Source organism: Paenibacillus sp. LC231 (assembly GCF_001860525.1).
Taxonomy (GTDB): Bacteria; Bacillota; Bacilli; order Paenibacillales; family Paenibacillaceae; genus Paenibacillus_AQ.
The window spans coordinates 115,344-168,400 of sequence record NZ_JFOM01000002.1 but is presented as its reverse complement, the minus strand read 5'-3'; the positions used below and the strand labels follow the sequence as shown (position 1 = coordinate 168,400).

Annotated in this window: 77 protein-coding genes, 1 tRNA gene and 2 pseudogenes (1 of these 80 only partly in view); 11 read left to right on the top strand and 69 right to left on the bottom strand. The window is 48.1% G+C overall.

From position 1 onward, the window contains the following. From AK95_RS00890 to AK95_RS00780, 24 genes are all read right to left on the bottom strand, one after another. Positions 1-472, bottom strand: partial view of a DNA cytosine methyltransferase gene (locus AK95_RS00890; protein WP_162487506.1) — the beginning only. Its footprint begins 1,448 nt before the window's first position; the window shows 472 of its 1,920 coding nt (coding positions 1-472); the start codon lies at positions 470-472; its stop codon lies beyond the left edge, outside the window. Between the two features lie 5 nt (positions 473-477). Beyond that, positions 478-651, bottom strand: a complete 174-nt coding sequence (locus tag AK95_RS33990; protein WP_162487505.1) for a hypothetical protein — start codon at positions 649-651, stop codon at positions 478-480. 1 nt (position 652) lies between these two features. Continuing rightward, complete coding sequence (locus tag AK95_RS00885) at positions 653-1,126, bottom strand: hypothetical protein (RefSeq protein ID WP_071218014.1); 474 nt, start codon at positions 1,124-1,126, stop codon at positions 653-655. Further along, entirely contained in the window at positions 1,111-1,551 is a 441-nt protein-coding gene (locus AK95_RS33775) for a hypothetical protein (protein WP_083397494.1), read from the bottom strand. Before AK95_RS33775 ends, AK95_RS00885 begins: the two co-directional genes overlap by 16 nt. A gap of 18 nt (positions 1,552-1,569) precedes the next feature. Beyond that, positions 1,570-2,259: a hypothetical protein gene (locus AK95_RS00875; protein ID WP_071218013.1), complete on the bottom strand. Its 690-nt coding sequence runs from the start codon at positions 2,257-2,259 to the stop codon at positions 1,570-1,572. Beyond that, on the bottom strand, positions 2,256-2,582 hold the full coding sequence (locus AK95_RS00870; RefSeq protein WP_071218012.1) for a hypothetical protein: 327 nt from the start codon (positions 2,580-2,582) through the stop codon (positions 2,256-2,258). Before AK95_RS00870 ends, AK95_RS00875 begins: the two co-directional genes overlap by 4 nt. A 16-nt stretch (positions 2,583-2,598) precedes the next feature. Next, positions 2,599-2,856: a hypothetical protein gene (locus AK95_RS00865; RefSeq protein ID WP_071218011.1), complete on the bottom strand. Its 258-nt coding sequence runs from the start codon at positions 2,854-2,856 to the stop codon at positions 2,599-2,601. Continuing rightward, complete coding sequence (locus tag AK95_RS00860; protein ID WP_083397493.1) at positions 2,853-4,220, bottom strand: replicative DNA helicase; 1,368 nt, start codon at positions 4,218-4,220, stop codon at positions 2,853-2,855. Before AK95_RS00860 ends, AK95_RS00865 begins: the two co-directional genes overlap by 4 nt. Continuing rightward, the gene (locus tag AK95_RS00855; RefSeq protein ID WP_074961776.1) at positions 4,186-4,602 is read right to left on the bottom strand and encodes a replicative helicase loader/inhibitor; all 417 of its coding nucleotides are present in this window, start codon (positions 4,600-4,602) and stop codon (positions 4,186-4,188) included. Before AK95_RS00855 ends, AK95_RS00860 begins: the two co-directional genes overlap by 35 nt. Continuing rightward, positions 4,529-5,449, bottom strand: a complete 921-nt coding sequence (locus AK95_RS00850) for a replication protein (protein ID WP_071218008.1) — start codon at positions 5,447-5,449, stop codon at positions 4,529-4,531. The genes AK95_RS00855 and AK95_RS00850 overlap by 74 nt, the downstream gene beginning before the upstream one ends. A gap of 181 nt (positions 5,450-5,630) precedes the next feature. Beyond that, complete coding sequence (locus AK95_RS34425) at positions 5,631-5,783, bottom strand: DUF6906 family protein (RefSeq protein ID WP_201259341.1); 153 nt, start codon at positions 5,781-5,783, stop codon at positions 5,631-5,633. A 183-nt stretch (positions 5,784-5,966) separates the two neighbouring features. Then, positions 5,967-6,230: a hypothetical protein gene (locus AK95_RS00840; RefSeq protein ID WP_071218006.1), complete on the bottom strand. Its 264-nt coding sequence runs from the start codon at positions 6,228-6,230 to the stop codon at positions 5,967-5,969. A 26-nt stretch (positions 6,231-6,256) separates the two neighbouring features. After that, positions 6,257-6,964, bottom strand: a complete 708-nt coding sequence (locus tag AK95_RS00835; RefSeq protein WP_071218005.1) for an MBL fold metallo-hydrolase — start codon at positions 6,962-6,964, stop codon at positions 6,257-6,259. Further along, the gene (locus tag AK95_RS00830) at positions 6,964-8,088 is read right to left on the bottom strand and encodes a hypothetical protein (protein ID WP_071218004.1); all 1,125 of its coding nucleotides are present in this window, start codon (positions 8,086-8,088) and stop codon (positions 6,964-6,966) included. The genes AK95_RS00835 and AK95_RS00830 overlap by 1 nt, the downstream gene beginning before the upstream one ends. Continuing rightward, a complete protein-coding gene (locus AK95_RS00825; protein ID WP_071218003.1) occupies positions 8,085-10,181 on the bottom strand; it encodes an AAA family ATPase in 2,097 nt (698 codons plus the stop codon). Before AK95_RS00825 ends, AK95_RS00830 begins: the two co-directional genes overlap by 4 nt. 268 nt (positions 10,182-10,449) lie before the next feature. Further along, entirely contained in the window at positions 10,450-10,656 is a 207-nt protein-coding gene (locus AK95_RS00815) for a hypothetical protein (RefSeq protein WP_071218001.1), read from the bottom strand. 3 nt (positions 10,657-10,659) lie between these two features. Next, positions 10,660-10,917, bottom strand: coding sequence for a hypothetical protein (locus tag AK95_RS00810; protein ID WP_071218000.1), 258 nt, complete (start codon positions 10,915-10,917; stop codon positions 10,660-10,662). A 205-nt stretch (positions 10,918-11,122) separates the two neighbouring features. Beyond that, positions 11,123-11,893, bottom strand: a complete 771-nt coding sequence (locus AK95_RS00805) for a helix-turn-helix domain-containing protein (protein ID WP_071217999.1) — start codon at positions 11,891-11,893, stop codon at positions 11,123-11,125. Next, positions 11,890-12,081 carry a hypothetical protein gene (locus AK95_RS00800; RefSeq protein WP_071217998.1) on the bottom strand — a complete coding sequence of 64 codons (192 nt, stop codon included), beginning with the start codon at positions 12,079-12,081 and terminating at the stop codon, positions 11,890-11,892. Before AK95_RS00800 ends, AK95_RS00805 begins: the two co-directional genes overlap by 4 nt. A 16-nt stretch (positions 12,082-12,097) precedes the next feature. Beyond that, positions 12,098-12,523 (bottom strand): ORF6C domain-containing protein, encoded by a 426-nt coding sequence (locus tag AK95_RS00795; RefSeq protein WP_162487504.1) that lies wholly within the window; start codon positions 12,521-12,523, stop codon positions 12,098-12,100. After that, positions 12,459-13,484 carry a hypothetical protein gene (locus AK95_RS34420; protein WP_071217995.1) on the bottom strand — a complete coding sequence of 342 codons (1,026 nt, stop codon included), beginning with the start codon at positions 13,482-13,484 and terminating at the stop codon, positions 12,459-12,461. The genes AK95_RS00795 and AK95_RS34420 overlap by 65 nt, the downstream gene beginning before the upstream one ends. Positions 13,485-13,562: 78 nt before the next feature. Next, positions 13,563-13,724, bottom strand: coding sequence for a hypothetical protein (locus AK95_RS33985; protein ID WP_162487503.1), 162 nt, complete (start codon positions 13,722-13,724; stop codon positions 13,563-13,565). Beyond that, entirely contained in the window at positions 13,721-14,059 is a 339-nt protein-coding gene (locus AK95_RS00785; protein ID WP_071217993.1) for a helix-turn-helix domain-containing protein, read from the bottom strand. The genes AK95_RS33985 and AK95_RS00785 overlap by 4 nt, the downstream gene beginning before the upstream one ends. Beyond that, positions 14,056-14,289, bottom strand: coding sequence for a helix-turn-helix domain-containing protein (locus tag AK95_RS00780; RefSeq protein ID WP_071217992.1), 234 nt, complete (start codon positions 14,287-14,289; stop codon positions 14,056-14,058). Before AK95_RS00780 ends, AK95_RS00785 begins: the two co-directional genes overlap by 4 nt. A 172-nt stretch (positions 14,290-14,461) precedes the next feature. Between AK95_RS00780 and AK95_RS00775 the strand changes: the two genes are divergently transcribed. Both AK95_RS00775 and AK95_RS00770 read left to right on the top strand, forming a co-directional pair. Continuing rightward, positions 14,462-14,890 (top strand): helix-turn-helix domain-containing protein, encoded by a 429-nt coding sequence (locus AK95_RS00775; RefSeq protein ID WP_071217991.1) that lies wholly within the window; start codon positions 14,462-14,464, stop codon positions 14,888-14,890. A 225-nt stretch (positions 14,891-15,115) separates the two neighbouring features. Continuing rightward, entirely contained in the window at positions 15,116-15,340 is a 225-nt protein-coding gene (locus tag AK95_RS00770) for a helix-turn-helix transcriptional regulator (protein WP_071217989.1), read from the top strand. Between the two features lie 426 nt (positions 15,341-15,766). Here the strand turns inward: AK95_RS00770 and AK95_RS00765 are convergent, their stop codons facing one another. The 4 genes from AK95_RS00765 to AK95_RS00750 all read right to left on the bottom strand — a co-directional run bounded on the left by AK95_RS00765 (position 15,767) and on the right by AK95_RS00750 (position 18,147). Beyond that, positions 15,767-16,375: a replication-relaxation family protein gene (locus AK95_RS00765; protein ID WP_071217988.1), complete on the bottom strand. Its 609-nt coding sequence runs from the start codon at positions 16,373-16,375 to the stop codon at positions 15,767-15,769. Between the two features lie 2 nt (positions 16,376-16,377). Then, a complete protein-coding gene (locus AK95_RS00760; RefSeq protein ID WP_162487502.1) occupies positions 16,378-17,559 on the bottom strand; it encodes an FtsK/SpoIIIE domain-containing protein in 1,182 nt (393 codons plus the stop codon). A gap of 166 nt (positions 17,560-17,725) precedes the next feature. After that, complete coding sequence (locus tag AK95_RS00755) at positions 17,726-17,929, bottom strand: SpoIIIAC/SpoIIIAD family protein (RefSeq protein ID WP_071217987.1); 204 nt, start codon at positions 17,927-17,929, stop codon at positions 17,726-17,728. Positions 17,930-17,940: 11 nt separating this feature from the next. Beyond that, entirely contained in the window at positions 17,941-18,147 is a 207-nt protein-coding gene (locus AK95_RS00750) for a hypothetical protein (RefSeq protein ID WP_071217986.1), read from the bottom strand. Between the two features lie 165 nt (positions 18,148-18,312). Between AK95_RS00750 and AK95_RS00745 the strand changes: the two genes are divergently transcribed. Together AK95_RS00745 and AK95_RS00740 are read left to right on the top strand one after the other, a co-directional pair. Continuing rightward, positions 18,313-18,540, top strand: coding sequence for a helix-turn-helix domain-containing protein (locus AK95_RS00745; RefSeq protein ID WP_071217985.1), 228 nt, complete (start codon positions 18,313-18,315; stop codon positions 18,538-18,540). Between the two features lie 79 nt (positions 18,541-18,619). Next, the gene (locus tag AK95_RS00740; protein ID WP_071217984.1) at positions 18,620-18,964 is read left to right on the top strand and encodes a hypothetical protein; all 345 of its coding nucleotides are present in this window, start codon (positions 18,620-18,622) and stop codon (positions 18,962-18,964) included. 34 nt (positions 18,965-18,998) lie between these two features. Here AK95_RS00740 and AK95_RS00735 read toward each other — a convergent pair whose 3' ends face one another. The 37 genes from AK95_RS00735 to AK95_RS00560 form a co-directional block, all read right to left on the bottom strand. Further along, positions 18,999-19,274, bottom strand: a complete 276-nt coding sequence (locus AK95_RS00735; RefSeq protein ID WP_071217983.1) for a hypothetical protein — start codon at positions 19,272-19,274, stop codon at positions 18,999-19,001. 179 nt (positions 19,275-19,453) lie between these two features. After that, on the bottom strand, positions 19,454-19,699 hold the full coding sequence (locus tag AK95_RS00730) for a phage holin (RefSeq protein WP_071217982.1): 246 nt from the start codon (positions 19,697-19,699) through the stop codon (positions 19,454-19,456). A 1-nt stretch (position 19,700) separates the two neighbouring features. Further along, positions 19,701-20,498 carry a peptidoglycan recognition protein family protein gene (locus tag AK95_RS00725; RefSeq protein ID WP_071217981.1) on the bottom strand — a complete coding sequence of 266 codons (798 nt, stop codon included), beginning with the start codon at positions 20,496-20,498 and terminating at the stop codon, positions 19,701-19,703. Beyond that, positions 20,443-20,910, bottom strand: coding sequence for a phage holin family protein (locus AK95_RS00720; protein ID WP_071217979.1), 468 nt, complete (start codon positions 20,908-20,910; stop codon positions 20,443-20,445). Before AK95_RS00720 ends, AK95_RS00725 begins: the two co-directional genes overlap by 56 nt. A gap of 96 nt (positions 20,911-21,006) precedes the next feature. Beyond that, positions 21,007-21,138: a hypothetical protein gene (locus AK95_RS35075; protein WP_268801950.1), complete on the bottom strand. Its 132-nt coding sequence runs from the start codon at positions 21,136-21,138 to the stop codon at positions 21,007-21,009. A gap of 47 nt (positions 21,139-21,185) precedes the next feature. Next, entirely contained in the window at positions 21,186-21,623 is a 438-nt protein-coding gene (locus tag AK95_RS00715) for a hypothetical protein (protein WP_071217978.1), read from the bottom strand. A 17-nt stretch (positions 21,624-21,640) separates the two neighbouring features. Further along, positions 21,641-23,302 carry a phage tail-collar fiber domain-containing protein gene (locus tag AK95_RS34415; RefSeq protein WP_071217977.1) on the bottom strand — a complete coding sequence of 554 codons (1,662 nt, stop codon included), beginning with the start codon at positions 23,300-23,302 and terminating at the stop codon, positions 21,641-21,643. Position 23,303: 1 nt separating this feature from the next. Further along, positions 23,304-23,870 carry a phage tail protein I gene (locus tag AK95_RS00705; protein ID WP_071217976.1) on the bottom strand — a complete coding sequence of 189 codons (567 nt, stop codon included), beginning with the start codon at positions 23,868-23,870 and terminating at the stop codon, positions 23,304-23,306. Next, the gene (locus AK95_RS00700) at positions 23,863-24,987 is read right to left on the bottom strand and encodes a baseplate assembly protein (RefSeq protein ID WP_071217975.1); all 1,125 of its coding nucleotides are present in this window, start codon (positions 24,985-24,987) and stop codon (positions 23,863-23,865) included. The genes AK95_RS00705 and AK95_RS00700 overlap by 8 nt, the downstream gene beginning before the upstream one ends. Further along, positions 24,987-25,316 (bottom strand): GPW/gp25 family protein, encoded by a 330-nt coding sequence (locus tag AK95_RS00695; protein ID WP_083397491.1) that lies wholly within the window; start codon positions 25,314-25,316, stop codon positions 24,987-24,989. The genes AK95_RS00700 and AK95_RS00695 overlap by 1 nt, the downstream gene beginning before the upstream one ends. Further along, positions 25,313-25,720, bottom strand: a complete 408-nt coding sequence (locus AK95_RS00690) for a phage tail protein (RefSeq protein ID WP_071217974.1) — start codon at positions 25,718-25,720, stop codon at positions 25,313-25,315. Before AK95_RS00690 ends, AK95_RS00695 begins: the two co-directional genes overlap by 4 nt. After that, entirely contained in the window at positions 25,717-26,205 is a 489-nt protein-coding gene (locus AK95_RS00685; protein ID WP_071217973.1) for a phage baseplate assembly protein V, read from the bottom strand. The genes AK95_RS00690 and AK95_RS00685 overlap by 4 nt, the downstream gene beginning before the upstream one ends. A gap of 1 nt (position 26,206) precedes the next feature. After that, positions 26,207-27,313: a phage late control D family protein gene (locus AK95_RS00680; protein WP_071217972.1), complete on the bottom strand. Its 1,107-nt coding sequence runs from the start codon at positions 27,311-27,313 to the stop codon at positions 26,207-26,209. Then, positions 27,310-27,525, bottom strand: a complete 216-nt coding sequence (locus AK95_RS00675; RefSeq protein WP_071217971.1) for a tail protein X — start codon at positions 27,523-27,525, stop codon at positions 27,310-27,312. Before AK95_RS00675 ends, AK95_RS00680 begins: the two co-directional genes overlap by 4 nt. Beyond that, on the bottom strand, positions 27,522-30,407 hold the full coding sequence (locus tag AK95_RS00670) for a phage tail tape measure protein (RefSeq protein WP_083397490.1): 2,886 nt from the start codon (positions 30,405-30,407) through the stop codon (positions 27,522-27,524). The genes AK95_RS00675 and AK95_RS00670 overlap by 4 nt, the downstream gene beginning before the upstream one ends. Positions 30,408-30,576: 169 nt before the next feature. Next, positions 30,577-30,894 carry a phage tail assembly protein gene (locus AK95_RS00665; protein ID WP_071217969.1) on the bottom strand — a complete coding sequence of 106 codons (318 nt, stop codon included), beginning with the start codon at positions 30,892-30,894 and terminating at the stop codon, positions 30,577-30,579. A gap of 12 nt (positions 30,895-30,906) precedes the next feature. Continuing rightward, positions 30,907-31,431 carry a phage major tail tube protein gene (locus tag AK95_RS00660; protein ID WP_071217968.1) on the bottom strand — a complete coding sequence of 175 codons (525 nt, stop codon included), beginning with the start codon at positions 31,429-31,431 and terminating at the stop codon, positions 30,907-30,909. A 13-nt stretch (positions 31,432-31,444) separates the two neighbouring features. Then, a complete protein-coding gene (locus tag AK95_RS00655) occupies positions 31,445-32,881 on the bottom strand; it encodes a phage tail sheath family protein (protein ID WP_071217967.1) in 1,437 nt (478 codons plus the stop codon). Between the two features lie 2 nt (positions 32,882-32,883). Continuing rightward, a complete protein-coding gene (locus AK95_RS00650) occupies positions 32,884-33,240 on the bottom strand; it encodes a hypothetical protein (protein ID WP_071217966.1) in 357 nt (118 codons plus the stop codon). After that, positions 33,230-33,736, bottom strand: a complete 507-nt coding sequence (locus tag AK95_RS00645; RefSeq protein WP_071217965.1) for a KH domain-containing protein — start codon at positions 33,734-33,736, stop codon at positions 33,230-33,232. The genes AK95_RS00650 and AK95_RS00645 overlap by 11 nt, the downstream gene beginning before the upstream one ends. Then, entirely contained in the window at positions 33,733-34,299 is a 567-nt protein-coding gene (locus tag AK95_RS00640) for a phage tail protein (RefSeq protein ID WP_071217964.1), read from the bottom strand. The genes AK95_RS00645 and AK95_RS00640 overlap by 4 nt, the downstream gene beginning before the upstream one ends. Then, complete coding sequence (locus tag AK95_RS00635) at positions 34,296-34,652, bottom strand: hypothetical protein (RefSeq protein WP_071217963.1); 357 nt, start codon at positions 34,650-34,652, stop codon at positions 34,296-34,298. Before AK95_RS00635 ends, AK95_RS00640 begins: the two co-directional genes overlap by 4 nt. 14 nt (positions 34,653-34,666) lie before the next feature. After that, complete coding sequence (locus AK95_RS00630; RefSeq protein WP_071217962.1) at positions 34,667-35,008, bottom strand: DUF7210 family protein; 342 nt, start codon at positions 35,006-35,008, stop codon at positions 34,667-34,669. Between the two features lie 13 nt (positions 35,009-35,021). Then, positions 35,022-36,065, bottom strand: coding sequence for a major capsid protein (locus AK95_RS00625; protein ID WP_071217961.1), 1,044 nt, complete (start codon positions 36,063-36,065; stop codon positions 35,022-35,024). 4 nt (positions 36,066-36,069) lie between these two features. Continuing rightward, positions 36,070-36,468 carry a head decoration protein gene (locus tag AK95_RS00620; protein WP_071217960.1) on the bottom strand — a complete coding sequence of 133 codons (399 nt, stop codon included), beginning with the start codon at positions 36,466-36,468 and terminating at the stop codon, positions 36,070-36,072. A 2-nt stretch (positions 36,469-36,470) separates the two neighbouring features. Continuing rightward, the gene (locus AK95_RS00615) at positions 36,471-37,646 is read right to left on the bottom strand and encodes a head maturation protease, ClpP-related (RefSeq protein WP_162487501.1); all 1,176 of its coding nucleotides are present in this window, start codon (positions 37,644-37,646) and stop codon (positions 36,471-36,473) included. Then, a complete protein-coding gene (locus AK95_RS00610; RefSeq protein WP_083397487.1) occupies positions 37,630-39,240 on the bottom strand; it encodes a phage portal protein in 1,611 nt (536 codons plus the stop codon). Before AK95_RS00610 ends, AK95_RS00615 begins: the two co-directional genes overlap by 17 nt. Then, positions 39,237-39,476, bottom strand: a complete 240-nt coding sequence (locus tag AK95_RS00605) for a DUF6148 family protein (protein ID WP_071217958.1) — start codon at positions 39,474-39,476, stop codon at positions 39,237-39,239. The genes AK95_RS00610 and AK95_RS00605 overlap by 4 nt, the downstream gene beginning before the upstream one ends. 25 nt (positions 39,477-39,501) lie before the next feature. Then, positions 39,502-41,406 carry a phage terminase large subunit family protein gene (locus AK95_RS00600; protein ID WP_162487500.1) on the bottom strand — a complete coding sequence of 635 codons (1,905 nt, stop codon included), beginning with the start codon at positions 41,404-41,406 and terminating at the stop codon, positions 39,502-39,504. Then, positions 41,387-41,911: a hypothetical protein gene (locus AK95_RS00595; RefSeq protein ID WP_071217957.1), complete on the bottom strand. Its 525-nt coding sequence runs from the start codon at positions 41,909-41,911 to the stop codon at positions 41,387-41,389. Before AK95_RS00595 ends, AK95_RS00600 begins: the two co-directional genes overlap by 20 nt. A 215-nt stretch (positions 41,912-42,126) precedes the next feature. After that, positions 42,127-42,522 carry a hypothetical protein gene (locus tag AK95_RS00590; RefSeq protein ID WP_071217956.1) on the bottom strand — a complete coding sequence of 132 codons (396 nt, stop codon included), beginning with the start codon at positions 42,520-42,522 and terminating at the stop codon, positions 42,127-42,129. A 415-nt stretch (positions 42,523-42,937) separates the two neighbouring features. Continuing rightward, positions 42,938-44,335: an SGNH/GDSL hydrolase family protein gene (locus AK95_RS00585; RefSeq protein ID WP_071217955.1), complete on the bottom strand. Its 1,398-nt coding sequence runs from the start codon at positions 44,333-44,335 to the stop codon at positions 42,938-42,940. After that, a complete protein-coding gene (locus tag AK95_RS00580; RefSeq protein WP_071217954.1) occupies positions 44,336-45,052 on the bottom strand; it encodes a hypothetical protein in 717 nt (238 codons plus the stop codon). 67 nt (positions 45,053-45,119) lie between these two features. Next, a complete protein-coding gene (locus AK95_RS00575) occupies positions 45,120-45,443 on the bottom strand; it encodes a hypothetical protein (protein WP_083397486.1) in 324 nt (107 codons plus the stop codon). Positions 45,444-45,493: 50 nt separating this feature from the next. Beyond that, on the bottom strand, positions 45,494-45,697 hold the full coding sequence (locus AK95_RS00570; protein ID WP_071217953.1) for an Acb2/Tad1 domain-containing protein: 204 nt from the start codon (positions 45,695-45,697) through the stop codon (positions 45,494-45,496). A gap of 70 nt (positions 45,698-45,767) precedes the next feature. Continuing rightward, the gene (locus AK95_RS00565) at positions 45,768-45,986 is read right to left on the bottom strand and encodes a LytTR family transcriptional regulator DNA-binding domain-containing protein (RefSeq protein WP_071217952.1); all 219 of its coding nucleotides are present in this window, start codon (positions 45,984-45,986) and stop codon (positions 45,768-45,770) included. Positions 45,987-46,101: 115 nt separating this feature from the next. Then, positions 46,102-46,176 (bottom strand) — tRNA-Gly (locus AK95_RS00560). Positions 46,177-46,574: 398 nt separating this feature from the next. Here AK95_RS00560 and AK95_RS00555 point away from each other — a divergent pair. The 4 genes and pseudogenes from AK95_RS00555 to AK95_RS00545 all read left to right on the top strand — a co-directional run. After that, a pseudogene (locus AK95_RS00555) lies at positions 46,575-47,084 on the top strand (DUF444 family protein); the annotation flags it as partial. Positions 47,085-47,420: 336 nt separating this feature from the next. Beyond that, entirely contained in the window at positions 47,421-47,558 is a 138-nt protein-coding gene (locus tag AK95_RS34410; protein WP_201259340.1) for a hypothetical protein, read from the top strand. Further along, on the top strand, positions 47,542-49,755 hold the full coding sequence (locus tag AK95_RS00550) for an acyltransferase family protein (protein ID WP_071217951.1): 2,214 nt from the start codon (positions 47,542-47,544) through the stop codon (positions 49,753-49,755). Before AK95_RS34410 ends, AK95_RS00550 begins: the two co-directional genes overlap by 17 nt. Before the next feature lie 169 nt (positions 49,756-49,924). Beyond that, positions 49,925-50,764 carry a sulfurtransferase gene (locus AK95_RS00545; protein WP_071217950.1) on the top strand — a complete coding sequence of 280 codons (840 nt, stop codon included), beginning with the start codon at positions 49,925-49,927 and terminating at the stop codon, positions 50,762-50,764. Positions 50,765-50,850: 86 nt separating this feature from the next. On the opposite strand, the gene AK95_RS00540 is transcribed toward AK95_RS00545, so the two are convergent. Beyond that, complete coding sequence (locus AK95_RS00540; RefSeq protein WP_071217949.1) at positions 50,851-51,234, bottom strand: winged helix-turn-helix transcriptional regulator; 384 nt, start codon at positions 51,232-51,234, stop codon at positions 50,851-50,853. 141 nt (positions 51,235-51,375) lie between these two features. Between AK95_RS00540 and AK95_RS00535 the strand changes: the two genes are divergently transcribed. Continuing rightward, positions 51,376-51,729, top strand: coding sequence for a DoxX family protein (locus AK95_RS00535; protein WP_071217948.1), 354 nt, complete (start codon positions 51,376-51,378; stop codon positions 51,727-51,729). 77 nt (positions 51,730-51,806) lie between these two features. After that, positions 51,807-51,954 (top strand): annotated as a pseudogene (locus AK95_RS34690) (sulfurtransferase); the annotation flags it as partial. Between the two features lie 48 nt (positions 51,955-52,002). Here the strand turns inward: AK95_RS34690 and AK95_RS34685 are convergent. Continuing rightward, entirely contained in the window at positions 52,003-52,248 is a 246-nt protein-coding gene (locus tag AK95_RS34685) for a hypothetical protein (RefSeq protein WP_235612958.1), read from the bottom strand. A gap of 88 nt (positions 52,249-52,336) precedes the next feature. On the opposite strand from AK95_RS34685, the gene AK95_RS34680 reads away from it, so the two are divergent. After that, entirely contained in the window at positions 52,337-52,477 is a 141-nt protein-coding gene (locus tag AK95_RS34680) for a hypothetical protein (RefSeq protein ID WP_235612957.1), read from the top strand. Between the two features lies 1 nt (position 52,478). Here AK95_RS34680 and AK95_RS33275 read toward each other — a convergent pair whose 3' ends face one another. Both AK95_RS33275 and AK95_RS33975 read right to left on the bottom strand, forming a co-directional pair. Next, positions 52,479-52,781, bottom strand: coding sequence for an S-layer homology domain-containing protein (locus AK95_RS33275; RefSeq protein ID WP_235612956.1), 303 nt, complete (start codon positions 52,779-52,781; stop codon positions 52,479-52,481). A 99-nt stretch (positions 52,782-52,880) separates the two neighbouring features. Next, positions 52,881-53,039 (bottom strand): hypothetical protein, encoded by a 159-nt coding sequence (locus AK95_RS33975; RefSeq protein WP_162487498.1) that lies wholly within the window; start codon positions 53,037-53,039, stop codon positions 52,881-52,883. Between the last annotated feature and the right edge of the window lie 18 nt (positions 53,040-53,057).

The following is a 53,057-nucleotide window of genomic DNA, read 5'->3' as shown; positions in this document are numbered from 1 at the left end:
CCGGTAACCTCCCCCCATACTCAAGGCAAGCCTGAAGGGTGATCTCAAGCCCATGCACAGTCAAATAATTGAGAGCTTGGTATTTATCAGAATCTGCTTTACCTTGCGGGAGCAGTCCGCTAAGGCCCTTACACGGTGGTGATAGAAACAGAAAGAAAGGAACTTGTTGCTTGAATGCCTGCCAAATATCCCAAGGGGTAACTTCTTGCCATTCGGGTGGCGGCTCATGACCGTGCCAGGCAACATATTGCCAGCGTTTGAAGAGGTCCATCTGAACGGCTGTTTCCTCTCCTGTAATCAGATCATGATTTCGACATGCAACTGGATCGCTATCGATCGCGCAAAGGACCTTGAACTTGTAAACCTTTCCGCCATACTCCACCTGGGAGCGCATTGCGCCGGCGGTGGCTCCTCCTACTCCTGCAAAGAGGAAAGCGGAGGTTTTGTATTCGATATTTTCTATTGCCTGCAAAGCCGTCACTCCTTCCCCTTCGAATTGGACCTAAACTTGATCGGCTTTGTATGCGACGCCGGGATTGGCTTGCCGTTGATCTGTGCCAACTCTTCCGGACTGAGCGTGTATTTTTTAATATCACTTGGTGTCGTTCCACCTTGAATTTCATTCTTCCAGTTAGGTACCGATGTGCCCAAATCACTCCACTCTCCTTCTGTTATCCGAGTCAAGATGGAGTTCAATAGCCATCCGGCAGATATCGAACTTGCTTCGCTTTAATATCCGAGCAGCTTCTGAACGATTGTTCTTGTAGTCGCCATAATATTGAAGCATCCATTCTTTTTCTTCCTCGGACATTTGCAGAGGGGGATCGGGTAGTTCCTCCGGTTTCCTGTAAGGCATAATGATGGAGGTTTCATCATCGGTAAGAACGTATTTGCCCTTACCAACTCTAATCAACACATTCCTTTGCTTCAGGACAGACATCACAGCAATGAAGGAACTTTTTTTCATGCCGATCTTGATTGCGGCTTCTGGATAATTTCCAAATATGAAATATGATTTCAGAATCTTTGATTGAGCCTCAGTGATGTAATCCATGTGCAGATAATGCTCGATCTGCTCTTTTAGTTCCGGGTCCAACTTTGGCACTGTAATCAGCTCCTTTCCCATCTCCCGATTCTCGTTAAATCCTTCATGAATTTTTCCTCATCCATTTTGAAAATTGCAGAGTGCTGAATAAAGATGCGGCTGCGTATCAAGAACGTCCCATCAAGGCCAAGAACTGAACCGATATGGTAGATATACTGATCGTCCCCCTCTTTCTTTTGGAGAGACATACCGCAATGAAGCTTGATTATGTTCCGCAGGCGAACGATGAAGTCAGGCCATTCCTTTTCAGCAAAGGAGATGCTGCCATTCTTATACCAATCCATAGCGACGTAATTTGTGCTATCATCCGGGTCCCCAGTGATTACTTTTTCACCGTGCTTCTTTTCGAGGTATTGCTGATATGTCAGCAACGCTTCGTGATAGATGTTGCCATGAAAGTAGTATCCTTTCGGATCCGGAGCTGGTTTATAGATTTGTTGTTCCATTTTCTATCATCCTCTCCCTCAAAATAAGCACTGCTGTTCCGTATTTTGGGTGTGACTATCCGCCGCCGCAGGCTTCCCCCGGCGTTTGGTCGATTTTGATTTTTTCTTCTTCGTTTTCTCGTACTCCTTGTATGCGTCCGGATCGATGATGGACCATATGACTTCTCGCTGATACTCCAGATGGAAATCGTGTAGCATCTTCTCTCCGTTCCGGACTCGATATACTGCCTCACCGATCTTGGCGATAATATAAGCGTCAACCACGTCATGCCTAGGGTTGGAGTATCCGAAATGCTTGAGGGCGGCGGCAGCCATTGCCTCTTTTTTCGCTATCCCTTTGAGTCGTTGCTTTGATCCGGGCTCTCCTACCCATCCGCTTACATCGACGTATTTCTTTACCGCATTGGGGGCAACTTCATTGAATTTCAGCCCCCTGCGGGTGATCATCCCTTCGAGGCCGCCGTGAATCTTGGCTGTGGTGATTAACATTTCGGTGGCGTGCCCAATCCCCTCTTTGGTAATCACATCCCCGGGCCGGAGAATACTGTATAGCTGATTCTCAAGGGAGACACGCTGTTCCTGGGTGATGCCGCCTGGGGCCGACTTCCCCTTTCCCTTTAGAACAGTTTCCCCTATAGGTCGGCCATCGGCATCCAGAATGACCACTCCCGTAAACGTGGCCGGATCAATGCCGACAAACCGAGTCATTTCGCAATCTCCCAAGCACGCTGCTGAGCATACTCCTCAACTTTTAGTCTGTGGTCAAGCGCAGCCCTCTGAATCACGTTTTCGAGCAGTTTCGAAGCCTCCCCAGGGGGCAACACCTCCCGAGCCTGCTGCCGGATCATCCCGACTGTCACCTGCAGCACATCCAGCAACTCGCTGAGCATCCGGCGCTGATCAAAGTCGGCAGACTCGATTTCGTCGATCAGTTCGTTCGCTTCCTCCTGAAGCTTCACCCGCATGTCGCCTGGCTGGTAACCTTGTATCGGGTAATCAATCACCGGTATTGCAATGCATATATATTGCATCGTTTCCCCTCGCTTTCTAATCCTGTTGGATGGCGAAATCCTGATAAGGCCATCCGAGATCATCGTACTTTTTTCGTAATTCCGGGAACTCCGCCGCATACTTCCCTCTGCTGTATACCTGCACAAGCTGAGCGGTTCGAGTGAGCATCCACTTTTTCCGCTTGATCTCTTCCTCGTCCGCCAGCGGATCGATATTCTCTAACTCTTCCGTCAATGTGACCATGCCTTGAATAGCACGATCAAATTCCTCATCATCCTTGATAACTCTGCTCATGCACTCAGCCCCTTTTCCCGACGCTTCTGCTTCATGTCCTCCGTAATGTTCAGGAAAGCCTGGTACGGTTTATCAAAAACCATGGTTATTGTTCCAGTACCAACATTTCTCCCCTTGGCAACGACCAGATCGATCAGACCTTTACGGGGGCTGTCGGCGTTGTAGTAATCGTCCCGATAAAGGAATATGACGATATCAGCATCACTCTCGATATTGCCGCAATCCCGAATGTCTGACATCATTGGACGCTTGTCCTGGCGTTGATCGACACTGCGACCAACGGCTGCCAGACATATAACCGGAATCATGAATGTACGAGCAATTTGTTTAAGCTGGTATGAAATATACTTGTACATCTCTCGCTCACTGGTGAAGCTCTTTTCACTGCGAAGGTGCTGCAGGTAATCGATGTACAACGTCATTTTTGAATGGTGCTTAATCATTCTGCGGACAGTACGCCATATGTGCTCGATAGTAGGGCTTGGCGAATCGTCAATGAAGATTTTACGTTCTCCAATCAGGTCGGCAGCTTTGCTGTACCGTTCCCAATCACTTTCCGTCATCTGACCGGACTTCATGTGTGATATCTTGACCCGTCCAACCGACCCGATCATTCTTTCTAGCATATTGAATGCCCCATCTTCACCGGAGATGATAAACGATGTTGATCCATCTTCGCTGGAAGCATAAGCTTCATTGCATAGATAAGCTGACTTACCCACTGACGGCCTAGCGCCGACGACGATAAAATCACCATCCTGATGGCCTCTGCTCATGTTGTTGTATTCCGTGCTGCATGACTTTCGCCCGGTGACGCCTCCAGTGTGCTGCGAACGCTTGATGATCATGGATGTATGTCTTTCAAGCAGATCAGACAGATTCATGGGACCATCTTTGACCGACGTTCTGGACTGGATTTCCTCCAGTTCTTCCATGCGAGCTTTAACATCTTGCAGAGTTGATCCCCCTGTTGCTATCAGCTCAGCAGCAGTTCTCATCTCACGTTGGACGTGGTCATCATTCACAATCTGTTGATAATGCCTGAACATCCCATTGGTGCGCGGTACCGATCTTTGAATTTCAGTTATTCTACTGAAGCCGCCGATCTTCTCCAGCTTCTTCCCCCAATGTTGTGCAAGTAAGGGAAGGTAAAAGGGGTCCGGTTGATCAGAGAATTTCTTGTATGCGTACCGAAGGACTTCAAATATCTTCCCGTTGTCCCATTCCGGAGAGAACGACTCAGGCGAAAGCACGCACTCATCCATGAGGGTTTTATCCAACATGATTGATCCCAGGACGTTTATCTCAGCGTCGTACAGATAGTTGTAATCACTCATCGTCTTCACCGCCGTCGCTGTAGTCATTGAAGGCTGGGACCCTTGTCTTGTTGAAAAGTTTATTTAGCTTCTCCAACACATGATCAGGAGGCGGACCCACAACATTATTTTCGTGATACTCCTTTAGAGCAAGGACTTCTTGTTCTCGCTCGATTTTTTGTATGTCATAGACAGATCGTTCTTGCTGCTGTGTGCATGCCTGATATATCGCTGCGGGAGTCGGAGGAAACGTGGTGTTTACCCGGCAGAGTTCCCTTGTCCTTTCCATTGCCAACTGATTCGGAATGTCCTGAAGGATGTCATGCCATACCGCTACCTCGTGCTCGGCTTGGTCGTCATCTACCGTCCGGAAGCTCCGGTATGCCCCCGAGATGTACTTCATCAGTAATATCACGCCGGTGCGATCCATGGCCCTCCATCTCCTTTCGAAGTAATCGATCAAGAGCGCTGCCGCCGCCCCCTTTTGTCCCTTCTGAAACTTGAAGCAATCCTTCTGGATCTACTACGTCGTAGTCCTCGTATCTCTTTTGGTTTAAAAAGGTTGCTGGATACGGAAGGAACTTTATATCAGTTTTAAGCAGCTTGCAGGTTTCAAGAAAATTCAATGTATTGGCGATCGCTCTGTCAGGATCAAAGTCCTTTTCTTTACACAACGTTCTCCAAGATGATTCAACTTTCTTCCGGGCTAATTTTCTCGGGTATATCGAATAGAATTGTTCAAACATTGCTTCTTTTTCTTTAATACTTTTCTTTAAAGATCTTATTTCTTTATATGGGGGTGGAATCGCACCCCCCTCAACACTATCTAGGGGGGTGGAATCGTACCCCCCAGGGGGGTGGAATCCTGACCCCCCTCCCTCTCTATCTAGGGGGGTGGAATCCTGACCCCCCTGGTTTGACGTGTAATCCATTTCTTCCTTCATCGAATCACCACATTTCGGAATAGTCCATTCCTCATAATTTTTGTTAAAAGCCAATTTTCTTCCTTCGGTACCGGTCTCTTTTTTTGTGACAAGTAGGATCCTGTTTTTTATGAGAAATGACAATTCCTGCTTTATTGTACTTTCAGAGAGTCCGGTAACTTCCTGGAGAAATGTTCTGGAGAATTCATGATCCTTTCGGTTGTATCCATAGGTCAATCTCCAAACCTTAATCACTATTTTTAGTTGCGATCCGTTCCACTTGTAGAGGCATATTTCATCTAGAAGCTCATTGGCAATTCGGGTATAACCATCTTCAAGTTGCGGATTTGCCATGCCTCCTCACCAACGTTCTTGATTCATGTTTGTACCTGTGTCGGCTCTTCAGTCCTGAGTGGCACAGGTGACATACCCGAAATCCTCGGAAGTACTTCTCCCGGCCCGGGCTTATTTCATTACCGCATAACTGACAATCCGGACAACGCTCATATATTTCTATAACTGCCTCTTCCATGAGCTAGACAAAAATGACTTTTATTGATCCATCATCACGATTAACGAGGTGAAGGAACCAAGGTTTTACCTTTGTCACTAGCCAATCGCGAGGATCGAGACCAGCATCCTCGATGAGTTTCTTTTGCTTGAGTGTTGGGTTCTTACCGTTTTTCACGGGAATCCTCCTTTGCTGTGAATCCGTATATTGTTGCTTTAGTTCCATGGAACTCAATGGAAGTGATGCTATGAACGATGAATGGGGGAATCCCCTCATTTTGGAATGCTTCTCCCACCTTGATTTGTGCTGCTCGAAGCGTTGGAATCTGGAGCATAAACGGGTGCCCTTTTTTCATCCCGATCACCCCTGAGCGTAGAATTTTTGGAATGGTTTTCCGTCAATCTTAGCGAGTCGCTTCCGCTCACTCCGGTTTAAGATAACCCCGTGGAAGGCCTTGCTAATGGCCGTTGCAACCACAGACGGTCCGATGCTACCTGGCTTGTACGGCGTTTTGCCTGAAGCCTCACGCTTGAATTGACGACGGGATTTAATGAGTGCGAATTCGTGTGCTGCTCCGGCTTGAAGTGCTGCGGTAAGTGCGTACTTTTTATTAGTGATTTTCATAGGATAATTCCTCCGATTTGGTATGATTAACGGTCTGCCACATATACAGGGCAACCGGTCAAAGCTTGTACTTCTCTTTTGAACAGCTCTGCGTCGCTGTTCGTATCAGATAAATGAATCAACCATATTTCTTTGACCTTGCTCATGTCGTTTGCTCTGATGAATTCCTTCATGTTTTCTAGGCTGAAGTGGGATTTAAGCAATCGTTTCTTTCGTGTTACTTCTACGATCCCCGAGATTATGTTCTGGTCCAAAATCTGCTCGGAGTAATTGCACTCTATTAGCAAGTGTGTCAATCCACTGAATTGAAACCGTATATACCAGGTATCCGTTGCAAATAACAGTTTTTCTCCGGTTATGTTTTCGAGGAGGAATCCCAATGGGTCATCTGCGTCATGTTCAACCTCGAAGGGCAGTATTGTCCATGTGCCTAGCCTGAATTGTTCCCTTGCTTTCACCGGATTTGCGCGATGTCCAATCAATCCTGCAGCTTCTAGAGCTCCCACAGAGGCATACAAATCAATCCCGAACTTCATGATGTTTCGTGCGGCCAAAGAATGATCTTGGTGATGGTGAGTCATTAAACAAGCAGCTATATCAGACATTCGATAATTAAGGGCTCGTTGTATGTCCTTGAACCGGAGCCCGCATTCCAGCAGCAGGGGGGTATGCCCGTCCGTCACATAGTAGGCGTTGCCCGCGCTGCTGGATCCTAATGGCTTAATCTCGATCATCAGAAATCGTCGTCGGCCGGAACATTGTTCTTCTCTGGCTTCGTGCTGGAAGGAGGTGGTGTCTCGTCCTTGTGCGCCGGTTTAGGTTGATCAGGAGCAGACTCGTCTTGTGGCTGCCATTGTGGTTCTGTTGGAGGTTCAGGCTTGATGTCGATCGGCTCAGAATTGGCTCGGGTTGAGATCTCCTCTCGGACTGCAGCATAGTCGCCGTCCGAAGCTTGATCATGGATCAACTCAACAAAGGCACTCCCGAAATCTTTCGGAATCTTCTTGACCACGTTGTTCCGCATCTTACGGATGAGCATGCCCTCGCGGCTGTGATACTCAGTCCATGCTGGGCTAATCCACTTTTGAAGCTCCGCATCATCCAGGGCGTTCAATCCCAGTTCAGCTGCTTTCTTCAACAGTTCTGTTTTCTTCTCCGCGATTTTCTTCAGTTGTTCAGGATTAGCGTCATATCTCGTTTTCCCCGCCGGCAGCACGCCGAACGTTTCATTCATCATGTTATTTTGTATATGAGCAACGAGGTTTTTGGCTACGTCAGCACGTTCTGAAATGAAGTATTGGATGCTCTGATCCTTGAAGATGATTGGATAAACCACTCGCACCACATCTCCCGTGCCTTTCGGTGTCCATTTGGGAGGAGTCATCTCCAAACCGTTATAGGACGGGTATTCGAAGTCATCGTACTCACGCACTAGCCAGAAGGGACGGACCTGATCGACACTGCGGCCGAAGTTGCTCAGGATCGCATCGTTGCCGTCGCCTTCGATCCCCATCTCAATTTGCTTCTTCCAAGTTGTTATGTCCTTTCCATTTTCCTTTTTCTTTACGCTGACATTCCGGATTTGAAAGTACACTTCACGAGGACTGGCAGCTGCATTGAGTTTCAGAGCCGCCACATTCAGCAGAGTTGTCGTCAAATTGTTCTTGTCGAGACTAGGATCGCTGATGGTCAATCCTTTCGCGTCCAGTGCAGCATTGATCGAAGAGAGAGCATTCATTACGCATTGTTTCGAATACTGATCCATATTGATTCCGTTGTTGATTAGTTGATTTTCGATCATAGGAAGAAAGGTATCATTCACTTTTGTTAATCCGGTGGAATATGTTTGGTTGCTCATAATAAATTCCCCTCCATAATTGTGTTATTGGCTGATTCAACTCGCAGTTTTGAATTATGTTGTTCCCAGGCAGCTTTCGCTCTTTCCAAGTCCCCATCGTATAGAGAAGCGAGATGGTCCTGCACTTCTGTTGGGAGGTTCTCGAAAGTGGGCGGTACGATCAGACGGATTTGCTGGCCGGATGTTTTGACCAGGTCCGTCACTGCTTCAGCATTATCGATAAATATTGGAGCGATCACCTTGAAGTGCTCCGACAAAGTATTGATGATATCCAGTCCAGCATTAAACTGCGCCGCTCTGTTCAACCCGTCTTCATATGGAACCAGATTCGGGCCGTAAAGGATTTTGCAGGTCTCATTCAATGCGCCGTTGACCTGAGTTTCGAACAGCCGGAATTTCACATTCCTGAACTTGGCGTTGATCTTGGACTCGAGCATCTGAACTTTGGTGCGTGTGAACTCCTCTGTCAGATAGAGCTGGCGTTCCAATTCTTCATATTGACGGGCAAGATCCTTCTCCTCTGCCTTCAACTCGTCAATACGCTTCTGACCTCTTTCGATTTGTTCGAACCCGGAGTGTTTTCTCTCCTGTGATTCAAGCTCTGTACGCAGGCTTGCCACTTCCAAGCGGGCCTCGCTTAAGGCGCTAACAGACTGTGAGCGAAGATCACGAATTGTGCGCTCTACTTCCTCACGTTCCTGAAGTTTCCCGACGTACATTGGATCGGAAGAAGCGTCTGGAGTTGTGCATTCGAGTTTTTCGATATCAGACATGAGCTCCTTGATCTCTTGGTCAAGAGCGCCCATTTTGACTCGATTGGATTCGATCGTATTTGCGATGCTATCGATCTCCTCTTCCCATTGATCTGCGGTTGCCTTAAGCTGCTTTCCACGGGTGACAATCGATTCTAAAGTTTTTGATTTGCGTTCGTTGAACCGCTCCATTGCTTTCTTTTCCGCGTGTTCAATACTCTCAGGAGGTAAATCTTGTCCGCATGTTGGACAGGATGTATCAACCTCATATGATGTGAGTTCCAATGCCCTGGTTTTGTCCCGTTCCTCCCTCAGCTGAGTTCTCTCAGATTCGTTCTCTTGAAGTTGTGAGCGCAGCCTTGTAACATGGACTTCCATCCTTTTCGTTGCATCCTCAAGCGCTCCGTATTCAGAGTTTTTCTTGGAGAGATGCTGGCGCTTGGCACTGATTTTTTCAAACGATCCTGCCTGGATTTCATTTTTGATCTGAAGCAGTTCGCCATCGATCTCCCGCAGGCGGTTTGTTTTAACAGCTATTTCCCCGCCGTTCTGAATCCGGTTCATTTCTTCTTCCTTGTTTCGGATCCGGCCGCGAAGCGTCTCGATTTGCTTCTGCATCATTTCCTCATTCAGACCGTCTGTATCAGGCATGACTCGCTTGATTTCCGCTATACCGTTGGGGATTTCCTTCAGTCTGCTATTGATTCGAGCCTGATCGTTTTTGATCTTATCCCGGTGACCTTCCAGAGACCGTTGTTCCATCAAAACAGGCAACTCTTTCAGATCATCATTACTGGAAATCACATCGCTATCAGATATGTCACCGCATACCTCCAGCAGCAACTTCCGCCGCTTCTTCCAATCCCGTTCAGCGAAATATGAAGGATTAGTCAGTAACTTGAATGTCTCCTCGTCAATGATCGCGGCGATCTCCGCCTCATAATCACCCTTACTGTGTGGAGCGCCATCGATGTAATGATCCGTCTTATGACCCGTGAATTCAGACTTGGCAGCACCGCGCTTCTTTGTCCATTTCTCGTAGAACACTTTATGAAGCTCACGAAGTTTCCCGTCGATCTCCAGTACTCCGATTACTTCGTGCTGAACACCATGCATCGGCTCTCCGTTGGGCTCCAAAGTTTTGATCCACTTCTCTAGCTCGCTCTTCTCCCTGCTGTCCTTGTTGAATAGGAGCCAGTAGAACCCATCGAACAAAGTCGTCTTACCCACTGCATTGGGGCCGTAGATGTTGATATCCTGTCCATCTGCGTAAAGAGTGAACTCATGGAGGCCCTTGAAATATCTATAGATTAATGAGATAAGCTTGATCTGCTTTACCATTTGCCTTCCTCGCTTTCATATCAATATTGGATTACCAGGTGCGTTCGCTCAGCGGAACCCGTTGGAGTTGATTCTTTTTCTTGATAAAAGCTTTCTGAAGAGTGCGAAATGTCTCTTCGCTCTCCTTGCCTTCCCTCACCAATACAATGCGAAGTTCATCCAATTGGGGCATTGTTTTACACGCTTGAATCCTTTTAATAAGGTCATTCATTGTCGCTCACCGCTTTCCGTGATAATATGGATTTGTATAATTTCTTATTGACCGCTCTCACTGGGCGGCTTTTTTTGTGTGGTCAGTGACCAGGTTGTATTTCTTTTCGAGAATGCTCAATTCTCCTTTGATGGTTTCTCGTGTTGCTGGATCAGTCTCATCCAGAAACCAGTCATAGAGGAAGAGCAGCCTGTCGATATCTTTCTGAGCTTCAGGTGTCAGTGATTCGCGGAAGCTGCTGAACAGTTCGGTTGATGATCGCATGACCTAAATCTCCGCAAGCTCTTGTTTGAGCAGTTCGATTTCCGCCTCTACTTCTTGGAGGATACCGGCCTTGGCTGCTTCGGCCAGCCGCGGGAACTTCCTTTTTTCAATTTCCGGACCGTTATAACTTCCGTTGTGGACCGTGACCACGGTTTTTCCGTCACTATATTTAATGAAATGCTCCAAATCCGCTATTTTCTTTTGTATTTCCCGAGCCTTATCTACCCGTTCCGCCATATACTCCAAAGTCTTCTGATCCATGTGATTTTCCTCGCTTTCGCTTGATTTTCGGGCTCAAACCCCCGATTTTGGCAAAAAAATAATAGGCTTAGCTAAATTCGGTCTTATTCGCAGTCATCACAAGTGCGTGGATACCCGGGCTATTCCATGTCATCCATATAGGAACCGCATACTTGGCACATCAGTCCATTGAGTATCATTTCAGTTACTTCCCCCACGTCTTTGCTCACCTCCCTTCGTGAAATCCCTGCACATACAAATCTTCAATGAAGTGATCCTTATTTTCGGCCATAAATTTTCTGATGACTTCAAACTTAACTGGAGTCCTGCCAACGCCCATCATGCTTTTTGCTTTCTGGACTTTCAGGTAATCATTTAAGTCAGATATGTTCCCATTTTTCTTATTCAAGAACATGTTTGTAGCATGTTTATTACACAGTCCATTCGTTTTAAAAGGTTGGTTACAACCTTCAACCATGCACTTATCGTCATGATGAAGGAACTCTCTCTTAAATACAGGCTCAAGTGTGCCATAGACCCGGAGCCTTGAGTAATGCATTACACAAAACCCTTTAGTTTTTGCTTTCTGATTGCATCCATCAACTCTGCAATGTTGTCCGGAATTAATCTTTGGTTTGACTGCTGCACCACCCATTGAACCGTCTAAGCCAGTCTTTCTGAGAGTTTGTTGTACATACTGACGTGACACAGAAAACTTATCTGCGATCTCCTGATGCGTGTGACCTTGCTTAAATAGTGTTATCATCTTTTCTATACGATCTGGATCCCGCGGCCTGTATCCGAGTGATGGCATTACTGGTCGCCGATTGCTCCTTTTTACTTCACTGAGTTTCTGCTTACGAGTTTTAATTTTTTTCGATAAACTAACCAACATACGCCATTCCTTCCAAGCGTCATTTACGGTTTGTGCCTCAGGTATATCCTCAAGCAGCTTATTCAACTGCTCCAGTTGTTTAAGGTAATCCTCACACTTCACGCCGATCTCACCCCTCTTAGCTTGGCTATAATGTCGCTGTCGCCCCACACACCTGTCAGTTCCCTACGGTACCTGCGATACTCAGCACGGGCGTCCAGCGCTTCGAGAAGTCTCCCTTCTGCCAGCATGCTGCGCTCGGTCTGCAATGCCTGTACCATTTTCTTGCGCAGGTAATTCTGTTCGTTCAAGCTCGATGCTCCTTTCTTATTCAAGTTCACCCATGATCTGTGCGCAGTTCTCGCATATGATGCCTTCGCCTGTGTCCAGGGTGCCGGGTTGTTCCTCGCAGAGTAAACATATTGCTACTTGCACTTCTTTGACTGCTGGCAGCCATTCCCCGATCCAAACGAGAGCGGCGTCATAATCATAGAGCAAAGTGTCCCAAAACGATGTAACCCCGAAGCGTGCGTAAAATGCTTTCCACATTTTATTAAAGTAATCCTTACTATGCATTGAGTACTCCGCACTGTCTTTTCCACCAAGCAGAAGTACAATCCGCTCTTTGGCTCGTTTTTGCAGCATGCGTTGTTCACGTTGAGGTCTCCGAGCCGAGTTCTTTAATTGCTCATTCTCCTGTCTCAGCGTCAATAACAATTGGGGATCGTGCATTCCTATTTCTAACTGCTCCACCTTCCAACACCTCCAATTCGATTCCGATTATTTGAGAAAACTCCTTACGATTGCGTTCCAGAGATTCAGTGATGTGCCTCCAGAAGATTCTTACCGTCTCAATGGCTTCTTTGTTATCCGGAATGCCAGCTAGATGCGCAAGCGCCGTTCCAAAGGAAGATTCTATTACGCCGCGTGTTTTGTTTAGCGCCTCTTGCAGTTTTCGAAGATCATGGAGTTGTTTTTCCATGGTCAAGTTCCGCTCAGTCATCTCCTGCTGAAGCATCCTCATTGAGGCCGTGAGCTCAGCGTTCTCCTTTATCAGGCGGCCCAATTGTTCCTCGTCCTCTTTAGAGCGGCCGTTCCTCTGCTCAAGCTCCTTGATCTGCACCAGTAGCTTCCCCTGCTGTTCCGTATGTTGCTGGATAGCGAGAGTACGTTCCGCCTCCGCTTGCTTTGCCCGTTTCTCCGCTTCTGCCGCTGACTTCTCAGCTTCCCTAAGTGCTTTCTTTACCTCTTGAAGCTCACGAGTTGTCATTTCTGCAGGCACCTTGGTTTCACCACTAGAAGGTATGACTTGAGGTTTTTCCCTCTCTTCGGGTGGCAGTGAGGCGATTTCATAAAGTGCGCGTAATCCTAAAGCGGTGTACGTGCCCCGGTTTCCCAATTCGTCGAACACTTTTATAAATTTCCGGGCCTGCGAATCATCTAACTCAATTTCCCGGAGCCACACCATCCATCCACCGCGTTTCTCCGCAATCTTCTCTTCACGAACATGTTTAAGCCGTCGCCCGATCTCAAAGATCGCTTGTCCTGCAATCTGCTTGTAGCTGTTGATTTCAGCTGTGATGACCTGTAGATCAGTCGATAATGCCAGTTGAGTCATACTCACCATCCTTTCGATTTGTCTTTGATGCATGACATTCTTTGTATTTTTCGAAGTCATAAATTCTGCATTGCTCTTTTTCTTTCTGATTCTCACGATACTCTGCCACTATCCAAAGCCAGCAAGCCAACAGTGCATTTGATATCAGCCAGGCCGCCACGATCCACACAATAATCACTGGTGCACCTTGATGCCGGGAAAGTCCCGTTCGATCATTGCGATTTCGCTCCGGACAAAATCGATCTTTGCGGGATTCACGAGGCCACTTTCCTGGAACCTGTGAAGGTTGTTATAATGGTTGATGACCTCCACTGGGATTGCGTTGAGCTGAGTCATGAATATTTCGCCTCTTTCAAAAGGGAGATTTCTTCGCGTAAACAAGCATTCTCAACTTTCAACAAGGTGAACTCATAAACAACATGTCGATTCAGATCCTTACCCACCCAATTTTTATCCAAGTAACCTGCCGCAATCATGAGCTCGTCATATGGAACTTTTAATGCTTCAGACAACCGCTTAATGGTTTCGGGTTTGGGTACCTCTCGGCCACCAGTTTCAATTCGTGATATATGGGCTGCATGAACTCCAGACAGACCAGCTAAGTCCGTGAGCGTTAATGATCGAGACTTTCTTAAAGATCGAATATAATTACCAAATACCGAAATAGTCATAATGTACCTCCAGTTTCCGAAATAGTGATTTTGTCCTGCACCAGATAATCAATCGAAACATCCAACACTGTTGAAATTTTGATTAGTACATCTAATGTGGGACTGTGTTTATCTTCTTCAATCGGTCTGATATATGAAGTTGAGATTCCTGTTTCCTTCGCTAATTTATAGCGGCTCCATCCCTTTTCCTCACGTTTTTCGGCTATTCTCTTTCCGATGCTCTGTGTCATAATTTCACCTCCTGGGACATATACTATTACAGTATCCCGAAATATCAAAATACCGTAATATCCCGATTCAGGAATAAAAACACATGTTCTCTCAGTATATCTTTTGAATTCTTGACTATTCTAATATTTTGAAATATTATTACACTATTCAGGAATAGGAGGTTTCGTTGAAGTGGAAGTAATCGATAAAATTAAGAAGGTAATGGAACAACGAGATATATCACAATACAGACTTGCGCTTGACGCTGGAATACCTCACTCTTCATTGAGTGCATTGTTAAAGGGGGAGACGAAAAACCCATCGATGGAGATGATATCCAAAATTGGGGATGCACTGCATGTAACAACTGATTACCTATTAGGGAAAACTGATGTCAATTTGTATGATTGGGTGCCGATAACAGGAGATAGCCAACCTTTGCAAGAAGAAGAAACATTAAAAAATCCCCCAGCATCTTCCGATGTGAAGGATTTCATAGATAAAATTGAATTAGAGGACTTAGTGGATCAAGTTTCGATTACCGTTGATGGTCAGGAGCTTTCAAGGAACGATCTTCTGAAGATAATTGAGCTGGTTCGTCTTGATCGTCGATTTGATTAGATAAATGGTTAAGGTAGTAATCAATGCTTTTGCCGGTATACGCAGCAAGTTCACTCAGTTCAAATTTTAATTTAGGTTTAGGCTTAATAAGTCATCACACTCACTTCCTGTGTTGTAATATATTTCCGATGAGATGTTAAAACGAGCATACCATAAATACGAACAAAAAACGAGAACGAACGTTCTGAAAAAGAGTGAAACATATTTCTGAGAAAGGGGTGCCTAATGAGTCTCCAGCTCGGGGATTGTCTCCTGCTGGAACGACTAAATGAGAAGGGATATACGCAATCCGAGTTCGCCAAGCGTATGGGCGTTTCACGCCAGTATGTAAGTAAAATCATCAATGGTGAGCGCAAGATGTCCCTCGAATTTGCCATAAATGCTGCTAACATTTTAGGCTGCCGCATCACAGACCTCTACATCCTCAAAGTCGTTCGCAAAAGGAGTTGAGTGTTTATCACTCTCCCCCGAGCAATTTGTCACCCAATAGGGTTACGCCCGTTCTCCTCCTGATCTTAATCCTTTCCAGTCATTTCCGTTGTCGTTTGGTGTCGAAGCAGCGAATTGTAATTTAATCCAGCACCACCTCCTTTCAATTTTCTATGCAAAAAGGCCGCTACAATTTATCAAGGGAAGTTTTGAGTATCCATCTCTTCAAAACACTAATGCTCAATAAAGTACTGTTCTAAACTTTATCGAAATAGTGTTTTTTTTAATTGAGATGTTAATAGATACTGCTCAACACTTCTTAAACTTGATAATTGTAGCGGCCTTTGTTATACCACTAATGAGTCTAATTGGATGCCCCTTTAAGGCTAGGGGTTAGATTTATAATGACAAAGTATAATATGCCCACCATGATAGCACATTCCATATTCAGGAATCAATCCCTAATCTCTTTTTCATTCCTTCCACACTGTCTTGGAACACTTTAAAAGATGTCTTACTTTTGTAATACCCTGAATTAATCGGGACAATCCATAAATAAGGGAATATTTTTTTCCCCGCCGGCTGCCACGGCTCCTGTTCCCATTCCCCGCTCAGATAATACTGCTCATATCGGTTCATTTTCTCCTGCATGACCTTGTCGCTGAATTGACTCCTCTGGATCTCGACGAACCACGGAGCTCCTTTCCAAATACAGAACACGTCAGGTTCTGGCCTCCCCTTGCCTCCCGTTTTCGGTTCCACGTCAAACACTCGCGGTGCTTCTACCTTCCGGATCTGCTTGTAAAAATCCACGATAGCTAGGAAGTGCCCTATCTTTGCGCTATCCTTCTTGATGCCTGGTGTCGGGAAATAGATGTACTTTCGGCGATCCGTGGCGCATGTAATGACATCATCCCGCCGCAGCCGCTTGAGGACCATATTCGCTTGAGTGACGGGGTTCTTCACATTGGAGAAATGAAGCTCCGCCACATCATCCCTTGTGAGGCAGCGGAAGCGCTCCAGATCCTTTACGATGGCCTTGTCACGTGCGTTCAATCCTATAACACCCCAATCTCAATGGCATCGTCTTCCTGCGGCTCCGGATCATTAGCGAGGGGCACTGTGGCCTCCTCTGCGCTCTTGTACGGCTCCAGGAGTGTCTTTGCTTTGGGTATGTCTAAGTATGGCCCCTGAACAGATTTCAGGCCGTCCAGCTTCAATATCATGCGCCCCTTTTGACTCTGCTGGATGTCCGCAGCCTCCCCGCTGCCGAGCGTGATTCTGCTGTTGATCTCATCGCTGTGGCGGAATGCCATCCGGACCGTCAGGTTGTTCTTTAATTTTCCATCCAGGACATCACTATCTGGCCTCTGCATGGAGAGGATCAGGAACACTCCAAGAGCCCGCCCGATGGCGCTTATCTCCTCGATGCCCTCCATCAGCTCCCGTTCCTTTTTAAGCAGTGCCACCTCGTCGATCGCCAGCACGATGTAAGACGGCCGCTCCCCCGACGGCAGATCGTCTATGTTAGCCAAGCCTGCCCGATCCAATAGATCGCCCCGGCGCCGCATCTCCTTCCGTATCCGCAAGACAATTTGATGCAACTGAGGAGCTTCGACTACAACCTGCCGTGCGACTCCTTTAAAAAGATGGAATTCCGACCGCTTAAGGTCAGCGCAATACAATTCTAATCTGTCCGCCGCTGTTCGGATTAGCGTCGTAATGATGGACCTTAGCGCCACCGACTTTCCGCTGCCGGTCTCCCCGGCCACCAATAAATGCGGGTGCTGCGTCAAGTCATAGACCTCTTCCCCTGTCCGGCTCCGTCCGACATAGATAGGCAGCCTGAGACCGTCCACGGCCTTCTCTACAGCTTCCGGGTCATAATCAAAACTCTGTACATCCTGGCCGTAAATATTGAGCGTAAACGTCTTGGAAGAGCCGGACAACTCAATATTCTCGCCAAAGGATTGTTCAAAGAGCCATTCCCGTTTACGGACCTCTTTCGGGTCCAGTCCATCAGGAAGGATAAACACCACCTGCACGCAATCATGGTATACCGTGACACGGCTCACCTGTGGGTATACACGGACATCCTTCCCCTGCCGGACCCGACGCTTCAGGCAGATTTCTCCGGTTATGAACAGCTTCCTCATCTTGCTCCTCATGACTGAATCCGCGCTCGATCTATAAACCGTCCACGCGCCGCCCAGGCACCCGCAGGCCGCAGCTAATTTCAAAACTGCGAACCCTCCTACTCCGCTCATTATCATTCGCTTCGCCTCTTTTCGCTTCCGCTCAAAACAAATTCATTTTTCCGCTATCTATCAACCTTTTTGCTCGTACTACAATTGCAATAATACTGCTGCATTTACAAACGTACCTGCAAAGGTATCTGCCAAAGCATCAAACATGCACTCCGAAGGTGCGAGCGACCATCCGCAAGCAATCCCACCAGGCATCAAGTGAGATGTATGCACACGCCACATATCCGGCAATCTTGATGTACATCACCTTATCGCCGTGACCCATATTCTCCAGCACGTTTGCGCTGAAATGTGATACAACCCCGATCCCGAGGATTTTAAAAATAGCCGCCAGCTCAAGCATGTTATCCCTCCTTAGATAAACCCCTCAACCGTAAAATCATCCTGAAGGCCCGCCACCGTCTGCCGTGGCCCCATAACGCCTCCGTCAATGTCTCGTTGAATCAATCGCTTGAGAAAGCCTGACTGATTAGGTCGCAATCTCACATGCTCGTATTGCTGCAGCTGGTCTGGGTCCAGCACATTGAACGCCACCTGTATAATCCGGATCTCTTTAGCCATAGAGCCTCCTTACCTTAACTTTGTGCGGAACCGGACTGGCGCCTTAGCTCGTGGTTCCGTATCTGGTTACATATCTATGCGGTACGGCTTGCCTATGTTTCCTTAACTCATGAATAAATTTTCATAGATTGTCCCATCCTTATTACTATTAGGAGGGGATTGAATATGTACGGTTTAGGTAAAAAGCGCTCCAAGTTGGGGGCTTTCTTGGATAGGGAAGGGATCACGCAGGAATGGTTAGTAAAGAAGTCTGGACTCAGCAGAGACGCCGTTTCGAGGCTTTGTGACGGGAACAAAGATCATGAAAAACTACAGGTGCGATCGAAATCAAAAGTCATTTCTGCATTGAGAAAGAATGGGTATGATGTCATATCAGATGACTTTTGGTCATGAAGACCTAAAGTAATGAATATAGAAATAAACATCTGGGTCTGATAGACTGGAAAATAATACACATGGGGGTTGATTGAGGATGAAAAAGCAAAGGAAGTGGATTGTTGCTGCAATTGTACTTGTCCTGATTATCGCTATTCCTGTCGGATGGAAACTATACGAAAACAAGAAGGAAGCCGATCGTCAAGCCTTGATTCATATGGGAGATGGTCTACGAGCAGCGATGAAAGAATATGACGAGACTGCTGCCAGAGTGGAAAAAAACAAAAAACTTGGTGAGGAATACACCGAGATAATGAGATCCATCTTGAAGGGGGAAGTTAATGCCGATGAAGTGAAGGATAAGGTATGCGGTATGGAAAAAGAACTGATGAAACTTTATCCTACAATCTACACGGAAGCAAGTTCGGTCTGTAAAGAATAAGAAAAAGCCTGCCAGGCCATAACGCCGGCAGGCTTTAATATTTCGTCCAGTAGTCTATGTTACCCTTCCTGGGTGGCGGCGATTTCTCCAGGCTCTCTGTCTTAATGATCAGAATCCCCTCTGTCGTGGACTTATCCGGCCACAAGATGAACCCTTTATCCTCCAAGTAATGGAGCCCTATCAGTAAATCTGGTCGCCTCCGTCCGGTCATCATCTCTAACCGTTTGAAGTCAGGCATACGATTTTTGTGTACTGGACTCGGGTAATTGATAAGAATTCGGAGCAATTTACGTTCAGGATCAGGCAACATGTTGAAAACCTCCAGAAATTATAAGAACAATTGTTTGTATTATATCAGCCCAGAACGCAAAAAAGAACCCCACCAGCCTGAGCTAGTGAGGTTCTTTACTACCGATGCCATCGGATTGCACCACGGTGTTTCCGTTGATATTAAGACGATTATAAACCATATGGGATATGTTGTAAATATCACAGGAAGTTTCGTTTGTCCGATTTATTATCCTTGTCCGTATATCCTGTTCCTTCTTTGGGATTAGAGATGATCCCGAGGATCACCAGCAGGCCAAGGATCGCCATCGCGAACCCGGTAATATTGGCGTTCAGCTCCTCCGTGATTTCAAACCCGAAAAGCTTGCCGGCTGCCGATACAACAAGCAGCACAGCTGCCACTATAGAAACCCACAATCCATAATTTCCCCATTTTCTATTTTTCATATTAAACATCCCCTCTTTTAATAATCATGCCGCCACGTTCCAAGATCGTGAGCATACGGTAAAATTCGTAGCTACTTGGGCTCTTGGTCGAAATCAACCCTGCATCGAATGCTTGATCAACGGCACCTTTTGCCCAGCTTGGTGCCTCCATCTTCTGAAGCTTCTCAAGCTCCTCGATGCGCACCTTCTGCTTCTTCAATGATGCCCCTTGCTCCTGCAGTCCCTTCTTCAGGACTTTGTTGCTGTTTTCAAGGCTTGCCATTTTTCGTTCCATAGCCTCAAATGCAGCTTTTTCTGAAGCGTTCATTCCCTCATCCCTTTCCGGTGTTTTACTATCCACATCATCCCGAAACTTATCCATGTCAATGACCGGGCATGCCTTCCATGCGTACCCTGGATACTCGCTATGGCCCTTTATCTGTTGAGCCGAGGGAATGACCTTTCGAAGCTGTCGGACCAGTTCAAGCGTTGCCTGGTACTGCTCTGGTGTTGGCTGCTGCGTCCGGAAGTCTCCGACCATGCAAATTCCAAGGGCGTGCTTATTGCTGTTCCCCACATGATAAGTGACCTTATCAGGGTCCCAACACTTGTACACGGTGCCGTCACGCTGGACCACAAAAGCATAGGCGATGCCCGGCCATCCATTGGTGTTTACGTGATAAGTAGCGAAGGCTTCAGGCGATCCTGTGAAGGTCAACGAATGATGAATAGCAATCGATCGGATATCGGTAAGCTTCCGGGTACTATACCGTTTTGTTTTGTGAATCGGGAGCTTCCCCCGAAGATCGACCATCTTCATTACCGTCACCCTTCTCTCCACTTATTTCATTGAATTCCTCAATTGCTTTTCTGAATATCTTTGGAACCGGCACACCCATGCGACCCACATTTTCGATTATCGATAACAACTCATTCGCCAAATAAAAAAAGACTACAGCATTTTGAAAATACTGTTGCCCTCCTAAAATGATATCGATGAAATGTGAGATCACAACAAGCCCGAAAATCGCAACCTTACGTGCAATTCCATGATATCCCTTTCTGCTTTTGAGTTCTCCCTTTATCCATGCGGCCGCCCAACCGGTTAACCAATCAAGGACGACAAGCCACAGAAGTAAGTTCATTAACATGTTCCAACCTCCAAACATATACCCGGCCAGTGCCCCCAAAGCTGTGGATATGGTTTTAATTATTGAAGACCATTCCCCCATTCGACCCTTCCCCCTTGCCTCATCTCTCTGTATTAAAAATAGCCCCCGGACCACCCAGGGGCATAAAAAATACGCCTTGCGGCGTTGCTGGTGTAATTATTCTTCGATCAGGAATTCCAGTCCGCTATCAACCAAGATATCGCGTACTCCCGGCTGTAAACTTGTCGGAACTTCGTTGAACTTGGTTTTGTTCAGAATTACTCGTTGAGCAAAAAACATAGCCATCATATCGCATCCACCTCCCTTCCAGAGTATCCAGTAAAGGAACCGGCGGATCACTGGTAAACCTTGTTCGCCATTTCCGCAATGACGTCCTCTATGAAATCGGCCCTTTCTGACAAGGCGCTGTTTTGGGCTTTAAGCAATGTGTTTTCTTGCTCAAGCTTTGCCACCTGTTCCGTGAGCGGCGGCTGCGGTGTTGGCGGCGGATCTTGTGGGCTGTTTGGGTCAATATAGATAAATTCCAGTTCTAGACTATCCGGATTAACTCGCGCTAATGACCCTTCGCTAAAATCTTGGGCAAATTCTCCCGGTTCAAGCTTAATAATCCCCACACTTTCAGGGTCCCGTTCCATCAGTTTTTTGATATTGCTAAACGGGTCTCTCTTCATCTCGTAATCAGGATCGGTATGATGCACTTCACCTGTATCGTGCAATATTTCGCCCGTCATTTTATCAAAATAAATCCAATGACCAAATACGTATAAATTCATATTTCCCTCACCTCCATTTAGGCCCACGCATGCCAAACGAAATCAGACATAGTATTACTGAAACTACTACTGCTTTTGATGGTCATAATCTGTGAGAATGAACCATATGGTTCAATCTGCACCCTACCGCCTTGAGTACTGCCCCCCCATGTTGATCCCATGTCTGGGACATAAAACGATATTCTATAATCGCGGAGAGTTAAGTCAGTAGTTTGAGCGGTAACTAAGAAAATCCTTGGAATAAATCCAATGTCCACTTGAAAACCTTGCCCAGGATGAAGCGTTCTTCCGTCAGACCCTGTCGCATATTTAACACCCTCTTGAAGCGTACCCACTAAACCTGCAACATTAACCCCGGCCCGCAGGTTATTTGCAGTTAGTCCTGGCACCGCCGCCGTCACCCATGATTCCCCGTTAAAATAACCCTTTGGTGGCTGGATAAGGAATCGATCACCAGGCCAAACGACTGTTCCAGTTCCGGGCATGTGATGATTTTCGCCGGATCGGTTTGGCATTTGACCGTTTTTTTTCACCCCGTCATCATACCCTGATTGACCGACAAGCAGATACTGAGGGTCTAATACTGCATCCGCCGTATCAACTACGGTAGATTTACCCGGAACTCCAAAAACATCTGCACCTGCACGGATGTTTCCTGATAATAGGTCGGGGTCATGAACCTGAATCGTAACCTGTGAGCCTGGCGGGTAATATCCGCTATCGATATTGACGTAAGTATCTACATAAGCGTCTCCGTCTGGATTTGTCCATAAACCGGATTTAAACTGATTACCTCTTTGTGGCATGGTGCCCGTAATCAAACCGTCTTCCCCTGGAAACGTCTTACCTGCTAACACGTCTGGAGCCGTCGCTGTTCCTACCTCCCCCCCTTCACCCTGTAAGATAAAAGCCGTTCCGTCATAAACCAACGTATAAACGCCGTTCTCTTTGAAGCTGGCGGCACTCCCGCTCGCTTTCAAAACAGACTTTGCACCTAGACCGTTAACATTAAGAGTAGGTGAACCAGTACTCGCAACATTCACTTTAATAACTACCCTTTGGAAAGCTTTCAACGTTGTGAGCGCCGGTGATAATGTGGCGGTGTATGCGGTATTGCCGTTAACAACTGTTCCCGTCGCTTCTCCTGATGGTGTTTCAGCTGCTAAAACCTTTATATCCGTATATTTTTTTGACTCAGTTAGGGCCTCGGCTACATCGTCCGGAGTAGCAAAGATTAGCGAACTGTTTATTACAGCCGATACATTCTGCGCCTGACCAAAGGTGACGATCATGTCGATTGTCTTCTCGATGATATCCGCTGTTCCAGCTGGTGGAATATATTCCGCACCGCTCCCGGAGTTACCATAAGCATACAGAATTTCACCCTCGTCCGGATCTTGGGCAAATATCCCGAGCTCCCGGAAATAAAAGCCCGTTGTGACATCCTGGTTCGACAGCACCGCCCCGACTATTGCCTGTGCTGGTAGCTGTGGCTTAAGACGAGTTATCGGGAGGGATTTCTTCTCGCTGATCAACTTGTTCAAGGTAGGGATAGATTGCCCGCCGAGCTGCCCGTCACCGATCCCCATCCGCGTAAATTTAAGCAATGCGCCTGCTTCTGCTTTCGCTTGTAAGTTCCTGCCTTTGTTCGTTTGAATAAGTCCGCCAAAAGCGCCCATTTTACACCATCCTTACTGTCATTTTCTCACCCATCCGGAGGATTCCCGCGAAATATAGGTTCACAGGTTCAGATTGAGATAGGATTACACGCTCCAGATGAGCACTTAGCCGCTTCACCGATTCCACTGCCCGATAAAACTCCTGGGCTCGCTCCTGAGTCACTTCCGGATTATTGGTGGTAACCTGGAAGTATCCCGGTTCCCCGCCATACTCAAACCACTCTTCGACCTTACCCTCGCCGAAAAGGATTGTAATCAGATCCTCAATAGCGGCAGGGGTTCCCTTTATCCGGTGAAACTCCTTTGCGTTCAAAAGCAGCTGTATCTTCTGCTCAAGCGGCAAAGACGTATCCCAAAAGTCAACATGATCCTGCCAAGCCCGTTCATCGGCTTCGGCGTCCGTGATATTGCCCTCCAGCAAACGCCGGTAAAAGGAAAGGTCCTTCGCTTTTTGTGTGAGCTCCCGCGTATGGCTGTCTAAAGAACGAGCTGCCGCAGATACAGTCGGGTCGGCCTGTGCATTCGGCGGCAGTAGGTCATAGATGCTTATCTGCTCGATGTTAGTCATCAGCAAGCCCTCCAAACGTGGCGTTTATCGTCACATCTTGGGCCACCTGCAGATCAGTTATCGGCGTATAGACCGGGCTTACAACATTGACGCGAAGGGCTCCGGCATTCATTACCCTTCCGATCAGCTCCGACTGATTAATGTGTCGCCCAAGCTTTGATTTCTGCCACAACGCATAGGAATCCACCGCCTTCTTTACTGCCTCTTGTATGACCAAGGATTCAGCAGCACGATCACTGCTGATGTAATAGGTTAACTCGATGTTGTACGGGACTACCGTGGGTGCCTGGACGGTAACCTTGTCTGTTAGAGGCCGGATTCTACGGCCATTCACCTTTCCCGCCACAGCATCGAGGACAGGCTGAGTAGGCATTACTCCGCCCTCAAGCAAAGGAATGATTGTCACTTCCCCCGGTGCCTCTGATACGGCCGCAACGTCCACAATAGCGGCGCTGGCAGTCTTGGCCCAATAGATGTACCCTTGCTCTGGTCCAGCCGTAGAGAACGACTCAGGAGCCATTCTGATACGTTCCCTATATGAATCGTCATCCTCTGTGTCTGCGCCGCCTGTAGTGGTCGTCAGGTTCGTCACAGATGCGACAAACGGTAAAGGGTCAATCAGAGTATTAACCTGGCCCGGTAAGAACCCATTCCCGATGACTCCCGAGACTGTACACTCAACCAGGACATCGATTTGCGTGACGCCTGCCGGTATGGTCACCGCGTTTTTGGTGGCAAATAAAATAGAACCCTCGGCTCCTTCCGGGGCCACTCGGGTTCCTGCTGGGATGATCTGTGGGGTCACAAGCGGAATGGACAGCGTAAACCGCTCTGTGGTTAGTGACGGCTCCGCCTGCAGCCGGGGCGTTTCCGGATCTCCTAAATAATCTAGGATTACACCCTTGGCATATCTCAGGAGTTCCCCCTTGGCGACCTGATTGATCAGGACGCGCTGTTGTACGAATAATAAGGCGAACGCTCTTAACACCAACATCTCAGGATCGGCGCGGTTTAGAATACGCCCGGTCATCCCCTGAAAGACTGTGACCAATTCCTCGAACACCTTGTTTACGTCATCTTCCACAAACTTGATGTCTGGTAACTCAACAAGTGCCATCACTGCACCTCTCTTTCTACAAACCTGATGACCGCGAAATACTTGCCTTTCTCTGCTTCTTCCGGTCCTTGCTCGAAATCAATGCTAGTCACTTCGGCCCGCGGTTCAAATTCTGCTATGGCTGCCATGAGCTCATTTATAAGGAGCGCCTGGGCAATGATATCCGGCTGGTCAACAACATCCGGAGATATACCAAAGGCACGATCCAAAGGGACCGTGCCTGCATATGTGCTTGCTATGACTTGAATGTTTTGTTTGATGGAGTCGATGCCGGTCAGCCCGAACCGCATGGCTGCCGGCGGCGATCCAATTACCTTATGCTCAATCATACGTATTCCTCCAATGTGACGGACAGGGAAGCTTTCAGAAGATTACCTTCCCGATCAACGCTTTCCCAAGTTTGACTGAGGTCCGTGATCTTCCACTTACCCTGACCAAGGGGCTTCCCGCCGATCTGCAGCAGCATAACCTTGCCGTCCCTTTGATAATCAAGCAGCTTCTCCATTTCCTTCCGGGGATTCATACCAAGTCGCGCATCCAGTGTCATGTTGAACGATATCGTATCAAGCCCCGGCCCGAGAAACTGACTGCGGGGCTTCTGCAGATGGATGTCATTGCTCCCCCAGCGAGCAGTAGAGTCCCGCTGAAAATTTTGGAATGTCCGCACCTTGATTGGAGTTTTAAAGGAAGAGATGAAAACCACATCCCCTAATGCACCAAGCCCGATTTTCATAAACTTTCACCGCCTCGTGTTATTCCTCCATCCACAACGAGATTTCCGGTTACCTTTCCATTCCCGCCGAACGTAACGTCTCCATCCACGGTCAATTTTCCGGAAATGGTTACATCACCATCCAGCACCACACCGCCGCCAGGCTTGACGATCAGTTTTTTAGTGGATCGGTCATAGTAAACATAAGAGCCATCATCAAACCAAATCCCTCGTTGATCCGGCGTGCCGGGTGGATCCTCGTCATCATCAATCACTCCAAGGCATATTCCGTCAGAGATTCCATTCGCAAAGAATAAACAAGCAACTTCTTGACCAGGCTCGGGCAGTGCGTTACTACGCCCCCATCCTCCTGTTGTGATTACGGGGAGAATGCCCGATTTCATATCGTCTCGATCTTCAAATACAGCCGTTATCGTTCCGGATTCGGGGTCTGAGGTGTCACATACTCCGATTCGAAAGATATTTCTAAAATCATTTAATGCCATGCTACCACCCCAAGACCTTTCTGATTTGGATGTCCGTTGTATATGCTGCATTCGATCCGATTCGATGTGTTGCGGACACTATGATGTATTTGCCGTCAAATCGACCAAACCCTTTAATGTTGATTGTGATTCCCGATGCCAGACGAATATCACCGTCAAGCTCAAAAGTTCCAAGTCCTGCCTGTTTGTTATGCTCACGCAGTTTGTTTTTAGCAAGGCGGTTTGCTTCGGCAACGTTCTCTACTCGCTCATTAATTCGAAGCACCGGCAGCCCTTGTGCTTTAGTTAAGTTGTACTTCCCGGTTATTACTTTCGAGGATGATGTTTTGGGTGCGGCTGCTACAGTCAGTGCCGTTCCCTTGCCCTTCTTCTTGGCTTTTTTGGCTGGGGCTGGCGGACGATAGGTAACAACACATGAGCCGTAGGCAGTCGTTGTGCTGCTATCGCTAAAGCTATAACTGATGATGTTGCCCTTACCCTTGACGATATCCAGGACAGCCGGTTTCTTCTCAAATTCTTCTTCGTCAAACAAGACCAGCTTACCGCCCGATATTTTGACAGCGATGCCCTCATCCTTTGCCTTTTGAACCAAAAAGGAGAAGTCCGTTTGATCAGTCTGATCAAGCCGCTCATATGTCGGATTAGAGGAGGCGGAGTATAGCAGCTTGAGCTTTGCGCGACTGGCGATGTCCTGCGCGATGGTTTTTAGCTTGGCCTTTTCCCATGCCTTTGTTCGGACCTCCTGGTCCGACGAAGCGCCATCAATCGGCAGAGCCACTGCATTGATTGTCACTGTGTCAGGAGGACCAGCAATGTCAATGGAATCGACCCCGAATGATCCGCATGGTAACTTCGCCTTTTCGCCGGGTTTATCCCAATTGATAACCGTAATTTCTGCGATTAGCTTATCTCCAAAATTCGGCTTCCAGGTTCCCTGCCAATTCGCATCCCTGTCGTCCAGCGTGACGGAAAAACTGTCCTGATCTCCAGAAGGCGCGTCCTCATATGTGAAATCAATCAGGTATTTATCCAGATACTCGGTTCCCATTTCCTTACCGTTGTATTTGAGCAATAGAGAGGCGCGGCGTCCATCCAGAACCGTTTTCATTGCTCATCATCCTCCAATCGCCATGGCGGCAATGTAGAAGCAACGGGAATCGGGATGTCCGGGATATTAAGTATGATGCCAGCAGGAAAAATAACGACCTCGACATGCTCCAAATTGGCATTAATCAAGTCAGACATAAAGGATTCTGTCCCAGCAATAGAAAAGGCGATACTATCCCAAGTATCGCCTTGAATCGTTCTATATGTTTTCATCTTGTCAAACTCACCCTTTGCCTTTTACGTTCATACGCATGTAAACGAGCCTCCCATTCTTTCTGGGCATCTTTGACCACGCCTCGGACCATCTGCTCATCAGCATTACCTTGGATGATGATTTGAGGGTTAAAGTTAAAGATGCCACCATCTCCAGATGATCCTGAGTCAACACCGAGCATGCGGCCAGTCAATGCGTGCAGATCCCTGGAGCGCTTATCCTTTTTAATCGGAATTGCCATCTCAGGGCCTGCTTCACCGAATATCGACGGCCGATCAGCGTAGCCACCTTCAGCGTACATTTGCATAGCCTGCATCCCTGGTCTTGGCGCTATCATGTCGCCGTACTGCTTAAACTGAACTCCGATGGTTACCATTTTCTCCACCGGAACTTCAAGTTCACGAGTCTCTTGATTTAACTCCCGTACTTTCTCTTTTGCGGCATCAATAGACGTTCTAACTTTTTCGTCAAATGTTGCGTACTTGGAGATCGCCTCTTCGATCGGCATTCCCAAATCGATTTCGATCAACTTTAATTGAGCATCATATATGGATTGGTAACTGTCCTTAGCTGTAGATAATTCCTGAGTTTTAGTTTTCAACTCATCGATTGTATCAATCAGCTTATTATTGATGTCTACAGAAGATCCTCGGATTAGATCGATATGACCAAATGATTTACCAACTGTAGCACCAACCTCATTAGCTTTATTCAATAACTCCTGAAGTTGACGAGTTCTTTCCTCAGAATAATCCTGTTCCAAAAGACGAGCGTATTGCACCTCGTAGTCCATGAATGCAGCTTGTGCTTTATCCAAAGCACTCTTCTGTTCTTGAAGCTCAGTGGTTTGGGTCTCTAAGGATGATATCTGTTTGCCGATATCGTATTTATCCCCTCTGCCCTCAGCAACCACCTTTTCAAGCTGTAACTTATCGAGCTCATTTATTGCATCGGCTTCTTGTTTTAAAAGACCTACCTTCTCCCCAAGTTTCCCGTTCTCGATATCGTACTGAGTTATGGTTTCAGGATGAAGCCTTTGCAGTTCCTCGATAACATCTGCCAACTTACCTTGTTGTATCTCCAAAAGTTCAGAGTTCCCGGTGCTTTTTTCAATCGCTTCACTCAGGTTATTGTATGTCCAAACAAGGTCATTCGTTTTTTTAGCTTTTTCGAATGACAGGTCGTATTGCTTTGACGACTCCTCGAGAGTGTCGCCCATATTGATCAATGCTTGGCGAGCGTCCTCCTGATGATTTTTGTAAGCAATCACACCTGCAGTCAACGCTCCGACGGCGCCGATCGCCAGACCAACCGGATTGGTCAACAGCCCTGCAAACTTGCCGAACTTGCTTATGCCATTCGTAGTATCAAATAAAGCACTGCCCACACTGGTGATGTCCTTGACCATACCCACCGAGTTCTTGGCAAGAATGGCGGCCGGAACAGCAAGCCCGATAGCTTTGATCACGTCTTTGTTATCCTTTGCCCAGGCTGTCATGTCTTTCAGCACCGGCATAAGGTCCTCACCGATCGGGACGATCACATCATCCATCAGCTCACGACCAAGCACCTTCAAGTCATGGGTCAGGTTGTCGTATTTGACCGCGGCCATCTCTTCCATTGTCGCCGTTGTCATATCAAACTGACTTTGGGTCGATCCGAGAGCAGCCACAACGTCCTTCTCCAGGTCTTCCCACTGGGTACCAAAGAGCTCTACCCCGAGCATGTTGCGGTAAACCTGATCGTCAATTTCGGACAGCTCGGATATAACTCTCTGCATGACATCCTTACCCTTGACTGCCCCTGTGCTCAGGTCGGACAATATCTTATTGCCATCGCCGAGCATGCCGGACAGAGCCTTAAAGACATCCTCAGAGCCTTTGCCGCCTTTTTGCAGGTCCTTGACCATTTGCTTAGCGGTATCAGCCGAAACATGCTTGAGCAGCTCCATGTATTCGGCGGATTTGGTACCGCCCTTGGTAAGAGCCGATGTAAACTCTTCGATTTTTTCGGGAGCAAACAGAGCCCCTAGGGCATCAGCAGTCTTAGCGCTGCCGTCCTGGATACGGATATTGAATTCCTTCGCAAGGTCGCCAACCTTATCAAGGTTCCAGGCGCCTGCTTCAAGCCCTGAAGCAAAGAAATCCATCATCTCATTCGCTGAGTACCCGAGAGCAGCGAACTGCGGCGCGTATTCGTTCGCAGAGTCCAACAGCTCGCCGGACTTATCCAAGCCCCTCTGAGCCCCTTGGGCGAGCAAGTTCATGGATTCTTCAGACGTAATACCGAACTGCCGCATCATGGTGTCCGATGTTTTTACAGATTCGGGTATGTCGAAACGGAATACGTCCTGCAAGACAATAGCATTCCTAGTCGTTGTCGCCAACTCATCGCCTTGCTGCTTGGTAACGTTTCGAGCAACAACCAGAGCGTCTGTGAGGTCGCTCACGCCCTCGCCGAGTCCTTTACGATACAAACCCTCAGAGATATCTTGAAGACCTTCCAATTCAGCCGCTGTCGCTCCTGTAGCAGCTGCTAGCTGTCCGGATTGAGCATCCAATTCCCCGATCGTAGTGATCATTTCACCGATCGACCCGGTTATCCTCTCGATAATGGCATAGGCCCCGGTATACTGAGCAACTCGTCCGAAAACATCCCCGAATTCCGCGGCAGATTCCCGCAGTTCTTCAAACCTTCGCGCAGATTCACGAGCATCTCGATTCAGATCATCGAAACCGTTCATTCGTTTAATCTGCTGGAGATCGCGTTCTAATTCGAGAACTTGTTTCGAGGTCTCGTCAAAAGATCGCTTAATCTTAGGATCGATTTCTCCGGATAAGGCAAATGCTACTTCATATTCTCTACCTTTTTTAGCCATCATGAACCCCCGTTCTTAGGAGGACGTTCTTTATCGCGTAATTTGATATGGGATTCCTCCCACTTTTCTAATTCTCGAAGGGGCAAACTCAGCCAGTATTCTACTGGTGTATGCCGTCTGGTCGAAAGAACCAGGACATTCTGCCGCATTAAATCAAGGCTGGTCCAATCCTTTAGACCAATCTGAGCAAAAAACGTTGTGCCCTCTTCGTGACCTGAATGAAATCCTGAGCAGGAAGGGCTGCAATCACTTGGTAATGTAAGTTTGACGCTTTTGCAACTACAAGTGCCTGATACTCTTGGTTGATTTCCTTAGATAGCAGGTTCCCTGAGCTGCTTAACTCATTTTCGCAATCAATTAGATCCCGACCAGTCAATTTACCGAAATCAAGTATGATCTCCTCGTAAGTAACATCCTCATAAGTAAAAGGCCGAGCGAATTTATACGCTCGACCATCTTTTTCGGTCACTTTAATCTCTTGTTCTGACACGGTAATTCCTCCTTATTGGTATCCAAGTGCAGTTCGGACATCTTGCATCGTTTGATCCTCGCCGTTAATCCGGAAAATATAATTGAATTTGTCGAGCTCGAGTGCGGCAACACCATCTAGAAAAATCTTGATATATGTGAGTTCGATATTGTTTGTCCCACCAGTGGCCGCATTTTTCGAGAAAGTACCCAGGTCCATGCTTTTACCCATACCCCGGACAACTGCCTTTACTGCTTGAGTCTTAGAAAGTCCATTCACGAATATTTGTTGAGCTCCTCTAATCTCCAACCCGTGAATCGTTGCAGGCAACAAGGTAAATGCTTCCCTGTTGACCGTTTGCCAATTGATTCCTAAAACTAGAGAACCGAAATGGCCTGGTGTTGGGACGTCGATCTCACCGAGGATACCGCCTCCGCTCAGCGTATCAGTCAACGCATCAAACGATGGCAGGGTAACATCACCGGTTCCGATCGGTGTCGAAGAACCTTCAAGAAACAACGTGTGATCAATTAATTTTGAGGGGATTGTTTGTGGCAACGTGACTACCTCCTTATGCCGTCAGAACGGCCAGATATGATGCGTCATATAAGACAAAGAATTCGATTTCCTGCGCCATAGATGGCGGTGTAACGTAAACCCTGTACACGGCCTTGCCGCTACCAAGCTGGGAGCTTGGATTGTCGGCAGCGAGGAATTCAACGCGCCCGCCGAGCAAGTATTGTGCACCGACCAAGCCGTTTATCCAAATGTTCGCGGAATCTACGACCGAATCGATCATTCTGCGATTAAGAGGGTCATCCACCTGCTGCCAGTGGCGAAGGACCAAATTGTTCTTGATATAAGAAAACATGCGCCGAACCGGAATAAACGTGCGCTGTGCATCTTTATACTCCGGATATGCGCCGGTATAGTTGCCCCATGCCTTGAAACCATCCGGCCAACGAATTGCCGTAACAATACCGTTAGCGTTAAGGGCATTCGCCTGATCAAAAGGGATCCGGACCGGTGTACCATCAGCGTAGACCAGGCCGTCCGCTGTAATCGGCTGGTTCGATGGAGTCTGATACGGCACACCCTCATTTTGCGCGTCAGTGGCTACCATGTCGGCCGTCACCAACGTAGACATGTGATATGTTCGCCCTTTGTATGTTGCCATCGGGTACGTGTTCGTTTGAAGCATGTCGGTATACCCGTTCTCTTCCTTCCATGCTGAGATATCTACATATTTTTGATTCGCATCCAGGTCCGTGACCGCGTGCGCTTCAAACAGACCATTGATATTTTTTGATTTTGCCACCATGACGGCAGCCACCACCGGATCATGCGACCAGCCTGGCGCTACGATCAGATTAGGTACGAATGAGGTCTCAAGGAATACGTCCTCGATCAGTTCCAAACCAGAGCGCTCGCCCGTCTGTGCATCCGTACCGCCGATGATCCGGCTGGCCGTTACGTTGGATGATTTTAAAGAGCTGTATCCGACCTGGAGTGAATTGGTCCCAGCCGGGATAGCACCACCGCTCACGATAGCAATGACCAACTTGCCAGCAGCATCAAAGGTGAGCGTATAGTCCTTGCCTTGTTCAAAGGTTGTCGATCCGTCAGCCACTGTTACGGTAGCCTTCAGCACGCCTTGCTTATCAATTGTATGGAGGCCATCAACAAACACAGCTGCGGCGGGTGCCGTAACCTCTGTATCTGTCACATCCATCACGTTCACAAAAGCGATAGGACCCTGTTCAGACTCCACGAAATGTGCGTGTGCTGCCTCGCAGAGGGTGAAGGACTTCCAATCATCCGAATACCCGAGCTTTGCCCGGAATTCATTTATATCCTTCGCGAGAATAACCTTGTTTACCGCATCGGCAGGATTAGCGACCAGGTTGATTGGCGCAGTGCCATAATAAATTGGCAACGTATTGGATTGCACCACCGCCGGCTTAGGTTGATACACCTCTGTGGCTTTTACGCCGTGAAATTCAGCCATGTTCAAACTCCTTTCAGCGACAGAAGCGCGGCATTAAGTGCCGTTCCTGTCTGTTTAATTTGTTTTAAGGATTCCTGCAGCTTATTCACCGGGACGAACAAAGACTTGATGTGTGGATATTCTGTGTATAACGCCTCGAGATAGGCGGGATGCCCGCCGATAAACACTTGATTGGTCCGGAGTCCGACGCCGTTTTTGCGGATCGGTGGGCCGATGTAAATCAATTGTTCCGGAGCAGCTGCCGCTGTCACTTCTTCGGCCTGGGCATCTCCCTGAATCAATACAGGAGCGTCACCCGTGAACGTCTCCGGATCGACGCGAATCTGTTCTTCTTCCTTCGAATTTCTCTTAGTAGCCATCTTTCCATACCTCCTGTACCATTGATGGTGCTTCCCACGTCGTGGACATATAGCCCATCCAGCAGTCAACGACTTGTTCCTGATTTAAACCTCGATGGATCGGCAGCGTTAATCTAGCCGGCCAACCGTTATATGTTTCACGCAAGAAGGCCATCCTCACTGTCTCGATGAGGTGCAGCACATCCATATAGGCATCACGCCCGCCACCTTCACACCCAAAAATGAAATCTACCTGAAGGGTCTGGAATCCCTCCTCGTTATCCTCAGCGTCACTAAACGCAATGATGATGAAGGGGAATCGTTCATCCCGTTCTTTGGGAATCGTGGAGCTAATCGGCTTGATGTCGGTCTCGCCTTCATCGTAATCCGGGGTCGCCCTGGCCGGCATGTCCACTTTGTAGATGTTCGGCGGCGTTTTGTGTTCGCCTAGAAGAATGTTCTTGGTGATTTCCTGTAGATATTGCTCCAAATGTTCCATTAAGAGCTCTGGCGTCATGTCGTCAGCCTCCCTAGCGTGCGATTGAGTTCATGCGGCAGGCGCTTCTCCATCTCTTGGCCGAATGTCAGCTGCACGTGCTCGCGCACTTCTTCATTACCAACCATGGACGGCACTGCCGGCCCGCGGAGTTCCTGAATAGGAAGACGTTTTTTGCTCGTACGCATGAAAACCCCTAAATGAGTACCAGCCGTAGCAATGAACGCCCCAGGAATCGGCTTTCTGACCCCTCCCCGAAATACGGCTGCTTTTAATGACTTCGGCGCTCGCACAAGCCTCCTCTTGGGCGCAACGCTGAACCGAATCAACGGGAGCGTATTGCCCTTTGAGGTTAATGTGGCCGTCAGGTTGTTGACTGCTGCTTTCCTGATCTGGATGGTCTCTATGACTTCCCGCTGCTTGACCACGTATTTCTCACGGACCTTGCGCCCCGTTTCCGTCTTCGATCGCTGCGTCGCTCGGTTGAGAGCAGACAAGACTGCCTGACGAACAGCCTTGTCCATTTGCTTCAGCGACCGATTGACCTGACGGAAATTATCCTTTACATCGATGAATTCACTCATGGCCGTTTACCATACGCTTCAAGCACAATCTTTAAAATGCCAGAGTCATTGGAGACGCCTTTCACCCGGTACTTATTGAAGTCCAAATAAAAATTCTGGTCCACCCTTGGGGTATAAACCAGAATTTGAGGATCGATATGAACAATAGCGGTATGAGCAGAAACGCCGTCGGCGCTTTGGATTGGGCGACCGTCCAGGGTGAATTTTTCGACGATCATTTCGAGTTTGCGATCCTTACGGCCAGCTTCTGTTTCATCATTGGTGAATGTTGTGACCGTGTGGATCTCGGCAAATTCGTTCGGGTTAAAGAAGACGGACTGAACATCCTTCACCATTTGCTCTCGAAGGTTCATAACCTCTCACCGCCTCAGTTTTGGTCGTCCGCAGTCACCTGGTCGGCGTACCATTCTTCATATTGAGCGATGCGATCTTCTTCCTTGCCAGCAGGTTCGATTTTCAGAGATTTAAGATGTGCTTTCTGGTCATCAGCTTTCATTCCAGCAAATTCATCAACGGTGAATAGGAGGTCGCCATTCAGTTGAAAGCCGGCGAACACTTCTTGATCGCCCTCTGAACCTCCGTCAATTTCCTCGCCCACATTAAGATTAATCAGACGATCATACTCTTTTTTAGATAGCCCGGTAATCACATCGCCAGTTTTATAATCAACACCATTATGCCGGATCTTTCCGGTTGCTTTAATATTCATCGTTTATCCCTCCTTAAAGTACTTTCGCCACAAGCCAGCTGTTCACATTCGTGGGAACTGGAAGAGGACGTGTATGCATTTCCAACCAACGCATATTACGGTTCACATCAACCAGCTCGCGCGGAACGATTTTAGTGTCATCATAGGAGACGAACTCTTTAGTATCCGCGTCGATCAGTACGATCAGACCATAATGAAAACGGAACAGCGGTGTATTGTCATTAAGCAGCACGATTGTGCCTGCTGGAATGATAGGCTGCTCTGTGTTGTTATCGTCGATGTAACTTCCGGACACACTCACGACTGTTACATCAGCGTCCTGCAAGTATCCGTGAACAGTCACGCCTTTGCCTTGGAAAGTCCGACCGTTAGAACCGACCTGAACGCCTCGATTATCAGCCAATGCCAAAGTCGTCTTGTGACGCATAAGCTTGGAAGCTGTATTGAAATCAGCAACCAGGATGTTTGGTGTGTCACCATTAGCGTCAATAATTTCTTGACGCCATCCAGCAACGTCCTCAACTGGATTTGCTGTATCCTGATCCCATGTATCTGTACCAGACAGCGTTACTTTAAGCGTGTGTTCAAAATCAAGAATTTGACTTACACCCTCACCTTTTTGAACGATTGTCCCAGTGAACAAGCCGGAACGGATCATTTCAATTTTCCGGTTATCAATGCTTGTGTTCAAATCCGCCACATCTTCCGCAGCGTGAAGAACAGCGCGTTCTACAGCAGATCGGCGATTGGTCGCACTTTCCCCAAACGTCACACGCTTGAGATCGTGTGTAGTCAGCGGACGAGATGGTTTAACCAAAGCCGGCTTATATGTCTTAGAAGTGAAACCGCTACGCGGGATAGGCTTACCGTCCAAGTATTCGGATACATAAGGGGCCAGAACACGGATGCCCTTCTTAGTTTGAATTTCTACTTCTTCCGTCTCGAAGATCTGACCTTCCTCGGAGAAAGTACGAAGCAAAAAGTCATTCGGCTGATCAAGCAGCTCCAGCACTTCGATCAGGGTCGGAAAATCATAAGGATTAAATTGATTTGGCATGTTATTAAACTCCCTTCACAACTCGTTTGGTGGTCAGTCCAGCAGCATTAAGAGCATTTTCATGATCCGCGATAGTATCATTCCCGCCGAAGATGAGTGCATCGCGATTGAAAATGCCTGTTACGTACATAACAGCACGTACATCGCCGTTTGTCGTATCGACAACATCATCAACCAAAATACCAGCGGGATTTTGCCCGCCATTCGTCAGTGTTGAATTAACTGGCACGACTTGCTGCGTACCTGCGAATGGATCGCTTTCAGGCAGACGCCCAATGGAACCGAACACCGTCCCGCGCAGGACTACGCCATTACCGGACGGAATAATCACTGGAACCGTTTTGAAATCACCATCAAAACCAGCGATCAGATTATCAAACTCTGGGCTTGTGTAATGTGGCATGATCATCGACCTCCGTTTTTCTTTTTATTAACAATCGCCGCAACATTAGAGGCGAATGTTTTTCTTTGATCTTCAATGTCTTCAGTTTCATTCCCTGGATCAGGTGTCGTCACGTCAGAGACTTTGCTTTTCCCCGCATCATTAGCACGAGCCGTCGCTACGTTTTCAGTAATTTTAGCCTGGTTGGATACATGTTCTTGGTAAGCCTTAAGGGGGCTCATGCCTTCCTCCATCGCCTTGATCGCAATGTCAGAAGCTCCAGGTGTTTTGGCTAGTGCTGTCAGTTCCTTAATACGACTGCGTTCTTGTTCAACCCCCTCATTGATGATTTGATTGAACAATTCCGGGTGCTCGTTCTTCAATTTTTCGTAGTCCATGTTTTCTGTTTCCTCCTTCGTTTGATCTTCCTCAGCTAATTGCTGAGCTGTAGGTTTCGAACTGCTGTTTATGATTGAGTTGAGGTCCAGTCCTTCTGACATAACGGCCGACAAGTCTAAACCAGCAAGTGGGTTTCCGCTGTCGATCGGATTCTTGGCGTCTGCGCCGCCTTTAAGCATGGCTGTAACCAATACATCCCGCAGTTTCGCCTCAACTTCTGGCGGAATTTCACCGCTCATCATGCTGTTAGAAACAGCAATTAATGAATTAGACTCATCGAACATAATGCTATCAGCGAAACCCAATTCGACAGCTTGCTGCGCGTTCATCCATGTAGTCTTATTCATCAGGTTCAGTAGTTCTTCAGTGCTTTTGCCAGTCTTTAGACGGTATGCGTTTGTGATCCCGACATCTGTATTTCGTAGCATATCGGCATTGCTGTAATGGTTGTTCTTATCTCCTTCTGTCCAAGTAGATGCATTATGGATCATCATTGAGGCTGTCGGAGACATTCTCACCTCGTCTGCACCCATTGCTATAAAAGACGCTGCGCTTGCAGCCATCCCGGTGATATTTGCAACCTTTCTGCCTTTGTACTGCTTAAGAAGTGTATATACCTCCGATCCAGCAGGAACCGAGCCACCACCTGAATTGATGTTCAATTCTACCTCGTCACCCTGCGCATCCTCCAACTCTTTCGCGATTTTGGATGCACTAATATAAGGGATTTTCAACCAGTCATACAACCAGGTGCTGCTGTCTCCAATAACCGGGCCGTTAAGCTTAATTCGTTTGGGCATCTTCATCATCACCTCCTTCCCCGCCAGAATCATTTGCAGACGTTGCCGCCATTCCAGGCGTGAATTGTTCAACCAAACCGCGCTCATAAATGAGTTGCTGTGCATTGTCCTCGAAGTCTGTACCGTTTTGTTCTGCAGCCTCGATCTCACGGGTGCTGATCCCCAGTGCAATTTTCTTTTCAGATGCCGTCACTTCTTGAACAGGGTTAATGAGCCCTTGTCCCGGACCATGCCATGCGCAGCGCGTATAGGCACGGAAAATAGCCGGGTCATTGAATATGCCCGGAGCCTGTATTCTTCCTTTTGTAACTGCTTCGGTGAACCACTCCTCATAAATAGGCTGACAGAAGTTATCTCCCATCCATTTTCGGAGAGTCTTGAACATCTTCCATGCTTCCAGAAGCGCCGCCCGGGATGCAGAATAGGATGATGTGAAATGCTTGATCAGCAGTTCGTATGGGATTTCCAACGACGATCCAATCTGGCGCAAGATAGACATGACAAATGGGTCAAACGCTGTGTTCTGTCTTCCCGGATTAGCGACACTAATGTCTTCGCCTTCTTCAAGAAACTGAACAGCACCGCTACCCATATTGACCTCGCCTGGCTCTGGCTGAATTTCTGCTCCTGTCGTAGGGTCAGTGACGTTAATTCCGAAATCATCCTCGTCAGTATCGGCCTTTTTCTTGACGAACACAGTAAACATACTGCTTATGACTGCAGCCATGAGTTCAGCTTCAGTGTAACGCCCGAGCATCTTGAGAGATTCAATCACCGGTGCAAGAACAGGAACCCCTCGCCGCTGTCCTGGCCGCTCCATTTCAAGTAGATGAATCACGAATCTTCTCCCCGATTCATCACCAATCACTGGCACCCTGGTATGTTTGGTTGTCACCAGATTAAAACCATTCGGGTATTTATTCGCGAACCAGTAAGCGACCACGCGGCCGTTCTTATCAGTCTCCACTCCATTCTTGATGTCACGATCTTTTGTATCCTCCTGAGCGGTCGGAGACGTGCAAAGATCCGCTTCCACCAGTTTTACACGAAGATCATAGACCGAATGTTTTTCCTCGATATCATTGAGTAAAGCCAAGACGTCACCGGAAATGAGGGCAGACTGAAATGCAAGTTGTTGCAGGCCGTAGAAATTACTAAGACCTGCGGCATCAGCATATTTGCTTTCAGCCCACAGGTCCCATTCTCTCTTGATCTGATTTTTCAGCGTTTTCGCTTGGTCAGGATTCAATCCAAGTGCCTCAACGTCAGGATTTGGTTTTGGAACAAGCCCTACCCCGATGACGTTAGTTTTCTTGGTCTTGATTGCTCCATTAGCGAGCGGATTCCCCATGAATTCATCGCGGGATCGTGCTCGGAGAACCCCCAGATTCGCGTGAATATCCTCATCAGCAGATCCGGCCCGCGGATTAAATGCCTTGAGTGATTTCTTCGTCCGGCTCGCCCCGTGGTTTCCATACCCTTGGTTGAGTATCTCCTGGGTTTTCTTGGCGTTATCCAGCCTCATCCTCGCATCCATACGCTTAATTCCCCAGCCCGGCGCAACAGCTTCAATGGTTCTATCGATCCATCTCATGTATCCCAAGGAACAAACTGTTTCGTTCTGCTTCGGCGATTCGCGCCAGGCGTCAATTTCATAATGAGATCGGAAAAATAGTTGATCCATCTCATACATTCATCTGCATCTTGTCTTGTTAGTGATCGATTGGCAATAGTATATTGCTTGCCTGTTGAACATGCTGCAAAAGCTTGCTTCCACATGATCAGATTAGCCTGAGCTTCTTCCAAAGTGTATGGGATGTATTTAGCCATTCCTTGTTTCACCTCCTCTCAAGGTTTACTGTATACCCTGACTACCGCGTCGTCTTGATCTCTGTGGTTTTAAAGCCACCCCGCCTGTATTCGGATCCACCCTCGGTCCATTCGGCTGCCGCTCGATCGGCAAGGAAAGATTCGGCCGGAGTAGCTCGATTACAGCCCGGTTATATACCGCCAAATCAAACGGCTCGTTACGGTCCCTGATTTTGACCCAAGCTTTATACTTGACGCCTTCCTGCTTTACGATCTGTTGCCTCTCAGAAGTCAGACCAAGGAAATATTCCTCGGTGTAACCCTTGTCCTCACCAGGAAAGTGACAGTATAGTGGACCGGGTTTATCAACCTTCAATGAATCGTGAACCTTTACCTTGCCGTCGTCCACGCCAAGCTTGATCAAGACAGCCTTCTCCATTTGCGTCTTGCTGTGGCCGGCGATGAACGGGATATCGTGGGCCGTTTTTGCGGTTTTACCTACGCCTTTTATTGCATAAATATTGCGGTAATTGCGGGCTTTCGTGAAAGTGTAGACCTCTTTGGTGTAATGGCCGCCCGAGTCCATGAAAGCCCCGACGATTCGGAACTCTCTCCCGTTCGGCCCTATCCATGAGCGGCATAGGTATTCATCAAGCCGCGCCCATACTTCCGGCCTATCCAGATCCCCATAAATGCGGTGATATTCAATCCGCCAGGACTCTTTCCCAGCTCCCCAGCCAGTAACCTCGACCTCAAATCGATCATCCTGTGTATCGATAGCCGCTGTAATGATCTTCACGCCTTGAGGAACCTCGTATTCATAACGCTCCCTGCGTGCTGCCAACGTCTTCTCGTCAACACCCTTGACCTTTGTCTCCCATGGTTCTCCCAGGACGGTGTTCACGAATACCTTGAGCGTGTCAACGCCCTCTTTTTTTGCGACTAAAAAAGCTTTAGCAACCTCGCGCCAATCTGACCACGGACTAGAAAGCTGATTAATATGAAACCCGCGCCGGGTGGAGTGCTGCTTGCGGGCAACCCACGCCCCTTCTCCCCGCTTCCAATCCTTTTCTGCACCGAGCATGCCGCAGTACGCGCAACGGTGATCTGCTTTGGTTACGACGATCTCCCCGGACTCCGAGACGTAGTGCTCAAATACGATCCCGCCATCCTTCCCACTCTTGAATTTGAGCGGTTGAAGATCGCCACAATGCGGGCAGGGCAAGCACCACTGCTCCATCGTGCTATCCTCGTAAAGCTGATTGATCCGCGACGTCTCTTTATCCACGGGTGTTGATACGAATAAGTGCCGGCGTTTGTGGTTAAATGTTTTCGTCCTCGCTGTTACAAGCGAAATCGGGTCACCCTCGTTACCTGATGAGACCGGGAATCTGTCAACCTCATCGCAGAGCACGACCTGGACCGGACGCATTGCCAAGTTATCTGGTGCATTAGCACCGACAATTGCTAAGTAACCACCGGGAAAGGATTTCTCCGATATGGTGTTGCTGCTATCGCGAGATTTCGAAATACCGACCTTGTCCATCAGCGCTTTACTATTTTTGATCATGGGAGTAAGCCGTTTCTTCGAATAGGATTCCACCATGTCATCTTTCGGCAAAACGTGAATGATCGGACATGGATCCTGATCAATGTATGACCCCGTCACATTCAGAAGAAACTCTGTTTTACCGACCTGGGCAGATGCCATAATAACGATTTCTTCCCATTTCTCAATCGAATCCATGATCTCCCGCTGATACTCTGCCCGTGCTGTTCGCCATGGGCCCGGCTCCGAGCTGCTCTCCGTAGTCAATATCCGGTTCTCGTCGGCCCACTGCGACACTGTCAGGCGTCGTCTGGGCTCCCATTTACGGTTTGCCCGGGCGAATAAATCGCGTGTTTTCTGAGCCACGCAGACCGTACAAGGGTCATTCGTCGCTGTTTTCACGGCCGAGATCTCCCCCTATCTTGTCCGGGGTGTATCTCGCCAGCGTCGCCAGTGCTGTTTCAATCTCCCTTCGGACCACCGATTCCACGAATTCGGCAGATTCATTCTCACATTCCGTGGCAATCCGGTTCGGGACGGATAAAATCCTAGATTTTGTCGTCAGAATCAGATCCGAGAGAAGCATTTCCACATCCGCAGCCGCATGGAGATTTCCTTTCAGCTGCTCCAGCTCAAGCGCAGCTTTCTCTGCTTTGGTTTTCTCGTGCTCTGTCTTATAATCGATCAGCCTTGGCTTCGCATCTTCCTCTTTCCCTCCGGAAATATGTTCGCAGTAAGCCTGGACTGATTCACCGAGTTTATATTTCCCTCGGCCGATCTGCCGCAGCACTCCATCCCGGGTCAATTGACGAATCCACTGGGGAGTTCTCCCCACGATCGCAGCCAATTCGGAAGTGATAACCTCTCTATCCTGCAGATGCTCTGCTTTCGCTTTAGACTTCGCCAATATCCCCACCTCACTTTCGTTTATACGATGAAATCAACTGTTTCGAAATTTTCATGCATTATTCGAAGCAAAAATTAAAAACGCCTCCGATCGGCTACTTGCCAAGCGAAAGCGAAAGTAAATTTTTGATAATAAAACTGAACGAAATTCGGGGTCGTCCGCACCCGCACCTAAATTTTTTCCCCAGAGGGACCCGTGATCGCCTGTGCGCCCCGTCAGACCCTTTCAATATATCTCTTGGTGTATTTATTCATACATTTTTTCAAAGCCTCTGTGGCCCTCTCCATTCGCTCTGAGAGTGCGCCTTCCTTGAGAGGAACAATCATCTCTGGTTCAGTGTCGCCGAATACTTCTGGCTTATCTGACACACCTCCTAATGAAAGAGAGGGAATGTACACCTGTCTTGTTAAATCCGTACATATTGCCGGCATTGATGCGATCAGCAACGCCTTCGCTGTATCCTCATCAAACACTTTGCGCAGCTCATCATATACGGCTTTGGCAGCCTGGGCAATTGATTCCGCTTTTGATGCCGGGTTGATGTCTCCCCCGTATATCCCTCGTCCTTTTGGTGGTATGCCAATTGGTTCGTTTGCTTTTGGCTGATGCAATTCCAATCATCCTTTCTTTCTGAGCATTAAAAAAACACCCCATCATTTTGAGGTGTTAGCGAAAAGTGACTCACATTTTCTATTTATAGCATTAAAGTTACATAGTACGTGTTTTAGGGGGATGATCCCCCTCTGCCTCACGGCATTCACCCTCGACCTGAAAGAAGATCGCTTTCAGGCCATCCGTTTTTTATGATCTCTCTTAAAGAACGTAGAAGGTCACGAGCATACGTGCCGCTTCGCTCCGTATTTAAACGCCTTGTACTTAGTTACTAGAGAGAAAAGAAGACAAGACCATTATACTGATGTTCGTAATTGGCCGTCAAAGTCGTAATGGAGTCAAATTCGCCCGTTTTCCACAACTTTCCTACCAATCTATCATTGATGTATGCATTTATTGCTCTATTTCAAAATATCACACGGTAAACACAGATGTGTCGATTGCTGCCATCATAGCAAGGTGCCCAGCTGCACTCGGGTGAATTCCCAAATTGTCAGTGGTAAGAACCATACCTTGTTTCCATATCCCACTGTTCCGAGAAGTCTCGACTGTGTCCGCAGTCTCGAAGTATCCGCTGAGTGGGGCGGGAGTGGTACGAATCCAGTCATTCAGGCGGGTACGTACAGCTTCGTTCCCCTTAACACTTTGGTTCTTCTCTGTCGCCCACCCGTCCGTGCTATCAGTCACTGGGACCAATGTGCAGGCGTAGACCTTCATTCCACGAGAAGATAGTTCATTGTATATGTCCAACAGATTCCCCTGAATCTCCTCAAAACTCCTACCTTGGTTCACATCGTTAATCCCATGCTCGACCACGGCATGCGTCATTCCATCCGTAACCCTTATACGGAACTTCCTCCGCATGCCTACGAAATGGCGAGTGGCTTCTCCGGATATACATAGTGCGGAGTAACCGAAGTTGTTGTTTATTGCCCTGATGAGGAATCCATAGTTGTCTCCGCCCACGCTTGGATTAATCGGGTTTTTATCGCCTGCGCCCCACATAATACTGTCTCCAATTACGGCAATAGATGGTTTGGGTTCTTTCGTCTTCCCATGAATAGCTAATGGTGTATAGCCATATACCCCAACTGCAGCACTTTGATAAACCTGCCAAGTCACAGTTCCGTCAGTAAGTATTTCCCCGTCAGTTGTACTCGCTGGTTGGGTTGTCCCTGTGGTTCCAGCAACGGTACATTTGAGCATATACTTCCAATCGGCTATCCGTCTCCATGTCCCAACAGAAATTGATTGACTAGCCGCCCAAAACGGAGTTGAATTCCAGTTCCAAACAAAATCTTTATCCATTGTTTTGTCACCCAAAACCCCAGACTCTCCACTAACGTCACGCTGTAAAAACATGCCTCCAGGCCAAATCCCACTTGGAGCGGCGACATATGTGTAAATGAAAAATTCCTCTCCCTTTACAAATTTCAGCCCCATCGGATCTGTTAACACACGTCCTCCTGGTCCAATCGTGGCAAGAGATTCACCTCTAATCGTTAAAGGAATTCGAACCCAGTCCGGACCATCCTTTTTCTCTAGTACAGCTTTAGTTCTAATATCATTATCCGTTGCTTTGTCATCCGCGCCATGAAAGTTACCGTACATAAGCTGAAGGTCCGTGAAGTCATAGGCAACCACGTGTCTGGACCTATAGGTTGAGTCAGGTTTAATACCCATCCCGCCGTTGTCATTCGATCGGTGGTATACCGTGGCCCGCGTGGCTACTGCTGAGCAGTTATATCTCTTATCCGAATTCCTTTTGCTCATGCCTGCCGCTAAGCTAAATGCAATATTACCTAAATCCACCTACGTCACCGCCTTCCCCTTAACCGTAACGTTACCGCCTGTTACCGCACTGATCCGGGCACGGAATGAATACCCTGCCGGAACTTCAATTTGCCAGCTCTCCGGAACGGTGTTGCTGCCGCCTGTGCTCTGCGGGCCATACTTGGTCGGATCGCCCACGTTAAACGCTGTGTGAGGCCCATAAACGCCGCTGGGGCCAGCAATTTCGAACAGGACCGTCCTGCTTGTGCTGGTACCTGTAATTTCGAAGGTCAGTGTATAATTCCCGTCTTCCGGAGCGAACGGCGTGCCGTTGCCTGCAGCCGTAGCAGCGTTCTGGAGGGTGACTGGCTCTGCCGCTGCTTTGATCCTTACCTTTTGGGCTCCGTCCGGATCGTAGCTGTCCGCGGGATTTATGAGTTGTCCCTGGCTGTTATATTGCTTGTTTGGTACCGGGGTATCAAAATATGAACTGCTCATTACATGCTTCACTCCTTCATCGTTTATTTGGACACTTCCGGCCTTCATCGTTTGATATGCATTGTACTCTTGGGTTCCGGCCATACTCATTTTCTTTCTGATCGTTGGCAGCAGGTGAACGGGGATGAGAAGCCTTTGCACCGGACCAACCTCCTGCAGCAGCCTATACACACTCTCGGGAATACCATTGTGAAAAACCTGATGCTGAATGAGTCCTTTGTAAGTCGGACCGATGTAAATAGATTGATTTCTTATCACTCGAATCACCTCCCCCCTCAGAATTTATGAAAAAGAAAAAGCCGCTCTTATGAGCGACTTGACTTTATTAATCATCTTTATCGATTAAATGCTGGCAATACGCGCAATTCCCTGATTCTTCTACCGCCACAAGCATCTCGCTCCATGGAATATCATGGGCGCATCGACCGCATTCACCAAGATATAGATGAGGCAATATTCCATGTTTCGTAAAAGCAAACAACTGCGGCTCGGTAAGAGCTTCAATGCCTTTTGTTGCAATCAGCTTGGCAATCCCAATAACCATATCGTTACTGTCATCTAAACGCTTGAACTCCAATAACTCTTTTACATATCCTTCGAAACCAGTTGGGTCTACTTTTATTTGTCTCCTTAATAATTCGTATTCCACGTTATCTCCTCCTCGACATCAGGATTCGACATCGAGTGATAGATTCCTTCTCAGTTCCTCGCTATAGCGGCATTAGTCCAAAACACAGCCTGTTCCAGGTTAGTCATTGCCAGCGACTTCTCGCGGCTGCCTGGCGCCTTCTGATCGATCAGGTACGCTAACTCCTTTGCCTTCTCGCGGATCTCATGATAAATCTCCGGTTGTCCGGGCTTTGGTGCGTGGTAGCTGAAATTGTTCTCGATTTGTTCGTTCATCTTGGTTCATCCTCTCTTATAGGAGTATCTATCACTCCTCGATTCTTAATCATTCAAAACAAAAAGCCGCCTATTGGCGACTTCTAAACTTTGTTATAAACGCATCCCAATATTCGGGATCAACTTTCAACTCTTCACCATTACTAAAAGAAAGCGTCTTGTTAGCTTCGTCCACCTCGGCCACATTCGCAATGTTAACGAGTGTCCAATCCTTCTTTATACGAATCATCCCTAGCAGGCTCTCGAGCTGTTTTAGCGTCTGTTTTGACATCTGTAATTCAAGATCCATCTTTTGAACAACCTCCTCACTTATGACAAGCTTATCATAAAAGAGAGGTCATTTTAATTGGGGATACCGAGACCGCGCCTTATAGGTATCTCGATATCCCTCACCCGTGGAATAATGGAGCGGACAGCGGGACTCGAACCCGTCTTCTCCGGCTTGGAAGGCCGGGGCACTACCTTTATACCATGTCCGCATATAAACGCTTCTCCCGAGCCTAAAACACGTATGACGTGCCCTCCAGCAGCCGAGACAGGCGTTTAAACTTGATTAGAACATTTAACCCGCTTGTTCTACCCTTGCGGCTCTACTGCAGGCCTTATTGCGAGGGGCTAACTGGCGCCGCTCGTCTTATCGCCTACCACCGTCAAACAGGTATGGTTGTTGTGTCGGGTGATGTTCTGGAAACCGGAAGGGAACTTTGCACCACTCCATATAAAAAGGCCGGCCCAATGGCCGACCCCGATCAACAGGGCATTCATGCCCCTGTGGTGTCCTCTTCTCGATTTCCTATGCTATAAATATAACATATCAAAAACCTAATGACTGATAAAAATCCTTTATTTTATTTGCAATTTTCCTTTAGTTAATTTTGATGCACCTATATCCATGGGCTCCTTCGAGAAATACTGCGCGCGCAGCTTTTTCTTCTGGATGACCCGCTTCCTTCGCAAGCAGTACGAGAAAGTCGAAATCGTGTTTATCGCCCACCATACCGAGGCAAAAGAAGTGACCGAAGAAGAGTTCTTCACACGGGGTGAAAGCGGCGGAACCATATGTTCATCCGCTTATCAGAAGGCGCTTGATATCATTCATCACCGTTATCCCCCTTCCAAATACAACATTTATCCCTTCCACTTCTCCGACGGCGATAACCTCACATCCGACAATGAACGCTGCGTCAAACTCATCGGCGAACTGCTGAAGGTCAGCAATATGTTCGGTTATGGCGAGGTCAATCAATACAATCGCAGCAGCACGCTGATGTCGGCTTATAAGAATATCAAGCTGGACCAATTCATGTATCATGTCATTAAAGACAAAGGGGAAGTGTACGAGGCACTCAAAACCTTTTTTCGTAAACGGCAGGGAGCGGCGATCTGACCCATATTCTACATTAATAAAAGGGAAATCATGGATGGCGAATCATCCTGATGTTGGAGGAGGCAGGGACCTCCTCTTTCTTATGGCCTATTGCGATACAGCTAACAATTGGTTACCGAATCATGGATAACGAGATGTGTAGACTTATCCTTTCAAATGAAAAATCTGTTTTATTATTGACATCATAATGTAGCCGTAGCTTCACTTTTTTGTCACCTTCTGTTTTTCCTGGAATGATAGTATTAGCTATGACATCGTGTTGCAGGATATTACAGGATTCGATAAGCGTCTCCTTAATTTAAGATATCCTCCTATAAAGGAAAGGGAAGGTTTACCATGTTCCAAATGACACATTCACTATTCAGCACCCAGACGTTTGAGAATATGTCCTACATATTATCGCAGCGGCTGTTCCAGGGCGGCGTAAGCGCAGATCCTTCGAAAGGAGTGATCTCCCGTGCCGGCATCAGATAAGCCACATTCACGCTACATGCCCGGTCTTGATGGGCTGAGGGCCCTCGCTTTGATCGGAGTGATGGGATACCACTGGAATTTCGGTTTTGCAGGCGGTGGTTTTCTCGGAGTCAGTTTATTCTTCGTACTGTCCGGCTATCTCATTACGGATATTCTGGCATCGCAATGGCATCATCATCGCCGGATCGATCTGAAAGATTTCTGGATCCGAAGGTTCCGACGTCTCCTGCCGGCCATGCTGCTCATGCTGTTCATCCTGGTGGTGTGGGTTACGCTATTTGACCGATCTCGGCTGGCTACGCTTCGGAGTGAGGTGCTCGGTGCGGTTACATACATAAGCAACTGGCAGTTTATTTTTCAGCAGCAATCTTATTTCGAATCATTTGGCCCGCCGTCTCCACTGGGACATTTCTGGTCGCTTGCCGTGGAAGAACAGTTCTACTTGCTGTGGCCCCTAATCATGTTAGCCGTACTCAAGCTATTCCCCCGCAGGGGACAGCTGTTCACTTTCATTGCTGCCGGAGCCGCGATTTCAGCTCTCGCCATGGCAGTGATCTATCAACCGGGAGATGATCCTAGCCGGGTCTACTATGGAACGGATACCCGGGCGTTTGGTCTGCTCATCGGAGCAGGGCTTGCTATCGTATGGCCCAGTTGGAAGCTGTCCACCCATGTTTCAAGGGCTGCCCGGGGCAGACTCAACCTAACAGGCGCAGTGGCATTGCTTATCATACTGTTCATGATGTGGCGGGTGGACCGGTACGATTCGTTCCTGTATCAAGGGGGCATGTTCCTCTTCTCTCTGGCCGCCGCCGTCCTCGTTGCGGTGTTGGCGCATCCTGCAGCTTCGATCAGCCGCTTGTTAAGCTGGAAGCCCCTGCTGTGGATTGGCGTTCGATCCTATGGCATTTACTTATGGCATTACCCGGTGATGATCCTGACCTCACCTGCATCCGGCACAGGCAATCTGAGTCTGCCTCAGGTTGCACTGCAAATCGCGGCAAGCGTTCTGCTGGCCGCCCTATCCTGGAAGTATGTTGAAGAACCGATACGCCATGGCGGACTGAAGAAAGTGTGGTTTAAAGCCCGCTCCATTCGCCGCCGTCCGGCTTCGATTTCATTAAGAGGCTGGGTCGTGTCGCTAAGCTCGCTCATTCTAATCGGTATTTTTTGCTCAGGGATGATGAGCAGCGTATCTTCTGCGAGAACGGTAGGCGATATCGCTGCCATGCTGAACCTTGATGATCCTGCCCCGGAAGAGCCGGATCAGAAACAAGGCGGGGAGTCCGGGGCGATGGAGCCACCGCAAGGACAAACGCCGCTTCCTGCAGGCACTGACGACGGGAACATCTCCCCTCCGCCTACCGACGCGAAGCAGCCTGGTGTTATTAAGAAGCCGGACCCTGCTAAAGAAACGGATGAAATGCCGCTTCCGAACGAAGCGACGCATTCTGGCGATGAAGATACAGTCGGAAACGAAGAGCCGGACCCTCCTGCTGGAAATGACGCTGACAACGAAGACAAGAACACCGACACAGGGAGCGAAGACCCGGATAAGGCTGATTCCGAAAAAACAATCCCGGATCAACCGAATGAAGATAAAGCGGGTAAACCTGGTGAGGAGAAGTCCGATAAGCCGGATCAATCCAAGGACTCGGGAAGCGAAACGACAGGCGGAAAGAGCAATCATTCGAAGCCAACGAATAAGCCTCAAAATCCTCCGGTATCCCAGTCCACCGTCACGGCCATTGGGGATTCGGTCATGCTCGGGGTATCCCCTTATCTCGAGAAATCGCTGCCCGGCATTCACATCGATGCAGAGATAGGCCGCCAAATGCGTCAGGCCGATGACCTGATCCCTGCCATGAAGACCCAGAATCGGATAGATGGCGGCATTATCATCATCGGGCTGGGAACCAACGGCGCTTTCTCGAAAAAGGATCTGGATTCCCTTCTGCGTCCTCTGGATTCAGCTAAGCAAATTCTGCTTATCAACACACGGGTTCCGCGTGATTGGGAACAGAATGTGAACGGCATGCTGGCAAAAGCAGCTGCCCAGAACCCGAAAGTTACGCTGGTGGATTGGTATTCAGCCAGTAAGGATCATCCGGAATACTTCCGGTCTGACGGTGTCCATCTGGAGCCGGAAGGCGCCGAGGCTTACACATCCATGCTGCTTCAAGCTATCAAGAAATAAAGCGTTTATCCTGATTCTTGCCATTATTCATTCTCATATCGTCGACCTGATCTCATCCTTCTATGAGACAGGTCGACTTTTTAGTTATATACGTAATCGGAAGCAGCAATATGATATAATTCGGTTACTTAATCTCATTATTTCTTAATAGAAGGCGGTGTCCTGGTATATGAACAATATCGTGTCAATGAAATGGCTGCTGGCGAGACTCTATGAACCGGATCTGGTCATCGTCGACTGCCGTTTTGCCCTCGGCAAGCCGGAAAGCGGCCGAGCCGCTTACGAGGAATCGCATATTCCGCGTGCCGTTTACCTCGACCTGGAGAAGGACCTCTCCTCTCCTATCACTCAACATGGCGGACGCCATCCTCTACCGGACCTGGATCAGCTTGCAAAGCGTCTCGGCCAGTCCGGCATTCAGAAGAGCAGCCGTGTCGTCATCTACGACGACCAGGGCGGAGCCATGGCCAGCCGACTATGGTGGCTGCTGAAATACACCGGGCATGAACAGGCTTATGTGTTGGATGAAGGCTTTACCGCTTGGAAGAACGCTTCGTATCCGGTAACGGATGAACAGCCGATCGTCATTCCGGTACCCTATGACATCAATCTTAAGCCCGATAAACTGGTCCTCGTAGATGAGGTGCGCGCGGCTTCGCAGCATGGTAACAAAACCCTCATCGATTCACGCGAACCGCGCAGATATGCCGGAGCCGAGGAACCGTTGGACGCCAAAGCCGGACATATTCCGGGTGCGGTGAACTACTTCTGGAAGGGCGTCCTGGACGACGCCGGACATTGGAAGGATGCAGGCGCGCTTCGCAAGCATTTTTCCGACATTCCGCAGGATGCCGAGATTATCGTATACTGCGGCTCCGGCGTCACCGCTTGTCCGAACGTGCTTGCCCTGGAGGAAGCCGGTTATGGCAATGTGAAGCTGTATGCGGGCAGCTGGAGCGATTGGATCAGCTATGAGGAGAATCCGGTAGCTACAGGGGAAGAGGGTTAAGCGTTCGTTTTTATTTGTATACTTAAAAAAAGGAAACGCCCGCGATCTTTGCGGGCTTTTTTAGCGTGCGCTTAATACTGAAACGTTTACGGCAAGGAATCGATTTTCCGAAGGTCGGACGGTTTTGCCTCTGCTTCGTCTTCTTCGCCGTACAGCTTCTGCATATGCTGCACATGCCCGGCCCCCCAGTCGCTCATTGTCTGGAGCACGGGCTTCATGAGCTGTCCGTACTCTGTAATCGAGTATTCGACCTTTGGCGGAATTTGCGCATACACTTCGCGATGCACAATATCGTGATATTCAAGTTCTTTCAACTGCTGGGCCAGCATCTTTTTCGAAATATCCGGAATGGCTTTTTGTAATTCACTGAACCGCATTGTACCGTTGCTCAGCAGGCGTAGAAGAATCAAAGATTTCCATTTGCCCGTGAGGATTTCCAGCGCGGTTCCGAATTTGCAATACACCGTCATTCTTATTCCTCACTTTCTGATCATGCCAAGGGTTTACTTTTGGTTACCTGGTTAGGTTTAAGTGCCTACTTCCTGATTGGGCTTTCTCACTTTAGTATAGAGGCAGATATCGAAATCGAACAAGTGAGGGGAAAAGAAAAGATGAATGTGACGTTATGGATCGTACAATTCATATTGGCGGCAGGCTTCGTATATTCGGGATGGATGAAAACCGTTCGTATCGAGTCATCAAAAAAGACATGGTCCTGGGTAAAGGATGTACCGAAAACTCTAGTTGTTCTGATCGGAATCGCAGAACTACTCGGAGCGCTGGGCCTTGTTTTGCCGTGGGCGCTGAACATAGCTCCGGTGCTTACGCCGATCGCCGCGATGGCTTTGGCTGCGGTCGCACTGCTCGGGATGATGTTTCATATTTGGCGAAAAGAGTACCGGGAGATCGGCGTGAATATCTTTTTTGTTGTTCTGGCGTTGATCGTGGCAATTGGAAGACTATAAAGGAACCGAAGGACCGATCTGATGCTCGCGGCCTGGCTGCATTGGATTGGACATAGAACGTGGCACTCATGGTCTAATGTGGCTCCGGCGTCTTTCGCCTGCCCAAACGTGATTGCACTGTAGGAAGCTGGATATACCAACGTGAAGCTATATTTCGGAAGATGGAGCGATTGGATCTCATTTGACGAGAACCGGGTGGCGAGCGGAGAGGAATACAAAGATTGAAATCGCAAAAAGCCCGCTACCATAGCGGGCTTTCCATTATTTTGTTGATCACCTGCATTCCTTAATCAAAATTTCCGACAGATGCTCAAGAGCCATCGAGCGTATCCGCTTCTTCTCAGGGATATTCTCATAGAGAAGATACTCTTTGCCTACTTCCGCCATTCGCTTGCGGAGTGCTGCAATTCGGCCTTTGCCGGTATCGATAAACCGGAAGTCTATCTGGCGCAGGCACTCCATTCTTGTTAAGCCATCGAATACTTCTGCCTTGATCCTTGTAGGAATCTCCTTCAGCATTAGAACCTCCAACCGGTCCGCGGTCCACAGGTTGTCCATCACCTACAGGGATTTCATGTAATCCAGTTCGAGCTGCCGAAGATTTTATATGAGAGAAATCGCACAGGCGCTCGACTTTCGGCAGCGACAAATGGAGGAAGGCCAAGTGATCCAATGCCGCCAGGGCATCGAAATTCGTCAGGTTTCGGACGGAGGACAGTCTCAGCATGTTTATAGTCGAGTCAGGTAAATTAATGACTAATCGGTAAAGTATAGTAATTAAACGCTTGATCCAACAAGGCACTAGCCTCTTGACGTTTCAAAAGTTCTTTTGAACGGAAGTTCATGGAGCCATCAGATTTAACCTTGGTATCCGGGTCCATGATCCCTTGAGAAATAAGCGCTTTGATGGCTTCAACTGCCCAGGCATCCGTTGTGCCACTCAGTTTAACCTTTGTTCCAGGCTCTACCTGCTTCAGGTTTTGGATCATCACCGCCGCCATTTGTCTAGTGATCGGAGAATTAGGCTGATAATTAGGCAGTCCGGCTTTCATCTCTTCTTATTGAGTTCAATCATGTAAGGCTGTTTATGCCACCCATGGGCGCGAAGCAGCACTTCTGAGAATTCGCCTTGAGTCATCGTTCCTTTTGGATCAAAGATATGGGAAGACTTCCCGTTCATGACTTTCAAAGCCTGGTGCATTAGTCGTGGAAATTGTTGCGGCAGCTGTCCGGCTGCTAGGTGGGATAATAGCGGTCGTTGCCATAGCGGATAATAACAGAACCGCGATGGTGCGAATCTTTTTATTCATACAGGGTCTCTCCTCAAA

Coding starts and splice junctions, on each gene's coding strand:
- AK95_RS00885 (WP_071218014.1), bottom strand. CDS start 1,126: ATGGGAAAGGAGCTGATTACAGTGCCAAAGTTGGACCCGGAACTAAAA.
- AK95_RS33775 (WP_083397494.1), bottom strand. CDS start 1,551: ATGGAACAACAAATCTATAAACCAGCTCCGGATCCGAAAGGATACTAC.
- AK95_RS00875 (WP_071218013.1), bottom strand. CDS start 2,259: ATGACTCGGTTTGTCGGCATTGATCCGGCCACGTTTACGGGAGTGGTC.
- AK95_RS00870 (WP_071218012.1), bottom strand. CDS start 2,582: ATGCAATATATATGCATTGCAATACCGGTGATTGATTACCCGATACAA.
- AK95_RS00865 (WP_071218011.1), bottom strand. CDS start 2,856: ATGAGCAGAGTTATCAAGGATGATGAGGAATTTGATCGTGCTATTCAA.
- AK95_RS00860 (WP_083397493.1), bottom strand. CDS start 4,220: ATGACTACAGCGACGGCGGTGAAGACGATGAGTGATTACAACTATCTG.
- AK95_RS00855 (WP_074961776.1), bottom strand. CDS start 4,602: ATGGATCGCACCGGCGTGATATTACTGATGAAGTACATCTCGGGGGCA.
- AK95_RS00850 (WP_071218008.1), bottom strand. CDS start 5,449: ATGGCAAATCCGCAACTTGAAGATGGTTATACCCGAATTGCCAATGAG.
- AK95_RS00840 (WP_071218006.1), bottom strand. CDS start 6,230: ATGAAAATCACTAATAAAAAGTACGCACTTACCGCAGCACTTCAAGCC.
- AK95_RS00835 (WP_071218005.1), bottom strand. CDS start 6,964: ATGATCGAGATTAAGCCATTAGGATCCAGCAGCGCGGGCAACGCCTAC.
- AK95_RS00830 (WP_071218004.1), bottom strand. CDS start 8,088: ATGAGCAACCAAACATATTCCACCGGATTAACAAAAGTGAATGATACC.
- AK95_RS00825 (WP_071218003.1), bottom strand. CDS start 10,181: ATGGTAAAGCAGATCAAGCTTATCTCATTAATCTATAGATATTTCAAG.
- AK95_RS00815 (WP_071218001.1), bottom strand. CDS start 10,656: ATGCGATCATCAACCGAACTGTTCAGCAGCTTCCGCGAATCACTGACA.
- AK95_RS00810 (WP_071218000.1), bottom strand. CDS start 10,917: ATGGATCAGAAGACTTTGGAGTATATGGCGGAACGGGTAGATAAGGCT.
- AK95_RS33985 (WP_162487503.1), bottom strand. CDS start 13,724: ATGACTCAGCTCAACGCAATCCCAGTGGAGGTCATCAACCATTATAAC.
- AK95_RS00785 (WP_071217993.1), bottom strand. CDS start 14,059: ATGACTATTTCGGTATTTGGTAATTATATTCGATCTTTAAGAAAGTCT.
- AK95_RS00780 (WP_071217992.1), bottom strand. CDS start 14,289: ATGACACAGAGCATCGGAAAGAGAATAGCCGAAAAACGTGAGGAAAAG.
- AK95_RS00770 (WP_071217989.1), top strand. CDS start 15,116: ATGAGTCTCCAGCTCGGGGATTGTCTCCTGCTGGAACGACTAAATGAG.
- AK95_RS00755 (WP_071217987.1), bottom strand. CDS start 17,929: ATGCTTGAGCTGGCGGCTATTTTTAAAATCCTCGGGATCGGGGTTGTA.
- AK95_RS00750 (WP_071217986.1), bottom strand. CDS start 18,147: ATGGCTAAAGAGATCCGGATTATACAGGTGGCGTTCAATGTGCTGGAC.
- AK95_RS00745 (WP_071217985.1), top strand. CDS start 18,313: ATGTACGGTTTAGGTAAAAAGCGCTCCAAGTTGGGGGCTTTCTTGGAT.
- AK95_RS00740 (WP_071217984.1), top strand. CDS start 18,620: ATGAAAAAGCAAAGGAAGTGGATTGTTGCTGCAATTGTACTTGTCCTG.
- AK95_RS00735 (WP_071217983.1), bottom strand. CDS start 19,274: ATGTTGCCTGATCCTGAACGTAAATTGCTCCGAATTCTTATCAATTAC.
- AK95_RS00730 (WP_071217982.1), bottom strand. CDS start 19,699: ATGAAAAATAGAAAATGGGGAAATTATGGATTGTGGGTTTCTATAGTG.
- AK95_RS00725 (WP_071217981.1), bottom strand. CDS start 20,498: ATGAAGATGGTCGATCTTCGGGGGAAGCTCCCGATTCACAAAACAAAA.
- AK95_RS00720 (WP_071217979.1), bottom strand. CDS start 20,910: ATGGGGGAATGGTCTTCAATAATTAAAACCATATCCACAGCTTTGGGG.
- AK95_RS35075 (WP_268801950.1), bottom strand. CDS start 21,138: ATGATGGCTATGTTTTTTGCTCAACGAGTAATTCTGAACAAAACCAAG.
- AK95_RS00715 (WP_071217978.1), bottom strand. CDS start 21,623: ATGAATTTATACGTATTTGGTCATTGGATTTATTTTGATAAAATGACG.
- AK95_RS34415 (WP_071217977.1), bottom strand. CDS start 23,302: ATGGGCGCTTTTGGCGGACTTATTCAAACGAACAAAGGCAGGAACTTA.
- AK95_RS00705 (WP_071217976.1), bottom strand. CDS start 23,870: ATGACTAACATCGAGCAGATAAGCATCTATGACCTACTGCCGCCGAAT.
- AK95_RS00700 (WP_071217975.1), bottom strand. CDS start 24,987: ATGGCACTTGTTGAGTTACCAGACATCAAGTTTGTGGAAGATGACGTA.
- AK95_RS00695 (WP_083397491.1), bottom strand. CDS start 25,316: ATGATTGAGCATAAGGTAATTGGATCGCCGCCGGCAGCCATGCGGTTC.
- AK95_RS00690 (WP_071217974.1), bottom strand. CDS start 25,720: ATGAAAATCGGGCTTGGTGCATTAGGGGATGTGGTTTTCATCTCTTCC.
- AK95_RS00685 (WP_071217973.1), bottom strand. CDS start 26,205: ATGGCATTAAATGATTTTAGAAATATCTTTCGAATCGGAGTATGTGAC.
- AK95_RS00680 (WP_071217972.1), bottom strand. CDS start 27,313: ATGAAAACGGTTCTGGATGGACGCCGCGCCTCTCTATTGCTCAAATAC.
- AK95_RS00675 (WP_071217971.1), bottom strand. CDS start 27,525: ATGAAAACATATAGAACGATTCAAGGCGATACTTGGGATAGTATCGCC.
- AK95_RS00670 (WP_083397490.1), bottom strand. CDS start 30,407: ATGATGGCTAAAAAAGGTAGAGAATATGAAGTAGCATTTGCCTTATCC.
- AK95_RS00655 (WP_071217967.1), bottom strand. CDS start 32,881: ATGGCTGAATTTCACGGCGTAAAAGCCACAGAGGTGTATCAACCTAAG.
- AK95_RS00650 (WP_071217966.1), bottom strand. CDS start 33,240: ATGGCTACTAAGAGAAATTCGAAGGAAGAAGAACAGATTCGCGTCGAT.
- AK95_RS00645 (WP_071217965.1), bottom strand. CDS start 33,736: ATGACGCCAGAGCTCTTAATGGAACATTTGGAGCAATATCTACAGGAA.
- AK95_RS00640 (WP_071217964.1), bottom strand. CDS start 34,299: ATGAGTGAATTCATCGATGTAAAGGATAATTTCCGTCAGGTCAATCGG.
- AK95_RS00635 (WP_071217963.1), bottom strand. CDS start 34,652: ATGAACCTTCGAGAGCAAATGGTGAAGGATGTTCAGTCCGTCTTCTTT.
- AK95_RS00630 (WP_071217962.1), bottom strand. CDS start 35,008: ATGAATATTAAAGCAACCGGAAAGATCCGGCATAATGGTGTTGATTAT.
- AK95_RS00625 (WP_071217961.1), bottom strand. CDS start 36,065: ATGCCAAATCAATTTAATCCTTATGATTTTCCGACCCTGATCGAAGTG.
- AK95_RS00620 (WP_071217960.1), bottom strand. CDS start 36,468: ATGCCACATTACACAAGCCCAGAGTTTGATAATCTGATCGCTGGTTTT.
- AK95_RS00615 (WP_162487501.1), bottom strand. CDS start 37,646: ATGCCCAAACGAATTAAGCTTAACGGCCCGGTTATTGGAGACAGCAGC.
- AK95_RS00610 (WP_083397487.1), bottom strand. CDS start 39,240: ATGAGATGGATCGATAGAACCATTGAAGCTGTTGCGCCGGGCTGGGGA.
- AK95_RS00605 (WP_071217958.1), bottom strand. CDS start 39,476: ATGGCTAAATACATCCCATACACTTTGGAAGAAGCTCAGGCTAATCTG.
- AK95_RS00570 (WP_071217953.1), bottom strand. CDS start 45,697: ATGAACGAACAAATCGAGAACAATTTCAGCTACCACGCACCAAAGCCC.
- AK95_RS00565 (WP_071217952.1), bottom strand. CDS start 45,986: ATGGATCTTGAATTACAGATGTCAAAACAGACGCTAAAACAGCTCGAG.
- AK95_RS34410 (WP_201259340.1), top strand. CDS start 47,421: ATGTTCCAAATGACACATTCACTATTCAGCACCCAGACGTTTGAGAAT.
- AK95_RS00545 (WP_071217950.1), top strand. CDS start 49,925: ATGAACAATATCGTGTCAATGAAATGGCTGCTGGCGAGACTCTATGAA.
- AK95_RS00540 (WP_071217949.1), bottom strand. CDS start 51,234: ATGACGGTGTATTGCAAATTCGGAACCGCGCTGGAAATCCTCACGGGC.
- AK95_RS00535 (WP_071217948.1), top strand. CDS start 51,376: ATGAATGTGACGTTATGGATCGTACAATTCATATTGGCGGCAGGCTTC.
- AK95_RS34685 (WP_235612958.1), bottom strand. CDS start 52,248: ATGCTGAAGGAGATTCCTACAAGGATCAAGGCAGAAGTATTCGATGGC.
- AK95_RS34680 (WP_235612957.1), top strand. CDS start 52,337: ATGAGAGAAATCGCACAGGCGCTCGACTTTCGGCAGCGACAAATGGAG.
- AK95_RS33275 (WP_235612956.1), bottom strand. CDS start 52,781: ATGAAAGCCGGACTGCCTAATTATCAGCCTAATTCTCCGATCACTAGA.
- AK95_RS33975 (WP_162487498.1), bottom strand. CDS start 53,039: ATGAATAAAAAGATTCGCACCATCGCGGTTCTGTTATTATCCGCTATG.